This is a genomic window from Streptomyces sp. NPDC029122 (assembly GCF_055569445.1).
In genome coordinates this window covers 33,981-90,093 of the sequence record NZ_JBVHWK010000008.1, presented here as the reverse complement: position 1 = coordinate 90,093, position 56,113 = coordinate 33,981, and the positions used below count along the sequence as shown (strand labels likewise).

Below are 56,113 nucleotides of genomic sequence, written 5' to 3'. Positions count from 1 at the left end.
GGCCTTCCTCGCCGCGTGGGCGGCCGGCGACGACGGGACGGCCGCCGAGCTCACCACCGACGCGCAGGCCGCACGGGCCGCGGTGGCCGACTACAGGGCCAAGGCGATGGTGACCAAGGCCGCCATCACCCCCGGCACCCCGGACGGCACCACCGTGCCGTTCAGGGTCGAGGCCGAGATCGGCTACGGGGGCGCGACCAAGCCCCTCGCGTACGACTCGCGGCTGACGGTCGTACGCGGCGTCAGCGGCGGCAAGCCGCTCGTCGACTGGCAGCCCTCCGTGATCCACCCGCAGCTCCAGAAGGACGAGAAGCTGCGCGCCGGCACCCCGGCCAGCCCGCCGGTCAAGGCGGTCGACCGCAACGGCAAGGAGCTGACGGCCGAGCAGTACCCGTCGCTGCGGCCGGTGCTGGACGCGCTGCGCAAGACGTACGGGGAGAAGACCGGCGGCACGCCCGGCGTCGAGCTGTGGATCGAGCCCGCCGCCCAGGACGCGCCCCGGCGGAGCCTGCTGACGCTGGTGGAGGGCCGGCCCGGGGAGATCCGGACCGTACTGGACGCCGATGTGCAGGCGGCGGCCGAGAAGGCCGTGGCCCAGCACGCGGAGGCCTCGGTCGTCGCCGTCCAGCCGAGCACCGGAGACATCCTGGCGGTGGCCAACCACCGCAGGGACGGCTTCAACGCGGCGATGCAGGGCCGGCGGGCACCCGGCTCGACGATGAAGATCGTGACGGCGGCGATGCTGCTGGAGAAGGGCCTGGTGGCGGCGGACCGCCCGGCGGACTGCGCGCCGAGCGTGTCGTGGGACGGCAAGCCCTTCCGGAACCTGGGCGGCTTCTCGCTGAAGGGGCAGCCGTTCTCGACCAGTTTCGCCAAGTCCTGCAACACCGCCTTCATCGGCCTGATCGACGAGGTGGGCGACAACGGCGCGCTGCCGAGGGTGGCCAAGGAGGCCTTCGGCATCGGACTGGACTGGAAGACCGGCATCCCGTCCCAGGACGGCAGCGTGCCGGTGACCTCCGGGGCGGCGGCGGCCGCCGAGTACATCGGCCAGGGGCCCGTCCTGATGAACCCCCTGAACATCGCCTCGATCACGGCGACCGCCCGGACCGGGGTGTTCCGCCAGCCGGTGCTGGTCAAGGCCTCGCTGGACGGCCGCACCCTGGCCTCCGCCCCGCGCTCGCTGGCGCCCGGGGTGTCGGCGCAGCTGGTGCGGATGATGAAGCAGGCGGCCGCCCCCGGCGGCACCGCGGCGGGCGCCATGTCCGCGGTCGGCGGCTCCGACAAGGGTGCGAAGACCGGCTCGGCGGAGGTCGACGGCGCGGCGGCTCCGGACAGCTGGTTCACGGGCTTCCGGGGTGACGTGGCGGCGGCCGCGATGGTCGAGGGCGGCGGCCACGGCGGCGACAGCGCGGGTCCCGTCGTCGCGAGCGTGCTGAACGCCTCCTGACGGGGGCGGAGGCGCGGCGGGCGCGGGGCGGGGGCGGTCCGGGGCGGTCCGGGGCGGTCCGGAGGGTGCGGAGCCCGCGCGGGCCGGGCTGGGCCAGAGGCTGCGCGCTCCGGCGCGGGCCCGGGCGATCCGGAGGCTGCGGGAGCCCGCGCGAGCCGGGGCGGTCCGGGTCAGGGCGAGCGGCGTGCGTGCCGCCGGCGTCCCGCGCGGGACGGGCGCCGGCGCGCCCCCCGGGAGGGTGGGGCGGCCGGAGTAAGCCGGGCGGTCCGGAGGCTGCGGGCTCCGGCGCGGGCCGGGCGCGGGCCGGCCAGGCCCACGCGGCCGGCGTGCCGCGCGGGCCAAAACGCCTCGCCCGCGACCCCCGCGCGGCGATAGCGTCCCGGCATGACGACCACCACCGCGCACCCCCTGTTCGCCCGGGCCCTCACCGAGCTGGGCCTCGACCTCGACGTCCGCTCCTTCCCCGAAGGGACCCGTACGGCCGCCGACGCCGCCGCCGCGATCGGCTGCGAGCTCAGCCAGATCGTGAAGTCGCTGGTCTTCGCGGCGGACGGCGTCCCGGTGCTGGTCCTCATGGACGGTGCTTCCCGGGTCGACGTCGAGGCCGTACGGCGTCAACTCGGCGCCGCGAAAGTCACCCGCGCCGACGCCGCGCTGGTCCGCGAGACCACCGGCTACGCCATCGGCGGCGTCCCGCCCTTCGGCCACCGCACCCGCACCCGGGTGCTGGCCGACCGGTCGCTGCTGGAACACGGCGTGGTCTGGGCGGCGGCCGGCACCCCGCACACCGTGTTCCCCATGGCCCCGCAGGAGCTCATCGGGCACGCCGCGGCCGCGCTGGCCGACGTACGCGAGACCGCCTGACCGGCACCGCGCCGGCCGACGTACACCACTCGGTCTGACCGCCGCCGCGCCGGCCGACGGCGTCAGAGGCAGGACCGCAGCGCCCGCACCAGCGCCTGCGCGCGCGGGTCGGCGGTGACCGACTTGGCGTGCGCGTTGGTGACGTAGCCGAAGCCGATGCCCGCCTCCGGGTCCGCGAAGGCCAGGGATCCGCCGCGCCCCGGATGGCCGAAGGAGGCCGGCGACAGCAGCGGCGACGCCGGGCCATGCAGCATGTAGCCCGGGCCGAAGCGGGTGTTCACGACCAGCACCCGGTCGGGGCCGGACGCGAACTCCGTGCCGGCCAGCGCGGTGGTGGCCGGGGTGAAGATCCGCGCCCCGTCCTCCACCACGCCGATGGTCGCCGCGTAGAAGCGGGCCAGGGCGCGCGCCGTGCCGATGCCGGCGGAACCGGGCAGCTCGGCCGCCTGGTAGACGGGGTCGTTCTCGTCCGGCAGGGGGTCGATGGCGGCGAAGGCGCGCCGCGTGAGGGAGTCAGGGTCGGCGTACGCCTCGGAAACGTTTCTCCTCGGCCGGGTCTTGAGCAGACCCGCGCCCGGCGGCGGCTCGACCGGTGCCACCCGGCCCACCCGCGCCGCCTCGCCCTCCGGCAGGCCTATCCAGAAGTCCAGCCCCAGCGGCTCGGCGATCTCCTCGGCGAGGATCCCGCCGACGGTACGGCCCGTCGCCCGCAGCACCAGCTCGGACACCAGCCAGCTGAAGGTCTGCGCGTGGTAGCCGTGCTCGCTGCCGGGCTCCCAGAAGGCCTGCTGCGCGGCGACCGCGCGCGCCCCGCTCACCCCGTCGACGGCCTGCGCCGTGGTCAGGCCCCGCTCCAGCGCGGGGACACCGGCCTGGTGGGCCAGCAGGTGGCGGACCAGCGCCTTGCCCTTGCCGCCCGCCTCGAACTCGGGCCAGTACGAGCCCACCGGCGCGTCCAGGTCCAGCAGTCCGCGCTGGTGCAGCAGCAGCGGGACGGCGGCGGCGACGCCCTTGGTGGCGGAGCGCACGATCGTCGCGGTGTCCTCGGTCCAGGGTCCGGCGGCACCGCCGTCCGCGTCCTTCGTGCCGCCCCACAGGTCGACGACCTTGCGGCCGTCCCGGTACACGGACACGGCCGCGCCCCGGTCCCCGAGGACCTCGAAATTGCGCGCGAAGGCGTCTCTGACGGGCTCGAAGCCCCCGGTCACCACACCCTGGATGTTCACGAGCAGACCAACAACCGCCGTCCCCCTCTTATGCCACGTGCGGACCAGCGGCCTCCGCTTACCCGGCGGCGACCGACCTCGGGTCGAAGCCGAACGGCAGCTCGAGGCGGTGCTGCCGCATCAGCGCGTCGTCGCACAGCAGGTCCCTCGTACGCCCGTCGGCGGCGATGACCCCCTCGCTGAGGATCACCGAGCGGGGGCAGAGCTCCAGCGCGTACGGGAGGTCGTGGGTCACCATCAGCACGGTGACGTCCAGCGAGCGCAGGATGTCGGCGAGCTCGCGCCGCGAGGCCGGGTCCAGGTTGGAGGAGGGCTCGTCCAGTACGAGGATCTCCGGCCGCATCGCCAGTACGGTCGCCACCGCCACCCGGCGCCGCTGGCCGAAGGACAGGTGGTGCGGGGGCCGGTCGGCGAAGGCCGCCATGCCGACCAGGTCGAGTGCCTCGCGGACCCGCTCCTCCAGTTCCGCGCCCCGCAGCCCGGCCGCGGCCGGGCCGAAGGCCACGTCCTCGCGCACGGTCGGCATGAACAGCTGGTCGTCGGGGTCCTGGAAGACGATGCCGACCCGGCGCCGGATCTCGGCGAGGTTCCGCTTCTCCACCGGCAGCCCGGCCACGGTCACCGAACCGAGCCCGCCGCCCAGGATGCCGTTGAGGTGCAGCACGAGGGTGGTCTTGCCCGCCCCGTTGGGGCCGAGCAGCGCCACCCGCTCCCCGCGGCCGACGGTGAGGTCGACCCCGAAGAGGGCCTGGTGCCCGTCCGGGTAGGCGTAGGCGACCCCGGACACCTCCAGGGACGGCGCGCTGGAACCGGTGGGAGGACCGGAAGAAGCGGAGGGAGCGGAAGGAGACGTCACAGCGTCCATCCCATCAGACAGACGGCGAGCGCCGTCACCGGGAGCACGGCCGCGTACGCCCACTGGGCGCGCGTGGCCGTGACGTCGTCGATCACCGGCATGGAGCCGGCGTAGCCGCGGCTGACCATCGCGAGGTAGACCCGCTCGCCGCGTTCGTAGGAGCGGATGAAGAGGGCGCCGGCCGTCTTGGCGAGCACCCCCCAGTGCCGGACACCGCGCGCCTCGAACCCGCGCGAGCGCCGGGCGATCGACATGCGGCGCAGCTCGTCGGTGATGACGTCGCCGTAACGGATCATGAAGGAGGCGATCTGCACCAGCAGCGGCGGCAGCTTCAGCCGCTGGAGCCCCAGCAGCAGCGCGCGCAGTTCGGTGGTGGAGGCGAGCAGCACGGAGGCGGCCACGCCGAGGGTGCCCTTGGCCAGGACGTTCCAGGCACCCCAGAGGCCGGAGACGCTCAGGGACATCCCCAGCGCCTCCACCCGCTCGCCCTGTGACACGAAGGGCATGAGCACCGCGAAGAGGACGAACGGCACCTCGATCAGCATCCGCCGCAGCAGGAAGCCCGCGGGGATCCGGGCCGCCGCCGCGACGCCGGCGACGAGGGCCGCGTACCCGGCGAAGGCCCACATGGCCTCGCGCGGGGTGGACACGACGACCACGACGAACGCGAACGTCGCGGCGATCTTGCAGTGCGGCGGCAGCCCGTGCACGGGTGAGTGCCCGTGCCGGTAGAGCTTGTGCGCGTGCCCGGCACCCATGTCAGGGGGCCGAGGGGGCGGCCGTGGAGGTCGCGGTCAGGTCCTGCGCGCGGCGCCGGCGCACGGCCCAGAAGACACCGGTGCCGACGGCGACGGTCGCGCCGACGCCGATGACGCCCGCCAGGCCGCCGGAGAGCCGCGCGTCGGAGACGTCCTTGACGCTGTAGTCGGCGAGCGGGGAGCCGGCGGCGGCGTGCTCCTCGACCTTGCTGTCGATGCCCTGGTCGGCGGCGACCTTCTCCAGGCCGTCGGGGCTGGCGGATGCGTAGAAGGAGACGAAGCCGGCCAGGACGAGGGCGGCGGCCAGGCCGGTCAGCCACAGCTTGCGGGTGGAGCGGGGGGCGTCACCGGCGGGTGCGGGGGCGGCGGCGGGCGCGGGGGCGTCGACCAGCTCACCGCCGACGCGCAGCTTCAGCGGCGTGGTCAGCCGGCGCGCGCCGTGCACCAGGTCGGGGCGTACGGCGATCACGGCGCCGACGGTCGCGGCGGTGATGGCGGCCTCACCGATGCCGATGAGGACGTGGACGCCGACCATGGCGGTGACGACCTTGCCGATCGGGACGTCGGTGGTGCCGCCCAGCGCGTAGAGGGCGGTGAAGGCGGCGGCCGCGGCGGGGACCGAGAGCAGGGCGCCGGCGAACGCGGCGACGGTCACCGAGCGGCGGCCGGCGGGCAGCAGCTTCAGGAGCCCGCGGAAGACGGCGTACGCGACGACGACGGTGACCACGGACATGGTGAGGACGTTGACGCCGAGCGCGGTCAGGCCGCCGTCGGCGAAGAGGATGCCCTGCATCAGCAGGACGACGGACACGCACAGCACACCCGTGTACGGGCCGACGAGTATGGCGGCGAGGGCGCCTCCGAGGAGGTGTCCGCTGGTGCCGGCGGCGACCGGGAAGTTGAGCATCTGCACGGCGAAGATGAAGGCGGCGACGAGCCCGGCCAGCGGGGCGGTGCGTTCGTCGAGCTCGCGGCGGGCGCCGCGCAGGCTGACGGCGACGGCCGCGGCTGCCGCTACTCCTGCGGCAACCGAGACGGGTGTGTTGATGAATCCGTCGGGCACATGCATGGAGAAGCTCCGCTTCCTCTTTCTCGCACAAGTCTTTAACCGTTCAAGAGTAGTGCCCAGTTGCAAACGGTTGGCAAGAGCAGCCGGGTCACAAATAGATCCGTGCGCTTTCGTGGGAATGTGCGAGGCTGGACGGACAAACGGACGCAAATGTTCCGATAGAGGAGTCTTGTCGATGTCAGCCACCGCCGAGAATCCACCAGCGCCCTCCGGCTCGACCGCGGGCACCGGCTCCACCACGACCGCGACCGTGACCGCCACGGCGACGGCGACGTCCACCGCGACCGCGGCCGGCACCGCCGTCGAGGAGCGGGTGCGGGCCCGCGTGATCACCGACGACCCCCTCTACCGGGCCATTCCGGTGGCCCTGCGCTTCACCGCCGCGGAGCCGCTGGCCGTGCGCGTGGTCTTCCCGGCCGAGCTGTCCCCCGAGGACACCGACAACGAGTGGGTCTTCCCCCTCGCCCTCCTGGAGGCCGGCCTGCTCGCCCCGTCCGGGACCGGGGACGTACGCGTCTGGCCGTGCGGGCGCGTACAGGTGGTGGTCGAGTTCCATTCGCCGGAAGGGGTCGCCGTCCTCCAGTTCGACAGCGCCGCACTGCGCCGCTTCCTGCGCCGCACGTACGCCACCACCCGGACGGCGTAGCCGAACGCCACCGGCCCCGCACCTGGGGTTCCAGGTGCGGGGCCGGTGTTCTGCGGGTGTGGGTTTCCGGGCCCGAAGTTGACCCGGCCGGTTGACCCGGCCGGGCGACGCGGCCCGCGTGGCGCGGCCGGGTGACCCCTACGTTCGGCCCGGGCCCCGGCTCAGCCGCCGGCCCGGGCTTCCGCTCAGGCGTCGACGAGCTCGCGCCGCTTGTCGGGGTCGCCCGGCGAGCCGGCCCCCGACTCGCCGAGGTGCTTGCGCAGGCTCTCGCCCTCCACGTCCACGTCGGGCAGGATCCGGTCGAGCCACTTCGGCAGCCACCAGGCCCTGTGGCCCAGCAGCGCCAGCACCGCCGGAACGATGGCCATGCGGACCACGAAGGCGTCGAAGAGGACGGCCACGGCCAGGCCGAAGCCGATCATCTTCACCATCGAGTCGTTGGCGCCGAGGAAGCCGGAGAAGACGGCGATCATGATGACGGCGGCGGCCACCACCACCCGGGCGCTGTACTGGAAGCCCGTCACCACGGCCTGGCCCGGCCGCTCGCCGTGGACGTACGCCTCACGCATGCGGGTGACCAGGAAGACCTCGTAGTCCATGGCCAGACCGAAGACCACGCCCACCATGAAGATCGGCATCATCGACATGATCGGACCGGTCTGCTCCACGCCGAAGAGCGAGCCCAGCCAGCCCCACTGGAAGACCGCGACGACCGCGCCGAGGGCGGCGACGACCGACAGCAGGAAGCCGAGGGCCGCCTTGAGCGGCACCAGGATCGAGCGGAAGACCACCATCAGCAGCAGGAAGGCGAGGCCGACGACGAGTGCCAGGTAGGGCAGCAGCGCGTCGTTCATCTTCTGCGAGAAGTCGATGTTCATCGCGGTCTGACCGCTGACGAGCACGTCCTTGCCGTTGCCCTCGCGGATCGAGTGGACCAGGTCCTCGGTCTCGGTGGAGGAGGGCCGGTCCTTCGGGACCACGCTGACGATCGCGGCGTCCTTGGCCTCGTTCTGGAGCGGGGGCATCACGGCCGCCACTCCGTCGAGGCCCTTGATCCGTTCGGCGGTGCGGTCGGCCAGCGCCTTGTCGCCGTCGACGACCACCATCAGCGGGCCGTTGAAACCGGGGCCGAAGCCCTCGGACAGCATGTCGTACGCCTTGCGCTGGCTGGTGGAGACCGGCTTGGAGCCGTCGTCCGGCAGGCCCATCTCCAGCTTGCTCGCCGGGATCGCGATGACGCCGAGGCCAATCACACCGGCCAGCAGCACCACGACCGGGCGGCGCAGCACGAAGCGGGCCCAGCGGGTGCCGCCGTTGGCCTTGGGCTCGGCGCCGGCCGGACGGCCCTTGCCGAACAGCTTGCTCTTCTGGCCGGCCGGGAGCACCTTCCGGCCCGCGAAGCCCAGGATCGCCGGGACCAGCGTCAGGGCGACGAGCACCGCGATGACCACCGTGCCGGCGGCGGCGACACCCATCTTCGTCAGCATCGGGATGTTGACGACGGCCAGGCCCACCAGGGCGATGACCACGGTCAGACCGGCGAACACCACGGCGGAGCCGGCGGTTCCGGCGGCGCGGCCGGCTGCCTCGTCCCGCTCACGGCCCTCGGCGAGCTCCACGCGGTAGCGGGAGACGATGAAGAGCGCGTAGTCGATGCCGACCGCGAGGCCGATCATCATCGCCAGGGTGGAGGTGGTGGAGCCGAGGTCGAGGACGCTGGCGAGCGCGGTGATCGAGGAGACGCCGATGCCGACGCCGATCAGCGCCGTCAGCAGCGGCAGGCCGGCCGCGATCAGCGAGCCGAAGGTGATGACGAGGACGATCCCGGCGACCATGATGCCGATGGCCTCGCCGGAGCCCGTTTCGGGGGCCTCCATCAGCGCGTCGCCACCGATCTCCACCTGGAGGCCGGCCTTCTGGGCGGCGTGACCCGAGTCCTTCAGGGCCTCGCGGGTGTCGTCCTTCAGCTCCATGCCGCTGACCTTGTACTTCACGCTGACGTAGGTGGTCGAGCCGTCCTGGCTCACCGCCTTCGCCTGGTACGGGTCGTCGACGGTGGCGATCTGGGCGGCGCCGGCACCGCTCTTGAGGCCGGAGATCAGCTTCTCGACCTCGGCCTTGGGAGCCGGGTCGGTGACCTTGGCGCCCGCCGGGGCCTTGACGACGATGCGGGCGGTCGCGCCGTCGGCGGACATGCCCGGGAACTTCTCGTCCAGCAGGTCGAAGGCCTTCTGGGCCTCCGTGCCGGGTATGGAGAACGAGCCGGAGGTGGGCGCGGGGGCCGTCGCGGCGCCGAAGCCCGCGGCGAAGAGCAGCGCCACCCATACGAGGGCGACCAGGCCGCGGCGCCTGAAGGCACCGCGCCCGAGCCGGTAGAGGAAGGTTGCCACGTCGTGGTTCTCCCGATTCAGGTCGTGGGATGGATCCGGGACGGATCTGGGCGTGGAAAGCCGGCCCGACGACGAGAGCGGCGTGTCAGGAGCAGCAGGAAGGACGTTCTGTACTTCTGTGGAGCTGTACTTCAGGGAGCCGTGGGGCCGGGGAGCCGACCCCGGGCGAAGTACCCGGGCGGGACGTCAGACGCCGAGGGCGGGGAAGACCACGGCGTCGATGAACTGGCCGAGGAAGGCCCGGTCGACGGACCGGTCCTCGATCAGCGGGAGCGCGATGAACGCCCCGATGAGCATGTGCGGTACGAAGTCCAGCGCCGGACAGTCCGGCCGGATCTCGCCCCGCTCCACGGCGCGCTGGAGCATCACCTGGAGACCGTTGATCTCCGGGTCGACCAGCAGGTCGCGCAGTGCCCGGTGCAGCTCCGGACTCTCGTGGACGGCATGGGCCAGGCCCCGCATCAGCGCGGTGTCCTTGGCCATCTGCGCGTCGTCGGAGCACTCGACCATCTGCGCGAAGTCCCCGCGCAGGCTGCCCGTGTCGATCTCCCGGAGGGAGACCGGCTGGGTGCACCGCAGGGCCTTCGCGACCAGCTCCGGCTTGCTCCCCCACTGGCGGTAGAGGGTGGCCTTGCTGGACTTCGTACGGGCGGCGACCGCGTCCATGGTCAGCGCCTCGTAGCCGACCTCGCGCAGGAGGTCGAGGACCGCCCCGTGGAGTTCGGCTTCCCGTTCGGGGGTGATCCGGCTACGCCGGGCCGACATCACGTCGCCCACCCGGCAGCTTGCCTTCATCGCGTCCACCTCCGAACGAAACGGTTCCGTACTCCTCAGAGACTACCTCTCCGAGCTAACGAAACGAAACCGTTCCGTTTCGCTGACGACGTGGCGTGGGTCACGCCGGTCGCCACCCGCACGGGTGGCGACCGCGTCACCTGTACGAGTTGCCGGGCCCCCCTGGCGCGGAAAGCATTGTGGGGTGAGTCACGACGTCGCGTACCTCCGCTTCCCGCACCTCCACGACGACCTGCTGTGTTTCGCCACCGAAGACGATCTCTGGGTCGCTCCGCTGGTCCCCGACGGCCAGACCCCCGGCCGGGCCTGGCGCCTCACCGTGGACCGCACCCGTGTCGGGCACCCGCGCTTCTCCCCGGACGGGCGGCACATCGCCTTCACCACCTGGCGCAGCCTCGACCCCGAGATCCACCTCGCCCCCGTCGACGGCGGCCCGGCCCGCCGGCTCACCCACTGGGGCTCCACCGACACCCGGGTCTGCGGCTGGGACCCGGACGGCAACGTCCTGGCCGTCTCCTCGCACGGGCAGCCCTTCTCCTACTACTCCTGGGCCTACAAGCTGCCCACCGACGGCAGCCCGGGCGGCCGTCTCCCCTGGGGCCCGGTCTCCGACATCCAGGTGCTCGACGTCGACGGCGAGCACCGCAGCCTGCTGCTGACCGGCAAGCCCCCGCACGAACCCGCCGCCTGGAAGCGCTACCGGGGCGGCGCCACCGGCCGGCTGTGGCTGCACGGGCAGCGGCTCCTGGAGGACATCGAGGGCCACCTCGAAGCACCGATGTTCGTGGACGGCAGGATCGCCTTCCTCTCCGACCACGAGGGCATCGGCAACCTCTACTCCTGCCTGCCCGACGGCACCGGCCTGCGCCGCCACACCGACCACGACGAGTTCTACGCCCGGCACGCCTCCAGCGACGGCTCCCGCGTGGTCTACCAGTGCGCGGGCGACATCTGGCTCGTCGACTCCCTCGCCGAGGGGGCCTTCCCGCGCAAGCTGCCCGTCCGGCTCGGCGGCCCGCGCGCGGGGCGGCGTACGTACCAGGTGCCGGCCGCCAGCAACGTCGACTCGCTGTCCGTGGACACCACCGGGCGCGCCAGCGCCGTCGTCGTACGCGGCAGCCTCTACTGGCTCACCCACCGCGACGGGCCGGCCCGCACCATCGCCGACACCCCGGGCGTACGGGTGCGGCTGCCCGAGATGCTCGGCAGCAGCGGGCAGGTCGCGTACGTCACCGACGCCGAGGGCGAGGACGCGATCGAGATCGCCTACCTCCCGCGCGCCTCCGGCGACCGCGAGCCGCGCCGGCTTGCCTCGGGCGAGCTGGGCCGCGTCACGGAGCTGGTCTCCGATCCCGACGGGGAGCGGCTCGCCATCGCCTCCCACGACGGGCGGCTGCTGCTGCTCGACGCCACGGAGGAGTCCAACGGGGAGGTCACCGAACTCATCCGGTCCATCAACGGCCCCGTCACCGACCTCGCCTTCTCCCCCGACGGCTGCTGGCTCACCTGGTCGCACCCGGGCATCGGACGCTCCCTGCGGCAGATCAAGATGGCGAAGATCTCCGGCCCCGGCGCGCGCGTGGTCGTCGACGTCACCAACGGCCGTTTCGAGGACGAGAACCCGGTCTTCACGCGGGACGGCCGTTACCTCGCCTTCCTGTCCTGGCGCGGCTTCGACCCGGTGTACGACGTGCACACCGGCGACCTGTCCTTCCCGCTGGGCTGCCGCCCCTACCTGGTGCCGCTCTCCTCCGCCACCCCTTCCCCCTTCGCCTTCTCCCCCGACGGGCGGCCCGCGGCCGGCGGGCTCGATCCGGTCGAGGGCGAGTCCGGCGAGGGCGACGGCACGGTCACGGTGGAGGTCGAGGGCCTCGAGAACCGGGTCACGCCCTTCCCCGTCTCCGCGTCGAAGTACTCGGCCCTCCACCCGGTGCACGGCGGCGGACTGGTCTGGCTGCGCTGGCCCATCTCGGGCGCGCTCGGCGAGACCTTCGCCAACCCGGCCGACACCAGCGGCAAGCCCACGCTGGAGCACTTCGACATGACCAAGGCCCGCAAGAGCGAACTGGCGTCCGGCCTCGACTGGTTCGCGGCCAGCGGCGACGGCACCCGTCTGGTCGTCAACGACGACGGCGACCTGCGCGCCGTCCCGGCGACCGAGTCGGGCGACGGCGACTCCACCGTCTACCTCGACCTGCGGCGCATCCTGCACGAGGTCGACCCGGCGGCCGAATGGCGCCAGGCCTTCGAGGAGGCCGGCCGCATCATCCGGGCCTACTTCTGGGAACCGAAGATGTGCGGAATCGACTGGGACGGCGTACTGCGCCAGTACCGCCCCCTCGTCGAACGGGTGGCCTCCCCCGACGAGTTCGCCGACCTGTTGCGCGAGGTGCTCGGCGAACTCGGCACCTCGCACGCGTACGTCTCCCCCGCCCGCCGCAACGAGGGGCCGCCCCACTACCAGCGGGCCATCGGGCTGCTCGGCGCCAACTTCGTGCACCGGCAGGAGGGCTGGGTGGTCAAACGGATCCTGCCCGGCGAGTCCTCCGACTCCAAGGCCCGCTCCCCGCTCGCGGGCACCGGCATCCGCGAGGGCGCGGTCCTCACCCACGTCGACGGCCGCCCCGTGGACCCGGTCGCCGGCCCCTATCCGCTGCTGTCGGCGGCCGGCGGCACCACCGTCGAGCTCACCTTCCAGCCGGCCGAGGGCGAGGGCCGGGCCCGGCGGGTCGCGGTCGTGCCGCTCATCGACGAACGGCCGCTGCGCTACCAGGACTGGGTGTCCAAGCGCCGCGCGGTGGTCCGCGAGCTCAGCGGCGGGCGCTGCGGCTACCTGCACATCCCCGACATGGGCGGCTCGGGCTGGGCGCAGTTCAACCGCGACCTGCGCATGGAGATGTCCCGGCCCGCCCTGATCGTGGACGTACGCGGCAACGCGGGCGGGCACATCAGCGAACTGGTGGTGGAGAAGCTCACCCGTTCGATCCTCGGCTGGGACCTGACGCGCAACGCCCAGCCCGTCTCGTACGCGTCCAACGCGCCCCGCGGGCCGATCGTGGCCCTGGCCGACGAGGCGACCTCCTCCGACGGGGACATGATCACCGCCGCGTTCAAACTGCTGGGCCTGGGCCCGGTGGTGGGCCAGCGCACCTGGGGCGGGGTGGTCGGGATGACCGGCCGGCACGCCCTGGGCGACGGGACGGTGATCACGGTCCCGATGAACGCCGCCTGGTTCCCGGAGTACGGCTGGTCGGTGGAGAACCACGGCGTGGAGCCCGACCTGGCGATCCTGCGCACTCCGCTCGACTGGGCGGAGGGGCGGCACGCGCAGCTGGACGACGCCGTGCACCTGGCGCTGGAGCTGCTGGAGCAGGACCCGGCCGCCGTGCCGCCCGGCTACACCGACGTACCGGACCGCCGGCGTCCGAAGCTGCCGCCGCGGGAGTAGGCGCGGGCGGCGGCGCGCGACACGCGGAAGGGGCGTGATCCGGAGTCCGGATCACGCCCCTCGGCGACGTGCGGGGTGTTTCAGCGGTTCAGTGGTTCAGTGGTTCAGTTCCGGCGGTTCAGGTCCGGTCGTCGAGCTCGTCCTTGATGTCGTCGTGCGACTGCGACGGCGACTGCGGCTTCGACCTCGAGCTCGCGCCCATGTCCTTCTTCTGCTTCGCCTTGGCGGTGCGCTCGGCCATCTCGTCCTTCACGCCCTGCCCGGCCTTCTCTGCCCGGTCCCTGATCTCGTTCGCCTTGTCCTGGAACTGGTCCTTGATACCCATGCTTTTTCACTCCGTACGGGGTGTCGGTGGTTGGGCCTCGACCAGACTGACACGAGGTGACAAAGCACGCATTTCGATCAGCGGTGCCGGGAGCGCTCCTGTTCGTCGGCCGCCCCGCCCGCTCCGACGAGCCCCGTGGCGACCTCGCCGAGCCTCGGTTCGACACGCTTCATCTCCCGCGTGCCGGCCGCCGCGATGACCGCCGGCAGGTAGCCGCGGACGCCCTGCATCCCGCGCAGCCACCACTGCGCGTACACGTGTGCCGAGCGGCGTTCGATGCCGGCCACGATCCGGTCGACCGCCGGGCCCAGCGGATAGGTACGGTTCGAGGGCCACGGCAGCCGCCGCCGCAGCTCGCGCATGACCTCGTCCTGGTCGGCGCCGCGCACCATGTCGGTGTCGGTCCAGGAGAGGTAGCCGACGCCCACCTTGACGCCCTTGTAGCCGACTTCGGCGCGCAGGCTGTGCGCGAAGGCCTCGACGCCGGATTTGGAGGCGCAGTACGCCGTCATCATCGGCGCCGGGGTGATCGCGGCCAGCGAGGCGATCTGGAGGAAGTAGCCGCGGCTCTCCATGAGTACGGGCAGGAAGGCGCGGGCGGTGACGGCACCGCCGATCAGGTTGACCTCGATGACGCGGCGCCAGGCCACGGGGTCGGAGTCCCCGAACGGCCCACCGGCGGCGACGCCGGCGTTGGCGACGACGATGTCGACTTTTCCGAAGCGCTCCTTGACCTCCCGCGCGACCCGGGCCATGGCCTCGTGGTCGGTGACGTCGGCGTGCCAGTGGTCGCTGTCGGTGTGCAGCCGTTCGGAGACCTGCTTGAGCGCCTCCGGCTCCAGCCCCACCAGGGCGACCTTGGCGCCGCGCGCGGACAGCTTGCGGGCGAGCAGCTCGCCGACCCCGCGGGCGGCGCCCGTGACGACGGCGACCTGGCCTTCCAGACTCCTGCGCGTGCTCACGCGGTCTTCTCCTTCTCTGCGTCGGATGCGGCGAACGGACCGGGGGCCGCGCCGAGGTGTTCGGGGGCCGTGGCGAGGTGACGGGGAGCGGCCGTGCCGAGGTAGCGGTCCGTCAGCTCCCGCAGGGCGCCGGTGACGGCCTCGGGTGCCTCGACGGGGGTCATGTGCCCCGTGCCGGTGAGTTCGGTGAGGCCCACGCAGTGCGGCAGCGCCGCCGCGAGCCGCCGGGCATGCGCCACCGGGGTGAGCCGGTCGTCCCTGCCCCCGATGACGGCGGTCGGTACGGTGAGCAGGGCCAGTCCGGCGTCCAGGTCCAGCCCCGCCAGCACTTCGGACCAGGCGTGGCGCACCCCGGCCGGGCAGGCGTGCACGATGCGGGCGCAGGCCTCCACCCGGTCGGGCGCGGACCCGGCGCCCATGGTCGCGTACTTGAGCACGGCGCGGGCGACCGGCGTGACGGGCCCGAGCGGGGCGCGCGAGGCGAGCACCGCGCGGGTCGCGCGGGTCCTCGCGCGCCCGGCGCGCAGCGGCAGCACGGTCGCCTCCGCGACCAGCCGCGAGCTGCCGGTGCTGCACAGCAGGGCGGCCGCGGCGTGCTCGGTGAACTCGGGGCGGGCGGCGGCGGCCATGACGGTCATGCCGCCCATGGAGTGCCCGGCGACCACGGCCCGTTCCCCGGGGGCGAGGGCGGCCTTCAGCACGGCGGCCAGGTCGTCGGCGAGGGCGGTGGTGCTGTAGTCGGCGGCCGCCGGGCTGCGGCCGTGACCGCGCTGGTCGTAGGCGATGACCCGGTGATCGCGGGACAGGTCGCGGATCTGCGCCGCCCAGAAGGCGGTGGAGCAGGTCCAGCCGTGGGAGAGCACGACCGCCGGGGCCCCTTCCTCCCCGTGCACCTCCACGTGCAGCCGTGCCCCGTCGGCGGATACGGCGACCAGTTCGCTGGCGGCGGCCGGGGGCGCGTACCGGCCGGTGGTGACGTGCCCGGGCCGGCTCACGCGGCTCCCTCCGCGGCGGGGGCGGCCGCCGGAGAGGCGGGGGCGGCCGCCGGAGAGGCGGGGGCCTGCGAGGCGGGGGCCGCGGAGGCCGTGGCGCGGCCGCGCTCGCGCACGCGTACGACCTCGTACTCGGACAGGTCGACCGTGCGCGTCTCGCGCCGGAACTCCCCCGTCGTCCCCGGCCAGACCGTGGTGTTGCGGCCCTGCGAGTCCAGGTACCAGCTGGTGCAGCCGCCGGTGTTCCACACCGTCCGCTCCATCCGCGCCTGGACGCGCCGGTTCCACTGGTTGACGGCGGACGGGCGGGCCGCGAGGGCGGTGCGCCCGCCCGGGCCGCTCCCGTCGAGGAGGGAGAGCTGGCGCAGGTAGTCCGCCATGTAGTTCAGCTGGGACTCGATCATCAGGATCATCGAGCTGTTGCCGAGGCCGGTGTTCGGTCCGATGATCGTCATCCAGTTCGGGAAGCCGGCCGCGGTCGCCCCGCGCAGCGCCTGCATCCCGTCCTTCCAGGAGTCCGCGAGGGTCTGCCCGTCGGCCCCCACCACCCGGTCGGCGATCGGCATGTCCGTGACGTGGAAGCCGGTGCCGAAGATGATCGCGTCCGCCTCGGTCTCGGTCCCGTCGGCGGCGACGAGCACCGAGCCCCTGATCTCCTTGAGCCCGGAGGCGACCACGTCCACGTCGGGCCGCGCCAGTGCCGGGTAGTACTCGCTGGAGAGCAGGATCCGCTTGCACCCGATCCGGTAGGAGGGCGTGAGCCTGGCCCGCAGCGCCGGGTCCTTGATGGAGCGCGCCATGTTGGCCTTGGCGAGGGATTCGATCAGCCCGAGCTGGTTCGGCCGCTTCGTGAAGGCGCTGACCTGGATCTCGCGGATGCCCCACAGCAGCCCGCGGCGGGCCGCCTGGGTGAAGGGCAGCTGCCGGTGCAGCCAGCGTTCGGCGGTGCTGATGGCGCGGTCGGTGCGCGGCAGCACCCACGGCGGGGTGCGCTGGAAGAGCGTCAGGCGGGCCGTCCGGGGGGCGATGGCCGGCACGATCTGGATCGCGGAGGCGCCCGTACCGATCATCGCGACGCGCTTGCCGCTCAGGTCGTAGCCGTGGTCCCAGCGCGCGGAGTGGAAGACCTTGCCGGGGAATTCGGCGAGCCCGGGGACCTCGGGCGTCTTCGGGTCGGACAGCGGTCCGGTCGCCGACACCACGACGTCGGCGGTCAGCCCGCCCGCGGAGGTCTCGATCTCCCAGCGCAGCTCCTGCGCGTCCCAGCGCATCATCAGGACCTCGTGGCCGAGCCGGATGTGCCGGCGCAGCCCGAACGTGTCGGCGACGTGCTCCAGGTAGGCGCGGATGGCGGGCTGCCCGGAGAAGGTCCGCGGCCAGTCGGGGTTGGGCGCGAAGGAGAAGGAGTACAGGTGCGAGGGCACGTCACAGGCGCACCCGGGGTAGCTGTTGTCGCGCCAGGTGCCGCCGACGGAGTCGGCCCGTTCCAGTACGACGAAGTCGGTGATCCCCTCGCGCCGCAGCCGCACGGCCGCGCCGAGCCCGCCGAAACCGGACCCGATCACCGCCACGCGTACGTGCTCGCGCCCGCTCCCGCCGGCCGTCCTGCCCTTGCCGCCCATGCCCGCCGCCTTCCGCACCGCAATCCGAACCGCAACGTTGCCAGCAATCACTGGCACAATCGGGAGAGTAGAGCAGCCCCGTACCCATGGGTAGGGGTCGCGCCCGGAAAGTTACCGCGAGTACGGCGCGGCGGCGCCCCACGGACCGGACGCGGCACGACCCGCGGGACCGATCCGCGGGACAACCCCTAGGCTGCGCGTGTGGAGAGACCGGCGACGAGAGAGGCGGAGCCCGCCGTGGAGCGCGAGTACCGGACGGAGGAACTGGCCGAGGCGGCCGGCATCCCGGTGCGCACCCTGCGCTTCTACCGCGAGCGCAAGCTGCTCCCGCCGCCGCGCCGCGAGGGCCGCATCGCCTGGTACGACGACCAGCACCTGGCCCGGCTGCGCACCATCGCCGCCCTGCTCGAACGCGGCCACACCCTCGGCGGCATCGCCGAACTGACCGCCGCCTTCGAGAAGGGCCGCGACGTCGGCCAGCTCGGCGAGCTGCTCGGCATCGGCTGGTCGGAGGAGACCCCGGTCAGGCTCTCGCCCGAGGCCCTCGCCGACTACTTCGAGGGCGAGGTCACCCCGGAGAACCTGGCGGCCTCCCTCGACCTCGGGTACCTCGCCACCGACGGTGAGGAGATCGTGCACGTCAGCCGGCGCCTGCTGGACGTCTCCTCGGCCCTGGTCCGCGAGGGCGTACCGCTGGCGGCGGTGCTGGAGACGGGCCGCCGGGTCCGCGAGCACGCCGACGCGCTGGCGGAGCTGTTCACCGAGCTGATCTCCGCCCACATCGGGCGGGACGCCGTCGCGCGGCTGCGCCCGCTGGCGAAGAGCGTGGTCGAGGCGGAGCTGACGATGGCGATGGACCGCCTGCACCAGCAGCACCCTCCGGCGCCCGGGACTCCTCAGACGCCGAGCTCGTAGACCACCGTCACCGGCGCGTGGTCCGACCAGCGCTCAGGGTGCGTCTCGGCACGCTCGACGAAGGCCTTCACGGCCTTCGCGGCCAGGCCCGGGCTCGCGACCTGGAGGTCGATGCGCCAGCCGGCGTCGTTGTCGAAGGCCCGGCCCCGGTAGGACCACCACGAGTACGGCCCCTCCGTCTCCGGGTGCAGCTCGCGCACGACGTCGACGTACCCGGCCTCCGCGTACACCTCGCCCAGCCACTCCCGCTCCTCGGGCAGGAAGCCCGCGTTCTTGCGGTTGGTCTTCCAGTTCTTGAGGTCGGCCTCGCGGTGGCAGATGTTCCAGTCCCCGCACACCACGACCTCCCGCCCGTCGGCGGCGGCCCGCGCCCTCAGCGCCCGGAGGTAGCCGGCGAACTCCTCCATGAACCGGTACTTCTCGTCCTGCTTCGCGGTGCCGGCCTCCCCGGAGGGCAGGTACAGGCTGGCGACGGTCACGCCGGGCAGGTCGACCTCCACGTAACGCCCGCTCGCGTCGAACTCGTCGCTCCCGAAGCCCACCCGCACCCGTTCGGGCGCCCGCCGCGTGTAGAGGGCGACGCCGGCCCGCCCCTTGGCGGCGGCCGGCGCGAACACGGTGTGCCAGCCCTCGGGCTCCCTGGCCTCCGCGGGAATCTGCGCCTCCTCGGCCCGCACCTCCTGCAGGCACACGACGTCGGCGTCGGATCCGGCGAGCCACTCCACGAAGCCCTTCTTGGCGGCGGCGCGGATCCCATTCACATTCACGGTGGTCACGGTGAGCATCCCTGCACCCTAGCGGGAGGGATCCGTACGATATTCGAATGTCTCACGGTATAAACATCCGCGCCGTGCCGTACGACCACCCGGACGCGGCGGAGCTCGACGCGCAGGTCCAGGTGGAGTACCGGCAGCGCTACGACGGCGAGGGCGACGCCACCTTCCTCGACCCGGCGATGTTCGTCCCGCCCAACGGCCTCTACCTGATCGCCTACGACGCCTCCGGCGCCCCGGTGGCCAGCGGCGCCTGGCGCAGCCAGGACAAGAACGAAGAGGGGTACTCGGACGGCGACGCCGAGGTCAAGCGCATGTACGTGGTCCCGCGGGCCCGCGGCCTGGGACTGGCCCGCCGCATCCTGGCGGAGCTGGAGGCCGACGCCCTGGCGGCGGGCCGCAGCCGCATGGTCCTGGAGACCGGCAACCAGCAGCCGGAGGCCATCGCCCTCTACCTCTCGTCGGGCTACGGCATGTCCGAGAAGTTCGGGTACTACCGCTTCTACGAGTCCAGCCGCTGCATGACGAAGCCGCTGCCGGCCGCCGGCTCCTGAACCGCCCCCGCGGGGCCGTGCCGGCGGGTCAGCGGCGGAGCCAGGCGGCTTCGTCCGCACCCCACCGGGACGGCCCCCGCCGCCAGTCCCCGAACGGGCTCGCCACGTACCGCAGCCTCCCGTACCCGGAATCCGCCTCGCGCAGCCACGGCTCCGCCGAGTAGCCCGGCGCCCCCGCCGCCGCGGCGGGAACCTCCCGCACCAGCCACGACGCCGTTCCCGCCAGGGAGAACCGCAGCGCGCGGCCGCCGCCCTCCGCCAGCGCCCGCAGCACACCCGCGGCCACCAGGTACCCGGTGCCGTGGTCCAGCGCCTGCGCCGGCAGCACCCCGGGGGCACCGTCCTCCCCCGCGCACCGCGCGGCGATCCCGTACCCCGCCTGCACCAGCGAGTCGAAGCCGCGCCGGCCCGCCCACGGCCCGTGCCACCCCCACGCGCACAGCTCGGCCACCACCAGCCCCGGCCGGCGCTCCAGCAGCTCGCGCGCTCCCAGCCCGAACCGCTCCAGCGCCCCCGGCCGGTACCCCGTCACCACCACGTCGGCCGTGTCGAGGAGGCTCTCCAGCACGGCCCGGTCCGCCGCGTCGGCGAAGTCCAGCAGCGCGGAACGCTTCCCGAAGCCGGTGTCCGCGTACGCGTCGTCCGCCTCGGGCAGCCCCGGGGAGTCGATCCGCAGCACGTCGGCGCCCAGCAGCCCCAGCGTCCGCGTCGCGACGGGCCCCGCGATGACCCGGGTCAGGTCCAGCACCCGCACCCCGGACGCGGGCGGCCCGGCCGGCGCCGGCACCCGGCCGCGCCCGGGCCCCCGTACCCACTCGACCAGCGGCTGCGGCTCCCCGTACTCCCGCGCGACCGCGACGGCGAGCCCGCCCTGGGCGTAGACCGCTTCCTGCGCCTCCACCGCGCCCCGCCCCGCGAGCGCCTCCCGCACCGCCTCCGGGGTCCCGGGCACGCCGAGCGCCCGCACCAGGGCCGCCTCGTGGTGCGGGTAGTTGGCGTGGGTCCGCACCCACCCGTCGGCCGCCCGCCAGAACCCCGACAGCGGCGCGAAGCTCACCGGCGCCCTGCCCTCCACCCGCAGGTGCCGCTCGCTCACGAACGCCGTGGCCACGGCCCCCTCGTCCACCACGACCGGAGCCGCGTCGAGCGCCGTGCCCCCGGCCCGTACGGCGGCCAGCTCGGCCGCCGCCAGCCCGCACACCCCCACGCAGGCCCGCGCCAACTCCCGCACCGGCAGCGGCCCCTCCAGCCCGCCCGCCCCCCGAAAACTGACCCGCCCGGCCAACTCCCCGTCCCCGCCCAACGCTTCCCACGCCTGCGCGACGGCCCCATCCGCATCCACCATGCGCCCATTGTCCCGACGCCCCCCACCCCTCGGCCGCCCGCTCTCCCGCAGGGGCCCTCCGAAGACGGGCGGAGGCCGCTTTCCGAACCGGCGTAGATCGCTTCCCGCGTGATCTCTCACTTCGTCTACGTCAACGCCGTCGGCACGTTCTTCCGGGCGCCGGGACGGGGAATCGGACACCGTCGCGAACACACCCGGAAACGCCGAGATCCCGCCCCGCCTTTCGGCGGAACGGGATCTCGAGACGATTCCTGAGAGCTACTCAAGAACTGTCGTTTGTGGACCTGTGGGGATTTGAACCCCAGACCCCCTCGATGCGAACGAGGTGCGCTACCAGACTGCGCCACAGGCCCTTGCGACGTGTGAAACATTAGCATCCCCGCGCGGGTGCTCCAAAACGCGTTGTCCGGAGGGTCCGCGCAGGTCACCCGTCACTCGTTGGCGGCGCGGGGGCGGTCGTCGCTCTCGTACTGGTCGAAGAGCGGAGTACGGCCGAGGTCGCGGCCGCGCGGGCGGGGCGGGGCGGGCTGCGGGGCCGGGTCCGGCTTCGGGGCGGACGGCTGGGCGCGCAGGCGGGGGTCGGTCGGCTCGGCGGTGCTGGAGCGGGCCGCGCTCCAGCCGTCCGGGTTCACCGGGCCGGTGGCGCGGGGGGCGACCGGGGCCGTCACGTACGTCGGCAGCGGGACCGGGACCGGCTCCCAGCTGTCGCCGCGCGCCGGGCCGCGCTCACGCTCGCGCTGCTGGTCCACCCACTCGGCGTGGTCGGTCTGCTCGACGAGCGCCCGGCGCCCGGCCTCCTGCGGGGAGACCGGCGGCGCGGGGTCCGGTTCGGCGCCGACGGAGGGTTCCGGCTGCTCGCGGTGGCGCTGGGTGCGGTTCTCGCGCAGGCTGCGGGCGGCCGCCTCGGCTCGGCGGCGGTCCATCGTGAACTCGTAGCGCCGCCGCTCCTGGACCCGCAGGTGCACGATGTAGGCGCTCAGCAGCAGGGCCGGCACGGCCGGGGCCCACAGGTAGCGGATCCCGCCGACGGCGGCGACGACCGCGCCGCCGCTGAAGGCGAGGAAGAGGAGCGCGGTGGTGCGCCTGCGGCGTGCGAGTACCTGGAGGCGCTGCTGGCGGCGGGCCCGCTCGGCCTCGGCCGATCTCAGTTCCACCCTGGTCGGGGGTACGCCGATGGCCCGGGCGTCGGCGTCCACGGAGTTCACCGTTTCCGTCGCCGCTTCCGGGTCGGCGTGGGGCTGGGCCTCAGCCTGATCCTCACCGCGCTCACGCAGCCCCTTGGCGTAACGGCGCTCCATTCCCGCCCGGCCGGAAAGCAGCCGGATGGCGGTGGAGAAGCGTTCCGTCGGACGCGCTTCGTTCAGCTCGTCCTGCCTCCGGAGCCACATGGGCACCAAGTAGGCGGCCCAGGCCCCGACGATGACTGCGTAGATGAGGCCGCTGCTGCTCACACCTCACACCGTAGAGGGGCGCGGCCGAGGGGATCAGCCAATTGGGCCGGTGTGTCGCACGATCCGGCTGATATCACCGACTTTTTTTGTGATTCTTCGGATCAGGTTATGGGCGAGCCGGGCATAAATTCGAACGCTTTTGCGATTACCTGCTTTTACGCGGGCGTCGACGGCGGGCTTTCCCGCTTGCGCCTCCGGTGCCAGCGGCGCAGCAGCCCCTGCGGAACCTCCTCCGCCGTCAGCGCGAAGACCAGGTGGTCGCGCCACGCCCCGTCGATATGCAGATAACGCGGCCGCAGCCCCTCCTCACGGAACCCGAGCTTCTCCACGACCCGGCGGCTGGGTCCGTTCTCGGGGCGGATGCACACCTCGATCCGGTGCAGCCCGACCTTCTGGAAGCAGTGGTCCACCGCGAGCGCGACCGCCGTCGGCATCACCCCCCGGCCGGCCACGTCCCGGTCCACCCAGTAGCCCACATGGGCGGCGCACATCGAGCCCCAGGTGATCCCGGCGACCGTCAGCTGGCCGACCAGGCGCCCCCGGTACTCGATGACGAAGGGCAGCATCCGCCCCGCGTGCGCCTCCGCCCGCAGGTGGCGGACCATCTGCCGGTACGTCGGCCGGTGGATCACCGGCCCCCACGGCGTGGGCGGCGGGATCGTCGCCTCCCACGGCCGCAGCCAGTCCCGGTTGCGCTGGTTGACCTCGCGCCAGGCGCGCTGGTCCCGCAGCTTTATCGGCCGGAGCGTGACATCGCCGTCCGTCAGCACCACCGGCCAGGAGGGGCCGTTCAGCTCGGGCTCCCGGCCGCCGCGTCAGGTCTGGGATGGTCTCCGCCCCGGATCTGGTCGACGGCGTGCGGCAGGATCCGCGACAGCACCGCGAGGCCGTCCTTCACACCGCCCGTGGAACCGGGCAGGTTCACGATGAGGGTGCGCCCTGCCACACCCGCCAGCCCCCGCGACAGGGCGGCGGTGGGCACCTTGGCCAGGCCCTCCGCGCGGATGGCCTGCGGAATGCCCGGGATCTCGTAGTCCAGCACCCGGCCGGTGGCGTCCGGGGTGCGGTCGGTCGGCGAGATGCCGGTGCCGCCGGTGGTCAGGATGACGTCGTAGCCGGCGGCCACGCCCTCGCGCAGCGCCCGCTCGACGGGGTCGCCGTCCGGGACCACGCGCGGACCGTCCACCGTGAAGCCGAGCTTCTCCAGCCCGCCGGCCAGCAGCGGGCCGCCCTTGTCGGCGTACACGCCCTGGGAGGCGCGGTTGGAGGCGGTGACGACCAGAGCCCGCCCCACGGGCGCCTCGGGGGCGGGCCGCCCCGCCGCCGGGGCCCCGCCGGTCTCCGGCGGCACGTGGCTGTGCACCTCGCCACCGCGCGGGGGCGTCACGCGCGGCTCCAGTCGCCGGACTTGCCGCCGGTCTTCTCCTCCACCCGGACGTCGGTGATGACCGCGCCCTTGTCGACGGCCTTCACCATGTCGATCACGGTCAGGCCGGCGACGGCGACCGCCGTCAGCGCCTCCATCTCGACGCCCGTACGGTCGGTGGTCCTGACGGTGGCGAGGATCTCGACGGCGTCGTCGGCGACCTTCAGGTCCACCTTCACCCCGGACACCGCGAGCGGGTGGCAGAGCGGGATCAGATCGGGGGTCTTCTTGGCCCCCATGATCCCGGCGATGCGGGCCGTGGCGAGGGCGTCGCCCTTCGGCACGCCCTCGCCGCGCAGCAGCTCGATCACCCGCGGCGAGACCAGGACGCGTCCGCTGGCGCGCGCCGTCCTGGTGGTGACGTCCTTCTCGGAGACGTCGACCATCCGGGCCGCGCCGGCCTCGTCGATGTGCGTCAGCCTGCTCTGCGTACTCATATCTGCGTGCCGCTCCCGCTCCGGGCCCCCTGGAGCCTGGGGCCTGTGTGATGCAACACGCTACCCGCACCGGGCCCTGATCAGCCGAGCAGGATCACTTCCAGCTCGGCCCCGGGTTCCACCGAGGTGACGTCCTCCGGTACGACCATCAGCGAGTCGGCGTGCGCCAGCGCGGCGATCAGGTGCGAGCCGGATCCGCCGACCGGGGCGACCGTCCCGGCCGCGGCGTCGTACTTGCCGCGCAGGAACTGACGGCGGGCCGCCGGGGAGCCGAGCGGCTTGTCGGCCTTCAGCACGGCGCGCACGCTGCGCCGGGAGACCTCGGACTTCGGCAGGCCCATGAGCGCCCGGATCGCGGGGCGCACGAACAGCTCGAAGGAGACGTACGAGGACACCGGGTTGCCGGGCAGGGCCAGCAGCGGGGTGTGGTCGGGGCCGACGGTGCCGAAGCCCTGCGGCTTGCCGGGCTGCATGGCGAGCTTGCGGAAGTCGACGCCGCCGCCCGAGGGCCCGCCGTCGGCGCCGGTCCCGGTGGCGGCCAGGGCCTCCTTCACCACGTCGTACGCGCCGACGCTGACCCCGCCCGTGGTGACGATCAGGTCGGCCCGGATCAGCTGGTCCTCGATGGTGGAGCGCAGGGTGTCGGCGTCGTCGGCGACCGCGCCGACGCGGTAGGCGATGGCGCCGGCGTCGCGGGCGGCGGCGGCCAGCGCGAAGCTGTTGGAGTCGTAGATCGTCCCGGGGGCCAGCGCCTCACCCGGCTGGACCAGCTCACTGCCGGTGGACAGGACGACCACGCGCGGGCGCGGCCGGACCCGTACGGTGCCGCGGCCGATCGCCGCCAGCAGTGCGATCTGCGGCGGGCCGAGGACGGTGCCGGCGGCCAGCGCCAGGTCGCCGGCCTGTACGTCGCTTCCGCGCGGGCGCACGTGCGCCCGCGCCTCGGCCGCGCGGTGGACGCGCACCTCGCCCTCCGCGCCCTCGGGCGCGGCACTGGCCGGGGTCATTCCGGAGGCGGCGCCGCCGCCCGTGCCGCCGTCGGTCCACTCGACCGGTACGACGGCTTCCGCGCCGGGCGGCAGCGGGGCACCGGTCATGATGCGGGCGGCCTGGCCGGGGCCGACGGTGGGCAGCTCGCCGCTGCCCGCCGCCACGTCGCCGATGACGGCGAGCACCGCGGGGAACTCCTCGCTCGCACCCTGGACGTCGGCCGTGCGGACGGCGTACCCGTCCATGGAGCTGTTGTCGAAGGGCGGCAGGGCGACGGGCACGGTGACGTCCTCGACCAGGACACAGCCCTGGGCGTCCAGCAGCTGGAGCTCGATGGGCTCCAGCGGCCGGACGGCGGTGAGGACGTCCGCGAGGTGCTCGTCCACCGACCACAGACGGTGCCGGCCGGCGTCCTGCGGTGCGGAACTGCTCAAGGTGCTACATCTCCTCCGTGACGTAACGGTGAAGCCAGGTGCGGAACTCCGGGCCAAGGTCCTCACGTTCGCACGCGAGTCGGACGATGGCCCGCAGGTAGTCACCCCGGTCCCCGGTGTCGTAGCGGCGGCCTCGGAAGACCACGCCGTGCACCGGGCCGCCCACGCTGTCGTCGGCGGCCAGCTTCTGCAGGGCGTCGGTGAGCTGGATCTCCCCACCGCGGCCCGGCTCGGTCTCCCGCAGTATGCCGAAGATCGCGGGGTTGAGGACATAGCGTCCGATGACCGCGTAGTTGCTGGGCGCCTCGGCCGGCTCCGGCTTCTCGACGAGTCCGGTGACCCGGACGACGCCGTCCTCGCCGGTCGGCTCGACGGCGGCGCAGCCGTAGAGGTGCACGTTGGAGGGGTCGACCTCCATCAGCGCGATGACGGTGCCGCCGGTGGCGGCGTGGACGTCGACCATCTGGCGCAGGAGCGGGTCGCGCGGGTCGATCAGGTCGTCGCCGAGGAGGACGGCGAAGGGCTCGTTGCCGACGTGCGGCTCGGCGCACAGGACGGCGTGGCCCAGACCGCGCGGGTCGCCCTGGCGGACGTAGTGCATGGTGGCCAGGTCGCTGGACTCCTGCACCTTCTTCAGCCGGTCGTCGTCACCCTTGGCGATCAGAGCCGACTCGAGCTCGTAGTTCCGGTCGAAGTGGTCCTCGAGGGGCCGCTTGTTACGGCCTGTGATCATGAGTACGTCGTCCAGGCCGGCCGATACGGCCTCCTCGACGACGTACTGGATCGCCGGCTTGTCCACGACCGGGAGCATTTCCTTCGGGGTCGCCTTGGTCGCCGGAAGGAACCGAGTGCCGAGCCCCGCGGCCGGGATAACGGCCTTCTTGATCACTGGGTGCGACTGAATCATGGGCAGAACGATAGTGGGTCACGCTGCGCGCTCAGCGCGGTTCTGGTGAATATGTCCGACTTGATCCATATGTGAAAGGAATTGTGACGAGACCGTGGTACAGAACTCGCCCGGGAACCACCCGTTCGTACCCGAAAAGGCATCCCTGCGCCGGGAACTCCTTTCCGCCCGCCGCGCCCTGTCCCCCGGGGCCCGCGACGCGGCGGCCCGCGCGCTCTCCCGGTCCGCGCTCACCCTGCCGGAGCTGGCCGGCGCGCGCACGGTCGCGGCGTACGTCTCCGTCGGCGCGGAACCGGGCACCCGCGAGCTGCTCGACGCGCTGCGGGCGGCCGGCAAGCGGGTGCTGCTGCCCCTGCTGCTGCCCGACAACGACCTGGACTGGGCCGCGTACGAGGGCCCGGACAGCCTCGCCGAAGCCGCGCACCCGGGCAAGATGCGGCTGCTGGAGCCCTCCGGCGCCCCGCTCGGCCCGGACGCCGTGACCGGCGCCGACGCCGTGCTGCTGCCCGGGCTCGCGGTGGACGGGCGCGGGATGCGGCTGGGCCGCGGCGGGGGCTCGTACGACCGGGTGCTCGCGCGCCTGGAGCGCGCCGGCGCGCATCCCGCGCTGGTGGTGCTCCTGTACGACGAAGAGGTGGTCGCGCGGGTCCCGGAGGAACCGCACGACCACCCCGTGCAGGCGGTGGCCACCCCGTCGGGTGTGGTGCGCTTCACCGCGTGATCGGCCCACGAGCCGATCGCGCTATGAGCCGATCAGCCCATCGGCCGATCGGCGGATGAGCCGATCAGCCGACGCCGCCGTGGTCCCGTGATCACGGCTTGAGCGTCAGGGTGTCCACTGTCGACTTGTCGACGGCGTCCTTCCCGAAGGACCACTCCAGCAGTTCGCCCTTGGCCCACAACGCCGTCTGGTCCGTGTACGTGCCGTTGTACGCGTGACCCGAGGCACCGGTCAGGTTGATCCACCGGGACTTGTCCAGGTCGCCGAGGTTCACGATCATCCGCATCGACGGCACCCAGGTGACCTCGTAGCCACTGGAGGCGTTCCAGCCGGTCGCGTTGACGGTGGCCTCGCCGCCGCCCAGGTTCCAGGGGCCTCGGTTGAGGACCCACTGCATGAAGCCCGGGCCCTCCTTGCCGATCGTCTGGTTCTTCAGCGTCAGCTGGTGCAGCCGGCCCCAGCTCCAGGTCGACTGGTCCTTGCCGAGCTTGGCCGTCAGCTCCCAGCGGGCGTCTTCCATGGCCCGCGCGAAGAGCTCGTCACGGGTCTTGATCGGCTTGTCGTGGACGGTCTTCGGGGTGGCCTGCCACCACGGCGACTTCTCGTCCTTGACCAGCCGGCGGACCACCTCGAACCAGCGGTCGCCGCCGTCCGGCTGCGCCGAGTCGGGGCCGCGCGTACCGCACTCGCGGACCGTCTTGGTGAGGTCGTCGTTCGGGCCGGTGCTCTCCTCGCTGACGTTCATGCAGCTGCCCTCGACCCGCAGCTCCTTCGGCATCTTGTCGCCGAAGGCCAGCTTGAGGATGTTGCGCCAGACCGCGTTGAAGTACGCGGCCGCCGCGGAGTCGGGCTCCTGCGTGTAGTTCCAGCCCTCGAGCAGCTTCTGCGCCGAACGCACGTCCGGGTCCGAGACCGGGATCTTGGCCAGCATCGGGGTCAGCAGCGCGGCGATCTCGCTGCTGTTGTCCATCTGCATGGTCCGCATGTCGTCGGTGGAGATCTTGCCGTTGTCCTTGGTCTTCGCCTCGATGAGGTCGTTGATCCGCTGGCTCCGGGCGCCGTAGCCCCAGTCCGTGGTCAGCACGTACGGGTACTTGCCGGCGCCGGTGCCGGACTCGGTGACGGCCTGGTTGGCGGTGACGATGTAGCCGCGCGCCGGGTTGAGCTCCCAGGGCATCTCGTTCTGCGGGATGTAGCCGGCGTTGCCGTCCCGGCCGCCCTTCCAGGCGTACTTGGGGTCCCAGCCGGGCGCCGGCAGGCGGCCGTCGCCCTGGTTGCGGATCGGGATGCGGCCCGGGGCCTGGTAGCCGATGTTGCCGTTCGCGCCCTTGTTGTCGGCGTAGATCAGGTTCTGCGAGGGGACCTCGAAGTCGGCCGCCGCGGCGCGGAAGCTGTTGAAGTCCTTGGCCCGGTCGAGCTTGAACACCGCGTCCATCGACTTGCCCGGGTCCAGGGCGGTCCAGCGCAGGGCGACGGCGTAGCCGTTGCCGCGGTCCGGGGCCGAGCTGGGGACGGGGGCGCGGGCGCCGACGGTCTCGAGTTCGTCGCTGCGGTCGGAGATCAGCGGTCCGTTGTTGGTGGTGCGGACGGTGATCTTCTTGCTCTTGCCGCCCGCGACCTTGATCTCCTCTTCACGGGTGGTGAAGGGGACGATCTTGTTGTCGTAGACGTAGCCCTCGGGACGGACCTGCTCCAGGTAGAGGTCGGTCACGTCGGCGCCGAGGTTGGTCATGCCCCAGGCGATGTCGGCGTTGTGGCCGATGACCACGCCGGGCATGCCCGAGAAGGTGTAGCCGGCCACGTCGTACTGGCACTGCGGCGAGACGGCGCGGCAGTGCAGGCCCATCTGGTACCAGACCGAGGGCAGCTGCGGGGACAGGTGCGGGTCGTTCGCGAGGAGCGGCTTGCCGGTGGTCGTGTGCTGGCCCGAGATGACCCAGGAGTTCGATCCGATGCCGCTGCCGTTGGGGCCGAGGATGGCCGGGATCTCGTCCAGGGTCTTGGCGAGGGCGCCGAGCTGCGTGCGCAGGCCGACGGTCGCGCCCTGGGCGGTGGCGTTGCCGGCGAGGCCGGTGGCGGTGCCACCGTTGGGGGTGGTCTGCGAGCCGGTGCCGGAAGCCGAGCCGGTGCCGGTGCCCGGCGTGGTTCCCGTGCCCGTTCCGGTACCGGTGCCGGTGCCCCTGCCGGTGCCGGACGAGCCGGCGCCGGGGGTGCCCTGGGGCGCGTACTTGCCGCCCGCGACGGTGCCGCCCTCGACGACCGGCTTGTTCCGGTCGAAGGGGTACGGCGGGTAGAGCTCGTCGATCTGCGCCTGCGAGAGCTTGTTCGTCATCAGCGAGCGGTCGATCTCGTCCTGCATGTTGCCGCGCAGGTCCCAGGCCATCGCCTTGAGCCAGGCCACCGAGTCCACCGGCGTCCACTGCGCCGGCTTGTAGCCGTCGGTCAGCTTGAGGGCGGCGTGCTCGACGGAGAGGTCCTTGCCGGACTTCCCCTTCAGGTACGCGTTGACCCCGTCGGCGTAGGCCTGGAGGTACTTCTTCGTCTCCGGCGAGAGCTTCTTGTCGTACTCCTCCTGCGCGACGTGGCGCCAGCCGAGGGTGCGCAGGAAGGCGTCGGTCTCGACCTGGCCGGAGCCGAACATCTCCGACAGCCGGCCGGAGGTCATGTGACGGCGCACGTCCATCTCCCAGAACCGGTCCTGCGCGTGCACGAAGCCCTGCGCGCGGAAGAGGTCCTCGTCGTGGTCGGCGTAGAGCTGCGGAATGCCGTGCTCGTCGCGCTTCACTTCGACGGTCCCGGTCAGGCCTGGGACCTTGAGGGAGCCGGTCGTCTGCGGGAAGGAGGCGCGCACGGTGTCCACGCTCCAGTACGCGCCGTAGCCGAGGCCCGCCAAGAGCGCCAGGACCATGACGAGCACGAGCATGCGTGCGCGTCGTCCCTTCTTCTTGACGGAAGGTCCGGATTCATTGGCGGGCATCGCTGTCCTTAGAGGGGCAGGGTGGTCCTGGGATTGCTGGGAGCAACCATAGGCGCAGGACCGCCTTCGTTGATCCGCCAGGGGTCGAGGTCCGTAGGACAGGCGGCATCAGGCGTTTCACAATGTGGGTATCGCGTAAAGAGCGCGTCAAAGATTAGGTAAGGTAACGAAGTACTTGCCGAATGCGCCGCCGGAGGAAAGATCCACCAGGCACGCTCTGAGGAAAGGGCCGCCCGCTGACTGTCCACACGCTCAATGAGCTCCTGCTGGTCTGTTCGCTCGTGCTGCTCGTCGCCGTCGCGGCGGTGCGCATCTCCTCACGCAGCGGCCTCCCCAGCCTGCTCATCTACCTCGGCATAGGCGTCGCGATAGGCCAGGACGGCATCGGCAACGTCGTATTCGACAACGCCGAGCTGACGCAGGTCATCGGTTATGCGGCGCTCGTCGTCATCCTCGCCGAGGGTGGTCTGGGCACCAAGTGGAAAGAGATCAGACCCGCGTTGCCGGCGGCGGTGGTCCTGTCGCTGCTCGGTGTCGCGGTCAGCGTGGGGGTCACGGCGGCGGGCGCGCACTACCTGGTCGGACTGGAATGGCGTCAGGCGCTGCTGATCGGCGCGGTCGTCTCCTCGACCGACGCGGCGGCCGTCTTCTCCGTCCTGCGCAAGGTTCCGCTGCCGTCGCGGGTGACGGGTGTACTGGAGGCCGAGTCAGGCTTCAACGACGCTCCGGTCGTCATCCTGGTGGTGTCCCTGGCGGCGGTCGGGCCGGTGGACGAGTGGTACGTACTGCTCGGCAAGATCGCGCTGGAGCTGGCGATCGGCGCCGCGATCGGCCTGACGGTGGGCTTCCTGGGGGCGTACGGCCTGCGGCACGTGGCACTGCCCGCCTCGGGCCTCTACCCGATCGCGGTGATGGCGATAGCCGTGACCGCGTACGCGGCCGGCGCGATGGCGCACGGCTCCGGGTTCCTCGCGGTGTACCTGGCGGCGATGGTGCTGGGGAACGCGAAGCTGCCGCACTGGCCGGCCACGCGCGGGTTCGCGGACGGGCTCGGCTGGATCGCGCAGATCGGCATGTTCGTGCTGCTGGGGCTGCTGGTGACCCCGCACGAGCTGGTGAACGACTTCTGGCCCGCGGTGATCATCGGACTGGTGCTGACGATGGTGGCGCGGCCGCTGGAGGTCTTCCTCAGCCTGCTGCCCTTCCGGATCCCCTGGCAGGAGCAGGCCCTGATGTCGTGGGCCGGTCTGCGCGGCGCCGTACCCATCATCCTGGCGACGATTCCGCTGGTGACGGGGATCGAGGGCAGCGACCGGGTCTTCAACATCGTGTTCGTGCTCGTGGTCGTCTACACGCTGGTGCAGGGGCCGACCCTGCCGTGGCTGGCGCGCAAGCTGAACCTGGGCGACACCGACGAGGGAGCCTCGGACCTCGGGATCGAGTCGGCGCCGCTGGAGAAGCTGCGCGGGCACCTGCTGTCCTTCGCCATTCCGGCCGCCTCCCGGATGCACGGCGTGGAGGTCGGCGAGCTGCGACTGCCGGCGGGGGCGTCGGTGACGCTGGTGGTCCGGGACGCGAAGAGCTTCGTCCCGTCTCCGACGACCGTGCTGCGGCGCGGGGACGAGCTGCTGGTGGTGGCCACGGATCCGGTGCGGGACGCGGCGGAGGCGCGGCTGCGGGCGGTCGCGCGCGGAGGCAAGCTGGCGGGGTGGCTGGGAACCGGTGGCGGAACGTCACTGTGAGTAGCGAATGAGGGTCGGAGCGCCGCTCAAGTGATCATTTTTCGTTAGAGCGGCGTTCTAATTCGGCCATTTTCACTGCCCTACGGCTGGACTTGCACCCATTTCATCGGGCACGGAATGCAAAGTTCCAGTTAATCGCAGGTGAAGACATACCTTGTCGCCGTAATCACAGGGCGTGGTAGTGGGTTTCCCTGTACGATGAAGGCACACCACATCGAACCAACTCTGCCTGACGCAGAGCTGGCGCGACCGCAAAGCGGCCGTGGCACCCTCCCGCAGTGGGCGCCCAGGTATCACTCGGTTCTGCGCAAGAGGACAGCTCTCGGGGCTCCCACATGTACGGGTGCGGTCGCTCACAAGGCGGCCCGCCGTCCGCAGACGGGGACGCTCTACCAGGCAGCGGAAAGGCCAGGCCGTGACATCCGCGGTCACGACCGACACGTCCGCCCGACCCGGCTACGGACAGCTGCTGCGCACACCCGGCGCCCTCTCCTTCGTCCTCCCCGGCTTCGCCGCCCGCCTGCCGTTCGGCATGCTGACCATCAGCATCCTGCTGCTCGTCCAGCACTCCACCGGCTCCTACGGTGACGCGGGAATCGTCGCCGCAGTCACCGGCGTCTCCATGGCCCTGTTCGCGCCGGTCATGGGCAAGTTCACCGACCGCCGCGGCCAGAGCGCCGTCCTGCTGCCGGTCGTCCTCGCCCACGCCACCGCGGTCTCCGCGCTGACCGCGCTGGCGCTCCTCGGTGCCCCGCTGTGGGCGCTCGCGCTGGCCGCCGTCCCGGCAGGCGCCTCCGTCCCGCAGGTCGGCCCCATGGTCCGGTCCCGCTGGGCCGCCAAGCTCGAGGGCTCCCCGCTGCTGCCGACGGCCGCCGCGTTCGAGTCCGTCACCGACGAGTTCACCTTCGTCGTCGGCCCGGTGCTCGCCACCGCCCTGTGCACCGGCGTCCACCCGGCCGCCGGTCTCGCGACCGAGGCGGCCCTGACCCTGCTCGGCGGCCTGTTCTTCGCCGCGCAGCGCGCCACCGAGCCGAAGGTCGCCCCGCAGTCGGAGACCGGCGGCAAGCACCAGTCCGCGCTGTCCTTCCCCGGCCTGCGCGTCCTGATCGTCGCCTTCATCGGCATCGGCGCCGTCTTCGGCGGCATGCAGGTCTCGCTCGCCGCCTTCTCCAACGAGATCGGCAACCCGGGCGCCAACGGCCTGCTGTACGGCATCTTCGCGGCCGGCAACATGATCGCCGGCATCACGATGGGCGCCGTCGCCTGGAAGATCGGCCCGCGCCGCCGCCTGATCCTGGGCTACATCGGCCTGACCGCCGCCGCCTCCCTGCTGTGGGCCGTGCACTCCATGGTCCTGCTGGGCGCGCTCGGCCTGGTCGTCGGCCTGTGCATCGCCCCCGCGCTGATCACCGGCTACACCATGATCGAGCAGCTGATCCCGGCCGCGTCGCGGACCGAGGCCTTCACCTGGCTGACCGGAGCGGTCGCCTTCGGGCAGGCCGCCGCCGTGACCCTGGCCGGCCGCCTGACGGACGCGCACGGGTCCTCGTACGGCTTCCTGGTGCCGCTGGTCGCCACGGCCCTCGCCCTCGTCACTCTGGTGGCGCTGCGCGCGAAGCTGGCTCCGAAGGCTCCGAGTCGGATCGTGAACTCGTCCGCGCCGGCCGCCCGCGGCACGGCGAACGAGCGTGGGATCGGTCACCGCACGCCCGTGACGGTGGACTGATCCGCCGGAATACGTCACCATGGAGCGTCGTTAGCACTCATTGAGTGAGAGTGCCAGGAGGAAATTCGTGCCGACCTACCAGTACCAGTGCACCGAGTGCGGTGAGGGCCTCGAGGCCGTGCAGAAGTTCACGGACGAGGCACTGACCGTGTGCCCGAGCTGCGACGGACGCCTCAAGAAGGTGTTCTCCGCGGTCGGCATCGTCTTCAAGGGTTCCGGTTTCTACCGGAACGACAGCCGTGGCGCCTCGTCGAGCAGCACCCCTGCCTCGAAGCCGTCCTCGTCGTCCACGGCGACGTCGACCGCCGCCGCCCCGGCCGCTTCGACCTCCTCGGCGACCTCGAGCACGGGCAGCAGCTCCACTTCTGCCGCCTGATCCCGTACGTCTTCCGCTTTCGCCGCAAGGCCCCGCTCGCCCTCTTGGGCGGCGGGGCCTTGTGCGTCCCCCGTTAGGGTGAGGCCATGGTGAACGCAGAGATCGGTGTAATCGGCGGGTCGGGCTTCTACTCCTTCCTGGAGGACGTCTCCGAGATCCAGGTGGAAACGCCGTACGGGCCCCCGAGCGACTCCCTGTACGTGGGCGAGCTGGCCGGACGGCAGGTCGCGTTCCTGCCGCGGCACGGGCGCAGCCACACCGTGCCGCCACACAAGATCAACTACCGGGCCAACCTGTGGGCCCTGCGTGCGGTCGGCGTCCGCCAGGTGCTGGGCCCCTGCGCGGTCGGCGGTCTGCGGGCGGAGTACGGGCCGGGCACGCTGCTGGTGCCGGACCAGCTGGTCGACCGTACGAAGTCCCGGGTGCAGACCTTCTTCGACGGCGAGCCGCTGCCCGACGGCACCGTCCCGAACGTCGTGCACACCACCTTCGCCGATCCGTACTGCCCGGCGGGCCGGTCGGTGGCGCTCGCGGCGGCGCGGGGGCGGGAGTGGGAGCCGGTGGACGGCGGCACCATGGTGGTCGTGGAGGGGCCGAGGTTCTCGACGCGGGCGGAGTCGCGGTGGCACGCGGCCGCCGGCTGGTCGGTGGTCGGCATGACCGGGCACCCCGAGGCGGTGCTCGCGCGCGAGCTGGGGCTCTGCTACACGTCCATGGCGCTGGTCACGGACCTGGACGCGGGCGCCGAGACGGGTGAGGGCGTGTCCCACACGGAGGTCCTCAAGGTGTTCGGCGAGAACGTCGGCCGGCTGCGGGAGGTCCTCTTCGACGCGGTGGCGGCGCTGCCGGCGACCGAAGCGCGAGACTGCCTGTGCACGCACGCCCACGACGGCTGGGACCTGGGCATCGAACTGCCGTAGCACTGGCTGAGGAGCGCTTGAGCCCTGTCGGGCCCGCTCGGGGCTCATGTCCCGTCCTTGAGGCGGGGCCGGCGGGGGCTTCAGGCGTGCCGGTGGGGTGGCCCCGGAGGCTTTCCGGGCGCTCCCCCGGCACCCCGGGCACCCGGCCCCGCGCACAGCCCGGCGGAAGAACCTCCGGGGCGGTGTCACATTCCGCCGGGCTGTCCTGTCTCCATGGCGAAGGGGTCACCGGGACCCCCCGCGCCGGAAGAGGCCCGTCATGCCGCGCATCTCGCTCACCCCGCCCCGCACCCTGCTCATGCGCCTCGGCGCCTGGTACTCGCGCCGCACGTACGGCAAGGTGCTCGACCCGGGTCAGGCGTACGGCCACAACTCGCGCGTGCTGTTCTCGTACGTCCGCCTGGAGCAGCAGGCCGCGAAGTGGAACAAGCTCGACGCCGGCCTCAAGCACCTGGCGGTGATGGCTTCGGCCGCGCGCATCAACTGCTCGTGGTGCATGGACTTCGGCTACTGGGAGGGCCACGAGAAGGGGTTCTCGCCGGAGAAGATCGAGCGGGTGCCGCGGTGGCGGGAGTCGCGCGAGGTGTTCACCGAGCTGGAGCTGCTGGTCATGGAGTACGCCGAGGCGATGACCGAGACCGAGCCGGCGGTCACGGACGAGCTGGCCGCCGATTTGATCTCCCGGCTCGGCGAGGCCGCGTTCGTCGAGCTCACGGCCGTGGTCGCGCTGGAGAACTGGCGCTCGCGGGTCAACAGCGCTTTCGGTCTGACCAGCCAGGGTTTCTCGGATGCCTGCCAGGTCCCGACGGGGCGCTGACCCCTGGGGGTGACGGCGTTGTCCACAGCCTGGGGATTGTCCACAGGTCGGAGCGGGGCCTGGCGGGGAGGCGGATCGTGAGGGAGTCCGGGCAGTGGGCCCGGACGCCGGACCACGACCAGCTTGGCGGTGTTCATCATGTCCAGGACCTCTCCCTCGTCCCCGGTTTCCCCGTCCCCGGTTTCCGTGTCCCCCGCTTCCGCCCCCGGGGGTTCGCGTCCCGTCTGCTCTTCCACGTGTCCCCCCGGACGTCCCGTGCCTCCCTTTCCCCCGCTCCGTGTGGGCCGGGCCGGAGGCCGGCTGCGGCGCGCGGTGCGCCGTCGGCGGCGGGTCGCCTCGGCCGGGCTGGCCGTGGTGGCTGCTGCCCTGGCCGTGGGCGGAACGGACGCGCGGGCGTCCCGGGGGGCGCCCGCGGCCGCGCCCGCGGTGAAACCGGCGCCCGCGGCGGTACGGATGGTGTCGGCGCCCGTGCGCATCGCGGACGCCGGGACGGTGCGGCTGCTGCGTGCCGGGGACCGGGTCGACGTGGTCGCGGCGGAGCGCGGCGGGCCGCCCAGGGTGGTGGCGACGGGTGCCCGGGTCGCCGAGGTGCCCGCCGCCGAGGCGGGCGTCGGGGACGGTGGCGCGCTGGTGGTGCTGTCCGTGCCCCGGGAGACGGCGCGCGCCCTCATGGGGGCGGGAGCTGTGGCGCGGCTGGCGGTGGCGCTGTGCTGATTCGCACTGAGGAGCAGTCAAGTCGCCCTGGAGAGGGCGCTGATTGGACACGCCGTGCGGTGACTGCCGTAGCTTTCGGAACCGTTAGCTCCGTCTATAGCAGGCACAAGGAAAGGCTCAGTGGTGAGCGAGAAGAAGAGGGAGAGCGTACTGGCGGGCTTCAAGGCCTTCCTGATGCGCGGGAACGTGGTCGACCTGGCGGTGGCCGTGGTCATCGGCGCGGCGTTCACGAACATCGTGAACTCGATCGTCAAGGGGATCATCAGCCCGCTCGTGGGCGCCATCGGCACCAAGAACCTGGATGTCTACACCTCGTGTCTGAAGGCACCTTGTGGGGTCGACGCGAAGGGCGAGCCGACCGGCGTCAACATCATGTGGGGCTCGGTGCTCAACGCGGCGCTCAGCTTCCTGATCACCGCGGCGGTCGTGTACTTCCTGATGGTCCTGCCCATGGCGAAGTACCTCGCCAGGGTGGAAGCGCGCCGCAAGGCCAAGGAGGGCGTGCAGGAAAGCATGGAGATCACCGAGCTGGAGGTGCTCAAGGACATCCGCGACGTCCTGGTCTCGCAGCGGAGCGGGAACGGCGAGCGCATGCCGGCGTCGGGGAGCACTCAGGGAGCGCGCGACGCCTTCTGACCGCCGGGGAAGGTCAGATGTGGTGCGGGGGCTTCTCGTCGAGGAAGCGGGCCAAGTCGCCCGTACTCCCTCCGGCGGGCGGCCGCTCGCCCCAGCCCCGGTCGGTGTCGTCGGACGACTGCTGGTCCAGCGGGTCGTCGAAGACCAGCTTCGGCCTGGGCTTCGGCTTCGTCTCGGGCTTCGCCCCGGCTTCGGGCTTCGGGGACTGCGGGTCGGAGGCTGGGGCGGTGCTCATGCCTCAAGGGTACGGCCGTCCGCGCCCCCGGCCCGGGTCCTTGTCGTCGCTCCGGTCAGCCGGTGAACAGCCACGGGGCGCGGGTGACCGCCACGACGGCGAACATCGCGGGAACGAAGAAGCCGTAGGCGGCGATGGCGGAGGAGAAGCCGGTGACGGCACACGCCTCCCTCTCCGACTGCTTCAGAGCGGCCGCCTGCGCCTGGGGGCCCTGGTCCTCCGCCTGGCGCACGTGCTGCTCGCGGAAGATCACCGGGATCTGCCGGAAGGTCGAGCCGTTGCCCGGTCCGGAGAAGGCGGAGGCCGCCAGGAAGCCGGTGAAGAACGCCCGGAAGCTTCCCTGGTCGCCGCCGGACGGCAGCGCGAAGATCACGACGACCAGGGCCGCGGCCGTGCCGACGAAGGACAGCATGGTCACTCTCGCGCCGCCGGTCCTGCCGGAGAGCCGGCCGCCGGCCCGGCGCATGAGCGCGCCGAGGAACGGTCCGGTCCAGGCGTAGGTGGTGGCGTGGTCGCCCTGCGTCTCGAAATTGTTCTTGATCAGCGCGTGCAGACCGGCGACCGGTCGTCGGCGGGCCGGGACGGGCCCGCCCGGGGTACCCGGGGGCCGTCGGCCGCGCGCCTCGCCGGTCGTGGTGGCGGGCCCTGGTGTGCTGGGCGGTATGACGTACGTACCGATGACCGCCCGCAGCCGCGACGAGGGGCACCGGACGGCGACCTCGCTGGAGCTGTTCTTCGACCTCTGCTTCGTCGTCGCGATCGCCCAGGCGGGGGCGCGGCTGGTGCACGCGCTGGCGGAGGGCCACCCGGGGACGGGGGTGATCGGGTACGCCTTCGTCTTCTTCGGGGTGTGGTGGGCGTGGATGAACTTCACGTGGTTCGCCTCCGCCTACGACTGCGACGACGTGCCGTACCGGATCGCGACGCTGGTGCAGATCGCCGGTGTGCTCGTCTACGCGGCGGGGGTGAGCCGGGCCTTCGACGAAAACGACTGGACGGTGGCCGTCATCGGCTACCTGATCATGCGGGTGGCGCTCACCGCGCAGTGGCTGCGCGCGGCGGCCGGGGAGAGCGGTGAGGCGCGTTCGGCGGCGCTGAAGTACGCGGTGGGGCTGGTCGTGTGTCAGGCGGGCTGGGTGGGGCTTCTGTTCGCCCCGGAGGCCGCGAAGCGCTGGCTGTTCGTGGTGATGGTGGTGGCCGAGCTGATGGTGCCGCTGCTGGCGGAGCGCGGGCATCAGACGCCTTGGCACGCCCACCACATCGTGGAGCGGTACGGCCTTTTCACCATCATCGTGCTGGGCGAGACCATCGCGGCGAGCACGGTGGCGGTGAAGTCGGCGCTCGACGAGCACGAGGCGCTGGGTGAGCTTCTGCCCATCGCCGCGGGCGGGCTGCTGATCGTCTTCGCGGCGTGGTGGATCTACTTCGCGGCGCCGATGCACGAGCGGCTGACCTCCAACCGGGAGGCGATCCCGTGGGGCTACGGCCACCTGTTGATCTTCGCCTCGGGTGCGGCGATCGGCGCGGGCATCGAGGTCGCGGTGGAGCACGCGGTCGGCAAGGCGCACGTCTCGCAGCTCGCCGCGAACGCCGCGGTGACCGTCCCGTCGGCGCTGTTCCTGCTGATGGTGTGGCTGCTGCACTCACGCCACTTCAAGCGCGGCCCGGCCCAGCAGATGGTGCTGCCGGTGTCGGCCCTCGCGCTGCTGGCCTGCACCTGGGCCGGTTCGTACGCGGTCCTCTACGCGGGGCTGGTGGCGACGGCCACGGTGGTGGTCGGCATGGCCCTGACCGTGCGCGGCGGGCAGCCCGCCCGTGCCGGGGCCGAAGTCTGAGCCCGGCCGTCACCCCCGCGCCCCCGGACCCGTTCAGCAGCTCAGCAGAACGGCGACAGGAAGAGACAGCCCCCATGACACTCCCTCCTCAACGGCACGGCTCCGGTACCGACCCCGGAGGGGAGCTGGCCGAGCCGGGTTTCTGGCAGCGGCCCCCCGCCCACCGCCTCGCGGCCTTCGCCCGGCTGCGCGCGCTGGACTCCCCGGCGTTCGTCCCCGAGGGGGGCGGCGGCCACTGGGCACTCGTGCGCCACGCGGACGTGCAGGAGGCGAGCCGGCTGCCGAAGGTGTTCGCCAGCGCCCCCGGGGTCACGACGCCGGAGCCGGCCCGGTGGGTGCGGGCCCTGTTCGGGGACTCCATGGTCAACCTGGACGGCCCGGACCACGCGCAGCTGCGGAAGATCGTGCAGCGGGCGTTCACGCCGCGGCTGCTGGCTGCGGCCGAGGCGGACATCCACGCGGTCGCGGCGCGGATCGTGGACGACGTCCTGGCCGAGCGTCCCGACGAGTTCGTCTCGGCGGTGTCCTCCCGGCTGCCCCTGGAGGTCATCTGCAACATGATGGGCATCCCGGAGCGCTACCGCGCCGAGATCGCCGCCCGGGTCGACCACGCCTCCGAGAACATCGGCGTGGAGCGCGGCCTGGCCGCCCGGCTGCGGATGCCCGGCCGCGGGCTGCGGGCCCTGGCCCGGATGCAGCGGATGGTCGCGGGCATCGGGCGGGAGCGGCGCAAGAACCCGACCGACGACCTGATCTCGGCCCTGGTCCGCGCGAACGTGGACGGTCAGGCGCTCGGCGCCCGCCAGCTGGGTGCCTTCTTCAGCCTGCTGATGGTGGCGGGGGTGGAGACCACCCGTAACGCCATCAGCCACGGGCTGACCCTGCTGACCGACTTCCCCGACCAACGGGAACTGCTGCTCTCGGACTTCGAGAAGTACGCGGACGGTGCGGTGGACGAGATGATCCGGCACTCGACGCCGATCATCCAGTTCCGCCGGACGGTGACCGCCGAACACACGCTGGGCGGGCACCTGTTCCGGCCCGGGGACAAGGTGGTGCTGTACTACGCGTCCGCCAACCGCGACGAGGCGGTCTTCCCCGACCCGGACGCCTTCGACATCACCCGCTCCCCCAACCCGCACCTGGGCTTCGGCGGCGGCGGACCGCACTTCTGCCTGGGCGCCCATCTGGCCCGGGTGGAGATGAAGGCGCTGTTCCGGGAGCTGCTCACCAGGCCGGTGGGGCTGCGCGCGGTGGGCCTGCCCGATCTGGCGGGGTCGAACTTCGACAACCGTGTCCGCTCGCTGCGGTTCGCCTTCGAACGCCCCTGACACAGGAGCGGACCGGCCACGGCTGCCCGGCGTCACGTGTCCGTGGGGGGCGGCCGCCGGGCAGGCTGGGAGCCCGGCGGCCGCGGACACGGCGGCCGCCGCAGGCGCGGCGGCGGCTGCCGCGGACAGGGGCCGGCGCGAGACGCGGCCGGCGCGGAGGGGACCCCACCGGGGACGGGGCCGGTGGACGGGCGGCGCCGACCCGGCGACCGCTGCCACGGGCGCCATCGTGTTACCGGTGCCACCTCTGCGACCGGTGCCCCCGTGCAACCGCCGCTATCGCCGCTGCCGCCTACCGCCTACCGCCTACCGCCTACCGCTGCAGGCTCTGCACCGTGACCACGCAGTGGGCGCTGCTGGTCAGCACCTCCTCGTCGCCGGCGAAGGCCTGGAGGACCTCCGCGCTCACCGGCTTGCCGGGGACGGCCTCGGGCCAGGCGCGCGTCGCGAACAGGAAGTACGCCTGGCCGCTCTCCTTCGCGGCCGCGACCCACTCGTCCGGAGCGGTGCAGGTGGCGTTCAGCCCGGGCATGGTCAGCGCGATCTGGTTGTCCGCGAGGAGGACCTTCACGTCGAACTTCTGCGGGTTCGCGGTGCCGTCCATGACCACGTCGCCGATGGGCAGCCCCATCTCCTCCAGCAGCCCGCGGGCGGCCGCCTCGCCCGCCTCCCGGCCCCCCGGCCCGTCGCCGAGCGTGTAGGCGAGCAGGTACGGGATGTCGTGGCCCTCGGCGGGGTCGCCGATCCAGGCGAGCACGGAAAGGGTGCCGAGCCGGGTACGGTCGATTTCGGCTTGCGTAGAAGTCATGCGCGCACCCTAATGCTCCGGCGCCCGGCTCCTTCACGGCCTTTCACCCGGGCGGGCTAGACCGACCAGAAACCCCCTCCGGAATTCGCCTGCATGTTCGCGTCCCGATACTGGAGCCGCACGATCTTCTGGTTTTCAGGAATTTCGAACACGATCCACCCTTCGGCCCGCTCACCGACCGCGAGGGAATCGAAGACGAGCGGTTTGCCGGTCGTCAGTTCACCGGTGCGCACCACCGGGTGGCGCTTGCCCGCGCCGTCGTACGCCCACATGCGTCCGAGGGCCCCGTACGAGGCCCCGCCGACGTTGACGAACGACATCGAGGCGGCGACCCAGCGCTTCCCCGCCGGCGGCTGGTAGTTCGGCTCGACGCTGACCGCCGGGTCCACGAACGCGGCCAGCACCACCTGGAGGTGGCGGCCCACCTCATGGCCCTGCACCCGTACGGAGTCACCCACATGGGCGTCCTTCGCGGCGTCGGGCAACGTCCCCGCCCGGTCCTGCTCGGAGGGGTCCTCGTCGGCGCCGGGCACCCCGTCGTCGACGGGGACGGCGGGTGCCGCGGCCGGGGCCGGCGCGGCCCCCTCGGGGGCGCTCTGGCAGGCGGTGGCGGTGAACAGCAGGAGGGGCAGCAGGGTGGCGGCGGCGAGGACGGAGACGGGCTGACGCATACGGGAACCCCTTCGGGGATCTTCGGGGCGGGGAATACTCCCGGCCAGTCTCACGCGCCCGAGCGGGGAATTGCACACACCGACACGAGCCCGCGGAGCGAGTCGCCCGCCCATTGCCAGCACAATGCCTTCCGGTGGAATCCCGCCAACCGCACTCACCTGGAGGAAAAATGCGTACCCCTGCCCGCCGAATGTCCCTCGGGGTCTTCTCCGCTCTGGCCGCGACGGCCCTGTTCACGACCGCCGCCCACGCCACCGTTTTCCATCAGGAGATTTCCGTGCGGCCGGAAGCCCATATCGCCGGGGACGGTTCCGTCACCCTTTCCGGGACCTACCGCTGCGAGGTCGCGTCACCCTCGGGGGCGATGCAGATCAAGGCGACCGTCATCCAGGACGGATCCCGCCTGAGCATCGGTGCGGGCGAGGTCGTCTGCGACGGTGCCGAGCACGCATGGGTGGCCGGCAGCCCGCTGACGGGCGGCATCCACCCGGGCCGCGCCACGGCCGTCGCGGAGCTCCAGGAGATCCACTTCTCGGGCCTGATGCCGAGCGCCGTCGACACGGTCGCGCAGGACAGCAAGGACATCGAGGTCATCGGAGACCGGTAGGGAGCAGGGCCGGCGCCGCAGGTCCGGTAGCCGCCGCTACCGGCACTCGGGCACGACGCCCGTCATCGACATGAACGCGACCGTCCTGCATTCGGGGTCCGTATGCGCCCGCGCGGCCGCCCAGTCGACGACCGTCCGGCCCCCGGCCGCCAGCAGCAGGGCCGCCAGCGCCGCCGCGGCGCCGGTGGCCGCGGCCCTGGTCAGGCGGCGCACCGTACTCCCTCAGGCGGGAGGGCGCCCCGGAAAACCGGTACGTCCCGAAGAACCAGCATCCGTTCCATGGCCGCATCATCACCCCGCCCCCGGCACCCCGCAACCCGGTGCGACCGCACGGTCACCCGGTGCCGCGCGGGGTGCTTCCGGCGTCGAACTCGCACCAGACGGCCTTCCCGTCGCCCCGGGACTCCACCCCCCAGTGCGTGGCCAGCGCGTCCACCAGCAGCAGCCCGCGCCCGGTGGTGGCCGCCTCGCCGGGGGTGCGCCTGCGCGGCCACACGCTGGAGCGGTCCTTGACCCACAGGCGGATCCGCCGCACGGGCTCGGGCAGCACCTCCATGGTCAGCACCGCCCCGCCGTCGGTGTGCAGGAGTGCGTTGACCAGCAGCTCCCCCGCCGCCAGCTCGACGTCGTCGGCGAGTTCGGGCATCCCCCAGTCGCGCAGGGCCTGCCGCAGGGCGTAGCGGGCCTCCGACAGCCCTTCGGGGTCGGCCTGGTGGACGTACTGGTGGATGCGCGGCGCCCGGTGGGTGCCGGGGTCCGGGGCGCGGCGCAGGACCAGCAGGGCCACGTCGTCCCCGGAGCCCCAGCGTTCCCAGAGCCGGTCGGAGAGGTGGTCGGCGAGGGCTCCGGCGCCCTGGGGGCCAGAGCGGACGGCGTGGGCGAGGGCGTCCATGCCGGCGGTGATGGTGGTGCCCGGTTCTTCCACGAGGCCGTCGGTGCACAGCACGAGCGTCTCGCCGGGCACCAGGTCGAGGCGGGTTTCGGGGAAGTCCTCGTGCTCGAAGACGGAGGCCAGTCCGAGCGGCAGTCCGCCCCGTACGTTGGGCCAGCCGGTACGCCCGTCCGTGTGCCGGATCAGTGGGCCGATGTGGCCCGCGCGGACGGCCCGTACGCCTCCGGTCTCCAGGTCGACCTGGGCGTACATGCAGGTGGCGAAGCGTTCGGTGTCCAGTTCGGCGAGGAAGCGGGAGGCCCGCACCAGCACGGTGGACGGGGGGTGGCCCTCGCCCGCGTAGGCGCGGAGCGCGATGCGCAGCTGGCCCATGATGGCGGCGGCGTGGGTGTCGTGGCCCTGTACGTCGCCCACGACGATGCCGACGCGGTCGCGGGGCAGGGCGATCACGTCGTACCAGTCGCCGCCGACCTCCCGTCCGCTCCACGCGGAGTGGTAGCGGACGGCGATCTCGCCGCCGGTGATCTCGGGGATGCGGCGGGGCAGCATGGCGGCCTGGAGGCCGGTGGCGAACTCGCGTTCCTGGTCGAAGAGGAGCGCCCGCTGGAGGGACTGGGCGACGATGCCGGCCAGTCCCAGGCACAGGTTGCGTTCCTCCGGGCTGAACTCGGTGCGCCGGCGGTAGAAGAGCACGAGTCCGCCGATGGCCTTGGCCTGGGCGATCAGGGGCAGGTAGGCGGCCGCGTCGTAGCGGATGCGGTTCAGGTAGTCGGCGAGCAGCGGGAACTCGCCGGCGAGTTCGGTCAGCGAGGTGACGAAACGTGCCTGCCTGCTGAGGACGGCCTGCGAGAGCGGCAGCGATCCGTCCAGCCGGGTGAATTTGCGCTCGCTGAGGATCTCCAGGGTTTCCCCGCTCAGCGCGATGATCTTGATGGCGCCGTTCTCGACGAGGCCCAGGGCCAGTCCGTCCGCCCCGAGCCGCTCGAGCGCGCCCGCGCCGGTCAGGGCGGCCGTCACGTCGTCGACGGTCACCGCCCGCGACAGGGCCTCCGTGGTGCGCTGCACGATGGCGGCCTGCTGGGTGCGGGCGTTCTCCAGCTTCCGCAGCACCGTCGCGTGCGCGAGCTCGGCCGTGGTGTCCCGGACGATGCCCGCGATCCGCTCGGGCCGGCCGTTCGCGTCGCGCAGCACCCGGCCCGTGGTGTGGGTCCACTGGTCACGGCCGTCGCGCCGGCGCACCGTGAAGTACGAGCCGTACGTGGACCCGCCGGACTCCAGCACGCCCGTCACGGTCTCCGAGAGCCGGGCCGCGTCGTCGGACGGGATCCGCGCGCCGAGGCCCCCGGGGGTGTGGTCGAACTCCGCCGCCTCCAGGTCGAAGACGGCCAGGCCTGCCTCGTCCAGGGTGAGGGTGCCCGCGTCCAGGTCCCACTCGAAGCTGCCCATGCCGTTGAGCGCGAGCCGCTCCCCCGGCCCGGTCACCGGGCTTGGAGCACTCCGCTCCGGTTCGTCGCGCTCCGCCGCTGCCACGAGAGACACACCACCTAACGGCCTGGCCAGCACGGCTGGGAGATGAGCCGCTCCCACTCCTCGTCAGGATGCCCCGGAAGGGTCCGTCCGGCCTCCCGCCAGCGCTTGACGAGGGAGAGGTAGATGGAGGGCTGGTCGCCGGCCCCGGAGGGTCCGGGGGACCGCCATCCGTACGGTGTGCCGGCGGCCGTCCGGGGCGGTGTGCCCGCGGTCGCCCGGGCCGACGGCTGCTCCCCGCGGCTGGCCGGGATGCGCACCCAGCCACGGCCTCCCTGTGCTCGCTCCGCGCTCATCGCGGACCCCTCTCAGGTGGATCTCAGCGTAGATACGTCTCCGGTCCCCCGGCGGCGGCCCGGACCGGCCGGGCTCCGCCGGACGCGCCCGGCAGCGGACCCCGCGCGCCGAGGCGCTTGCGGACTCCCTTCACCAGTCTCCCCGCCGTGAACCCCGCACCGTGCACGAATCGCATGGAAGGTCCGAATGAGGGAGCCGTCAGCAGCCCCGCGAAGAACAGCCCGGGCCAGGAGGACTCGAAGCCCGCGCTCACCTCCGGGGTGCCGCTGTCGCCCACGGTGGCCAGCGCGGCCCGCAGGCGCGCGTCGAGCAGCTCCAGCCGGTCCAGCCGCGGGGTGAACCCGGTCGCCGCGATGACGTGCGAGGTGTCCAGTACGACGGACTCCCCGGCCGGCGTGGTCAGCCCGAGCCGGGTACGGCCGCCCACCGCGACGGCCCGGCTCAGCCGGTGTCCCATCAGCGCGGGCACCCGCCGCTCGAAGCGGTCCCGCAGCCACCAGGCTCCGGCGGGCCCCAGCGCCGTGGCGGCGATCCGCGCGCGCGTCGGCGCGGGCAGCCGCCGCACCGCCCAGGGCAGCTCCGACCACACCCAGCTGTGCCATCCGGTGCCGAGGCCGCTGTGCGGGGCGCGCAGGGCCCGCAGCGGGGGCCGCTCCAGCGGTTGCGGGACGGTGTTCCAGTTCAGCTGGGACCTCCGGGCCACCACGCACGGCCGGGCCCCCGCCTCGGCGAGCAGCGCGGCCGTCTCCAGCGCGGCCTGCCCGGCCCCCAGGACGGCCACCTCGCGCCCGGCGAAGCGGGACAGGTCGCGGTGGTCGCTGCTGTGCGAGCAGTGGCCCGGGGGCAGCCCGGCCAGAGCCGCGGGGTAGCGCGTGAAGGGCATCACCCCGACGGCCAGGGCCACCGTACGGGCGAGCAGCGGCGGCCCGTCGGCGGTGCGGACGAGGAAGCCGTCGCCCTGCGGGGTGACCTCGGTGACGGTGGCCTCCTCCACCTCCGGCAGGCCCGCGTGCCGGGCGAACCAGAGCCCGTACGCGGTGAAGGTGCCGATCGGCAAAGGGCTGCCGTGCTCGGCGGTCAGGCCACGTGTGGCGCAGTACTCGGCCAGGGTGTAGCGGCCGCCGGGCGCGGAGAGGTTGGAGGACCAGGGCTCCGATTTCAGGTACATGCCCTCGGGCATGTGGTCCCGCCAGGACGCCATGGGCCGGCCCAGCACCCGTACCCCGAGCCCGGCCGCCGCCGCGTGCGCGGCGATCGACAGCCCGTACGGGCCCGCGCCGACCACCACGAGATCGTCCGTCCGCCTCACGGCCACTCCTCCCACCAGATCGTCAACGAGTCACCCAAAAACTCACCCGGCTGCGGCCACGACACCGCCGGATCACCGCATCACCTGACAACCAGACCATCGGACCATCGGACCATCAGATCGCCGGATCACCACACCGCGTCACATGTCACTGCGTCACCGACCCCTCGCCCCACCGGCTCACGATCCACAGGGCTGCCGGCCCCGGCAGACGCTCGGGCGCGCCGGGTCACCCGTACCGCGCCCGCGGCGCCCGCGTCACCGCGCCCGCGCCGCCCGGCTCACCGCGTCACCAGCTCGTCCGGCTCCGCCGAGGCGCCCGGCGGGGCCTGGCCCGCGGCCGGTTCAGGGGTCTGGGGCCGCAGCCACGTGCGTTCGCCGCCGCGCTGACGCGGCGTCCGCGCCGCGCGGACCGTACGCCGCCCCTGCGCGGGCACCCTGCGCAGGGCACCGGCCCCCTTGCCGAAGCCGCGTCCCAGGAAGGCGGCGAGCATCGCCAGGAACGGCCACGGGTCGTCGGTGGCGAACCAGGCCGCCTCCACCCGCCCCCGCTCCCCCCGCGGCAGCACCCGCACCGGGCCGGGCCGCGCCGCGGCCGCCCCCGCACCGGCCGCCCCCGGGGCGGGGGCGCGGCGGGGCAGCGAGCGGCCCCGTACGGCGGCCAGCAGGGCGTAGTTCTCCGCCACGAAGACCCGTCCGGGCCCGCCCGTCGCCGCCGGCACCCGCTGGCCCGTCAGGTCGAGGTACATGGCCTGGACCACGTCCAGGCCCGAGTCGTCGGCGAACAGTCTGAACTGCGCGCCCGGGCGCGGGTTGAAGTCCACCAGCCGGAAGGTGCCGCACTCGTCGCGGCGGAAGTCGAGGTCCAGGATCCCGTGGTAGCCCAGCCGTTCGGCGAGCCGCAGCGCGGACTCCTCCACCGCCGGGTCCGGCAGCCATCGCCCCACCGCCGTCAGCCCGGTCCGCACCGGCCAGGACAGCTCCTTGCGGCCCGACCCGGTGAGCAGCGGCCGCCCGCCCCGGGCGAAGGCGCCGTGGAAGAACCAGTCGGTGTCCGGTCCCGCGGGCAGGAACCGCTGGAGCAGCAGCCGGCTCCCGGCCTCGGCGGAGCGCTCGAACAACCGGTGCGCGTCGGCGGCGGTGTTGAGGAGCGTGGTGCTCCGCAGCCCGGCGCCGGCGGGCAGCAGCCACGGCCGGCTCCACTTCGCCACCACCGGCAGCCCGAGCCGCCAGGCGGCCCGCGCCGCCTCGCCGCCGCTCGCCGGGATCACGGTCTCCGGGTGGGGGACGCCCCAGCGGGCGCACAGCCGCGACAGCTCCGCCTTGTCCGCCACCCGGGCGGGGAGACCGTCCGGCTGATGGGGGGTCCGGAAACGGTCCGTCAGCATCGGGGCGATCCGGGACACGGTGATCGCGCTGATGTCGTCCATGGCCACGAGCACCGCCGGCCGCCCGATCCGCTCCGACACTCCGACCAGGCACTCCAGCAGCGCCTCGGGCGCCTCCGGTTCCGATCCGCCGGCAGGACCGGCGTGCACGGCGCGCAGATAGCGCGAACGCCCCACGGGACCTCCCCCTTCCTCGACGACGGCATGGACCTCCACGCCCTTGCGTCCGAGGGATCTGACGGCGCCGAGGGTTCCGTGGTGGAACGGATTCCGATCGAGTCTGAGCAGAACAGCGGGCACATGACCGTCGAACGCGTACATGGGAACGGTGTCTTTCACCTAGTCGGACCAAGCGGAGTGGATGCGCAGCTGCGAATGGCCTACCCGGTGGCCACCGGACAGGGCATTCGTCAGATGTGATGCCTAACGTCTTTTACAAGCACACCGGTTCGCGAAAGCTCGGGAGACGCCATGCCCAGACCACCCCACCGCCTGGTGAGCACCTGCGTCGGTACGGTCACGGCCGGGCTGCTCGCCACCGGCGCCGCCCTCGCGGCCCCCGACGACGACCCGCCCAGGGGATCCGGCTCCGCCATGGGCGCCTACCTCGGCTACGGGTCGCCCGGGGTCGCCCGGATCCCCTACCTGTCGCACTGGCTGGGCGGCAGGGAGATCCGGGTCGGGCACACCTACCTCCCCGGCGACCAGTGGTCCGGCATCGAGGGCGATGTGGACTTCCTCGAGGACTGGGCCGAGTGGCGCCGGGGCGACGACGACCGGATGTTCGTCCTCAACGTGCCCATGCAGGCCCGCAACGAGGACCGGGTGCCCGACTGGCAGGTGGCCCAGCTGATCCGGGCCGGCGCGGAGGGCCAGTACGACCGGCACTTCCGCAAGCTCGCCGAACGGCTGGTGGCCCTGGGCGCGCAGGACACGGTGATCGTGCTCGGCTGGGAGATGAACGGCACCACGTACACCCACCGCTGCGCGCCGGACCCGGAGAACTGGAAGGCGTACTGGAGGCGCGTCGTCAACGCGATGCGCGCCGTCCCCGGACAGGAGTTCACGTTCGACTTCGCCCCCAACCGGGGAACGGACGCGATCGGCTGGACCAAGTGCTACCCGGGCGACGACGTGGTGGACGTCATCGGCATGGATTCGTACGACCAGGGTCCGGGACGGACCTTCGAGGAGCACGTCCGCCAGCCGTACGGGCTCCAGCAGCACGTCGACTTCGCGAAAGCACACGGGAAGCAGATCTCGTACCCGGAGTGGGGGCTGTTCCGCAACGGTGACAACGCGGAGTACATCGGTCAGATGCTGAAGTGGATCGAGCAGCACAAACCGCTCTACCACACCATCACCGACTACTGTCCGCACGGCGTCTGGCGGTGCAAGGACAACCCGCGGTCGGCGAAGGTCTTCCGTGAGGCGATGGGCGAGCACAAGCCGGCCGAGCCGACGCCCGCGGTCCCCACCCCTGTGGTCCCGACGCCGGTCGTCCCCACTCCTGTGGTCCCCACGCCGGTCGTGCCGACGCCGCAGGTCCCGACCCCGCAGTTCCCCACGCCGGACGTCCCCAAGCCGCCCGCGTCGCCCAAGCCCGACGTGCCCACGCCCGACGTCCCCAAGCCCGACGTCCCCAAGCCCGACGTCACGGTCCCGCCGCCCGACCCGGAGCCGTCCCCGGGGGCCTCGGTGCCCGTGCCGCCGGTCCTCACGCCGAGCCCCCAGCCGCCCAGCCCCCAGCCCACCCGGCCGCCCGCGTCGCCCAAGCCGGACGTCCCCAAGCCCGACGTCCCCAAGCCCGACATCCCCAAGCCCGAGCCGAAGCCCGAGCCGAAGCCCCAGCCCAACGACAGCAGGGAGTGGTGCCTTCCGCTCACCTTCGGCGACTGGCTGAACTCCCTCATCGGCAACCAGTCGTTCTGCTTCCGCTTCGACTGGGGCGAGGACTTCGGCTTCTGGCCCTTCTAGACGGGTCATCGCACCCGCAGTTCGTTCAGCCGCGCCCGCCAGTCCCGGGCGGCCGGCAGCGCCTCGCGCAGCGCGTCCACCGCCCGCTCGCGCCCCGTGATCTGCGACTCGTGCAGCCGCAGCAGGGGCGCGAGCGCGTGCGTGGCCAGCAGCAGGCGCTGGTTGACCACCGCCTCGGGCCGCCAGTGGTTCTTGTACGGCTCGTTGCCGCGCAGGAAACTCACCACCGGCCGGCCCTCCGCCACGGCCCGGCCCGTCTCGTAGCGCAGCAGCAGCGTCGCGACGTCCACCTTGCGTTCGCGCAGGTCCGGATCGGCGCCGTACAGGTAGCCGCCGCTCAGCGCGGCCGACAGCAGCGTGACGTTGGCCGCCACCACCTTGCCGTCCAGCCGGAACTCGGTGAGCCTGCCCTCCCCCGTCCGCACCATCCGCCGGGTGGCCCGGGTCAGGTGTTCGGCGAAACGGGACCGCAGGTGCTCGGGGGTCACCCCGCGGCCCCGCCACTGCTTCTCGTGGAGCCGCAGCAGGGTGCGTACGGCCTGCGGCACCTCCTCCTCGCTGACCTCGTGCTCCTCGATCCCGGCGGCGTCGGTCTTGCGCAGCTTGGCCCGCACCCGCTGCGCCCCGGAGGCCGGCATCCGCTTGACGAGCTGGTCGAAGGGCAGCGCGGGCAGCTCCATGCAGGTGGAGTCGGGGACCTTGCCGCTCACCCCGGGCCACGCCGCGTACACCGCCTCGGCGGCCGCCCCGGGGCGTACCTCGCGCAGGTCGACGACGGCCCCGCGGGCGGCCCGGTGCAGCCCGTTGGCCAGGGCGGGCACGACCTGGTCGGCGTACTCGGCGGAGACGAGCACGTCGAAGTAGTCGGTGATCGCGCCGCCGAGCGGGACCAGCCGCGGCAGCGGCCGGTGTACGAGCATCAGCGCGGCCGCGCCGACCAGTTCCTCGCCGCGCCGGACGAGCAGGAGCCGGAGCCGGCCGTCCTTCCCGTACGACAGCCACCAGGAGTGCAGCCAGGCATGACTCTGGAAGGGGGTGGCGGTGGGGCAGTTCCGGACGAGTCGGTTCCAGGACTCCTCCAGCGCGGCGAACTGCCGGGAGTCCCGGCACAGCGTCACCGTCAGGGCCCCGGCGGAGCCCGGCGTCATCGCACGGGCTCCTTCTCCTTGGCCTCGGAGTGCTCGCCCTGGGCGGGCAGCGAGGGGTACTCCTCCACCACCGGGCTCCCCTCGCGCTCCGTGCGGCGGGCCGGACGCGCCAGCAGCCACAGCCCGCCGAGGAGACCGCCCGCGCACAGTCCGACGGCGCCGCTGACGGGGGCGGACGGGGAGGCGGGATCGCTGGGCGCGACGGCCTGGTTGAACAGCAGCAGCTGCACCCCGGTGTTCTTGGCGGCCTGGTTGCTGCTCAGCGAGAGGGCGTCGGCGACGGCGTTGGCGATGTCGGCGGCCTCGGAGGGGCTTGGGGAGGTGCCGGTGATGGCGATCATCGGCGAGTCGGGGGAGGTCTCGGCGCGGACCTGGGTGCGCAGCTGCCGGGCGGCGATGCCGGCGCGGGGCTGGGCGTAGGCGAGGGTGGAGCTGCTGGTCGCGATCCGGCCGTAGGCCTGGGCGAAGCCGAGGGCGGTGGCGGGCTCGGTGGTCTCGTTCGGGACGGCCACGACGTAGCTGGTGGCGGCGTACTCGGGGGCCTTGAGCACCCCGTACGCGCCGCCCGCGGCCAGACCGAGCAGGGCGCAGGCGGGCAGTGGCCACCAGGCGGGCGGCGGCAGCGGGAGCCGGTGCTTCTTCCCGGAGCGGTGGTCGGACTTCTTCTGGTCGGCGGTGTCGGCCATGTGCGGTGCCTTCCTGGGTGGAGGGGGTCGTTCGGTCCCGGCCGGTCCCCCCGGCCGGGTCTGTGGATCGGGGTCAGCCGTTGCCGTCCGGCGCGGCGGCGGCGGGCCCGCCAGGTGTCTGCGGCGTCGCGGGGCCGGGTACGGCCACGGCCGGACCCGCCGCCCGCCGGCCGTCATCGGCGTCCAGGACCGGCCCGCCGTCCGGCCCGGCGGCCGACGCGGGCCCGGCGCCCCGCCCCGGCGCGGCGTCCCGCCCCGGTGCGGCCAGCGCGAGGTCGTACACGTCCAGCAGCCGCCGTGCGGTGCGCGTGATGTCGTACCGGCGCACCACCGGGGGCGGCGGGAGCCGGCGCGCGCCCGCCTCCATGTGCCCGCGCAGGGCGGCTGCCAGTTCCTCCGTGCCGGTGCCGATCCGCCGGGCCCCCGGGGCCTGCGCGGCGGGGAGGTCGTCGATGGCGGGGCAGGTCACGTGCAGTACGGGCAGCCCGGCGGCCAGCGCCTCGACGACGGCGAGCCCGAACGCCTCCTCCCGGGACGGGGAGACGAAGACGTCCATGGCGGCCAGCAGGGCGGGGATCCCGGGGGTGCGCCCGTCGGGGCTGTCGCCCAGCGGGTCCCGCTCGCCGAGCAGGTGGATCCGGCTCTGGGCGCCCAGTTCGGCGGCGAGCAGCCGCAGCGCGGCCCGCTCGGGGCCGTCCCCGGCCAGCAGCAGGTGCGCGCCGGGAAGTGCCGCGACGGCCCTCACGAGTACGTCGAACCGCTTGCCCGGGACCAGCCGCCCCACCCCGCCCACCACGAAGGCGCGTTCCGGCAGCCCGGTCCGGGTCCGGGCGGCGCGGCGTACGCGCTCGTCGAAGCGGAAGCGGGCGGCCTCGATCCCGTTCGGGACCACGTGCACCCGGGCGGCGGGCACCCCCCACCCCTCCAGCCGGGCGGCGACGGTGTCGGACACGGCGACGGTGGCCGCGCCGAGCCGTTCGCTCGCCAGGTACAGGGCCCGCACCCCGCCGGTCAGCGGCCGGCCCTCGATCTCGCCCTCGCCGAGGGAGTGCTCGGTGGCCACCGTGGCGCGGACCCCGGCGAGCCGGGCAGCGAGGCGCCCGTACACGCAGGCCCGGTACAGGTGGGTGTGGACCAGGTCGTAGCGGCCGCTGCGGACGAACTTCACCATCCTGGGCAGTGCGCCCAGGTCGCGGTTGCCGCGCATGCCCAGGTGCACGACCCGGACGCCGTCGGCCCGCAGCCCCTCGGCGACGGGTCCGGGGTTGGTCAGCGTCAGGACGTCGCAGGGCATCGGCATGTGCCGCAGCAGCAGGCGCAGTTGCTGCTCGGCGCCGCCGACGCCGAGCCCGGTGATGATGTGCAGGGCCTTGACGTCCTTCACCGCAGCACCCTCCTGCGCAGCTCCCGCGCCTGGTGCCGCACCTGCTTGACGCGCAGCCGCGCGGGTCCGTCGGCCTGGCTGACGTGGGTGCGCGGCAGGGCGTGGCGGCCCTCGAGCCGGCCGGGGGAGATCGCGCAGGCGTAGTCGTAGCCGGCCGCGCGGGTGGCTTCGACGACCCGGGCGTCGAGGTGCCCGTACGGGTAGCAGAACCCCTCGGGCAGGGTGCCGGTGAGTTCGCGCAGCAGGTCGCGGCTGCCGCGGAGCTCCTGCTGGAGGACGTCGTCGGGGGCGGCGGTGAGGTCCTGGTGGAGCAGGCCGTGGGAGCCGATCTCCTGTCCCGCGGCGGCGGCTTCGCGGATCTGCTCGGCGGTGAGCAGCGGCTTGCGGGGGCCCAGCGGGTCCCACACGTTGTCGACGCCGAGCCGCCCCGGCAGCACGAACAGGGTGGCCGTGCAGTCGTAGCGGCGCAGCAGGGGCAGGGCGCGGGTCACGAAGTCGGTGTAGCCGTCGTCGAAGGTGAGCCCGACGAGCCCGCGGCCGCGCCCGGCGGCGCGGGCTCGCAGCAGCTCGCCGACACCGACGCCGCGCAGCTTCCGGGCGCGCAGCCACTGCAGCTGGGCCTCCAGGGCGGCCGGGGTGACGGTGATCCCGTACGGGTCCTCGGCGGGGTCGGTGAACTCGGCGACCGAGTGGTACATCAGGACCCACGGGGATGTGCCCCGGCGGGCGGGGCCCGTCACGGCGGCGGCCGTGTCGGTGTCAGCGGACATTGCGGAACCTCTGGGTGAGCCGGGTGATCCGGGCGGCGGTGTGGGAGCCGAGCTGGGCGAGCTGGCCGGGCAGGGCGGTGATCTCCAGCACCCGTATGGCCATTCCGGTGGCTCCGAACATGGCGGGGACGAGCAGGCAGCCGAGTGCGGCGCTGAGCAGCGGGTCGGCGATCATCGGGCCGGCGATCCAGCCGGTGCCGCAGGCGGCGGCGGCCGCGACGGTGAGGCGGCCGATGCTGACGGCGACCCGGCGGACCTGGATGGCGATGATGCGGGAGCCGAGGCCGGTGAGGAGCAGGGCGGCGGTGGTGGAGATGCCGGCGGCGTTGGCGGCGGCGATGCCGTAGGTGCCCCACCAGCGGACGGCGAGGGCTCCGGCGACGATGTTGACGAGGAGTCCGGCGCCCATCGCGAGCGCGGGGAACCAGATGGGCCGGGTGGTGGAGAAGAAGGGCCGGGACAGGGCGCCGACGAGGCAGTGGCCGAGCAGGCCGAGGCCGTAGACCCGCATCACGGAGGCGGTGGCGAGGGTGTCCTGGTGGGTGAAGGCCCCGCGTTCGAAGAGGACGTGGATGATCTGCGGGGCGTAGCCGATGACGAGGGCGGTGCCCATGAGGACGGCGAGGGAGGCCAGGGCGAGGTCCTGCTCGACCCTGCGGCGGGCCTTCTCGCGTTCCCCGCCGGCCATGGCCTGGGCGACCACGGGGAAGGTGACGGTGCAGATCATCAGGGACAGCACCATCGGCATCTGCGCGACCTTCTGCGCGTAGTTGAGGTGCGAGATGGCGCCGGGCGGCAGGGAGGCGGCGAGGAAGCGTTCGACGAGTACCTGGGACTGCCGGAACACCGCGAAGAAGATCACGGGGGCGATGACGCCGAAGGCGATGAGGGTGGGCCGGTCGCGGGCGCGCTGGCTGGGCGGGGCGCCCTTGGCGCGGCTGGGGGCGAAGCCCACGTTGCGGATGAAGGCGGGGAGCTGCACGAGGACCATCAGCGCTCCGCCGACGGCGACCCCGGCGGCGGCGGCCCGCACCCCCCACAGGGCGTGGAGGGCGATCATGGTGCCGATGATCCCGACGTTGTACGAGACGTAGATCGCGGCGGGCGGCAGGAACGAGCGGTGGGCGCGCAGGGCGGCGCTGAAGTACCCGGCGATGCCGAAGGTGACGACGGTGAGGGCGGTCATCCGGGTGCACTGGACGGCGAGTTCGGGGTCGGGCAGGCCGGGTGCGAGGACGGCGACGACGAGCGGCGCGGCCACGACGAGCACGGAGGCCACGGCGGCGAGGAACACGACGAGCCGGGGCAGGGTCGCCCCGACGAGGAGCCGTACGGGGTCGGCGGCGCGGGCCTCCATGCGGGTGAGCCCGGCCCGGCTGGCGGCCCGGCGGGCGAGGGCGTGGCTGAAGGCGGGCACCATCAGCAGGGCCATGGCGTCCTCGATGAGGAGGGTCGAGGCCATCTCGGGCACGGTCCAGGCGATCAGGAAGGCGTCGCTGTCGTGCCCGGCTCCGAAGAGGTGCGCGATGGTCTGGTCCCGTACGAGTCCGAACACGGCTCCGGCCGCGGTCAGTCCGGCGGTGACGGCGGCGGCCTTGGCGAGGAACCGTCCGAGGGGAGCGCCGTTCCCGGGTCCGGGTCCGTCCTGCCGCCGCCCCGGTGCCGCGCCCGGGCCGCCGGAGCCGTGCCGGCCGCCCGTCACCGCTCCGGCGGCCCGGCGCGGCCGCCCGGCCGCCGGGCCGCCCGCGCCGGCGCCCCCGGCGCCGGTGACCCCCGCGCCCGTGACCCCCGCGCCCGTGACCCCGGCGCCCGTGACCCCCGCGCCGCTCGTGCCCGGGCCGGGGGCCGGGTCCGGGTCGGGCCCGGTGCGGCCCCACCCGGCCGGTGGTCCGCCCGCGGCGGTGCCCGGGGCAGCCGTGGAGCCCGGGGGGGGGGGGGGGGGGGGGGGGGGGGGGGGGGGGGGGGGGGGGGGGGGGGGGGGGG

Annotated in this window: 50 protein-coding genes and 1 tRNA gene (1 of these 51 running past the window's edge); 18 read left to right on the top strand and 33 right to left on the bottom strand. The window is 73.2% G+C overall.

Annotated elements, in window-relative coordinates; translation table 11 throughout:
• Positions 1-1,450, top strand: partial view of a penicillin-binding transpeptidase domain-containing protein gene (locus ACZ4WZ_RS12530; protein ID WP_467888856.1) — the 3' portion only. The gene continues 188 nt to the left of window position 1, outside the view; the window shows 1,450 of its 1,638 coding nt (coding positions 189-1,638); the start codon falls outside the window, past its left edge; its stop codon occupies positions 1,448-1,450.
• A gap of 384 nt (positions 1,451-1,834) precedes the next feature.
• Entirely contained in the window at positions 1,835-2,314 is a 480-nt protein-coding gene (locus ACZ4WZ_RS12525; protein WP_467888853.1) for a YbaK/EbsC family protein, read from the top strand.
• A gap of 62 nt (positions 2,315-2,376) precedes the next feature.
• Here the strand turns inward: ACZ4WZ_RS12525 and ACZ4WZ_RS12520 are convergent, their stop codons facing one another.
• From ACZ4WZ_RS12520 to ACZ4WZ_RS12505, 4 genes are read right to left on the bottom strand one after another with little or no spacing between them, the layout of a single operon-like run.
• Positions 2,377-3,540 carry a serine hydrolase domain-containing protein gene (locus ACZ4WZ_RS12520; protein ID WP_467888851.1) on the bottom strand — a complete coding sequence of 388 codons (1,164 nt, stop codon included), beginning with the start codon at positions 3,538-3,540 and terminating at the stop codon, positions 2,377-2,379.
• Between the two features lie 58 nt (positions 3,541-3,598).
• Entirely contained in the window at positions 3,599-4,405 is an 807-nt protein-coding gene (locus ACZ4WZ_RS12515; RefSeq protein ID WP_467888848.1) for an energy-coupling factor ABC transporter ATP-binding protein, read from the bottom strand.
• Positions 4,393-5,154, bottom strand: a complete 762-nt coding sequence (gene cbiQ / locus ACZ4WZ_RS12510; protein ID WP_467888845.1) for a cobalt ECF transporter T component CbiQ — start codon at positions 5,152-5,154, stop codon at positions 4,393-4,395. Before cbiQ ends, ACZ4WZ_RS12515 begins: the two co-directional genes overlap by 13 nt.
• 1 nt (position 5,155) lies before the next feature.
• Positions 5,156-6,223, bottom strand: a complete 1,068-nt coding sequence (locus ACZ4WZ_RS12505; RefSeq protein WP_467888843.1) for an energy-coupling factor ABC transporter permease — start codon at positions 6,221-6,223, stop codon at positions 5,156-5,158.
• A 175-nt stretch (positions 6,224-6,398) separates the two neighbouring features.
• Here ACZ4WZ_RS12505 and ACZ4WZ_RS12500 point away from each other — a divergent pair, with 175 nt between their 5' ends.
• Entirely contained in the window at positions 6,399-6,869 is a 471-nt protein-coding gene (locus tag ACZ4WZ_RS12500) for an SsgA family sporulation/cell division regulator (RefSeq protein ID WP_467888840.1), read from the top strand.
• Between the two features lie 185 nt (positions 6,870-7,054).
• Here the strand turns inward: ACZ4WZ_RS12500 and ACZ4WZ_RS12495 are convergent, their stop codons facing one another.
• Both ACZ4WZ_RS12495 and ACZ4WZ_RS12490 read right to left on the bottom strand, forming a co-directional pair.
• Positions 7,055-9,259 (bottom strand): MMPL family transporter, encoded by a 2,205-nt coding sequence (locus tag ACZ4WZ_RS12495; RefSeq protein WP_467888837.1) that lies wholly within the window; start codon positions 9,257-9,259, stop codon positions 7,055-7,057.
• A 186-nt stretch (positions 9,260-9,445) separates the two neighbouring features.
• Positions 9,446-10,024: a TetR/AcrR family transcriptional regulator gene (locus ACZ4WZ_RS12490; protein WP_467889107.1), complete on the bottom strand. Its 579-nt coding sequence runs from the start codon at positions 10,022-10,024 to the stop codon at positions 9,446-9,448.
• Positions 10,025-10,238: 214 nt separating this feature from the next.
• Between ACZ4WZ_RS12490 and ACZ4WZ_RS12485 the strand changes: the two genes are divergently transcribed.
• Complete coding sequence (locus tag ACZ4WZ_RS12485; protein WP_467888834.1) at positions 10,239-13,502, top strand: S41 family peptidase; 3,264 nt, start codon at positions 10,239-10,241, stop codon at positions 13,500-13,502.
• A 118-nt stretch (positions 13,503-13,620) separates the two neighbouring features.
• Here ACZ4WZ_RS12485 and ACZ4WZ_RS12480 read toward each other — a convergent pair whose 3' ends face one another.
• The 4 genes from ACZ4WZ_RS12480 to ACZ4WZ_RS12465 all read right to left on the bottom strand — a co-directional run bounded on the left by ACZ4WZ_RS12480 (position 13,621) and on the right by ACZ4WZ_RS12465 (position 17,403).
• Positions 13,621-13,827: a hypothetical protein gene (locus ACZ4WZ_RS12480; RefSeq protein ID WP_467888831.1), complete on the bottom strand. Its 207-nt coding sequence runs from the start codon at positions 13,825-13,827 to the stop codon at positions 13,621-13,623.
• 77 nt (positions 13,828-13,904) lie between these two features.
• Entirely contained in the window at positions 13,905-14,789 is an 885-nt protein-coding gene (locus tag ACZ4WZ_RS12475; protein WP_467888828.1) for an SDR family oxidoreductase, read from the bottom strand.
• The gene (locus tag ACZ4WZ_RS12470) at positions 14,786-15,784 is read right to left on the bottom strand and encodes an alpha/beta fold hydrolase (protein ID WP_467888826.1); all 999 of its coding nucleotides are present in this window, start codon (positions 15,782-15,784) and stop codon (positions 14,786-14,788) included. The genes ACZ4WZ_RS12475 and ACZ4WZ_RS12470 overlap by 4 nt, the downstream gene beginning before the upstream one ends.
• Positions 15,781-17,403: a flavin-containing monooxygenase gene (locus ACZ4WZ_RS12465; RefSeq protein WP_467888823.1), complete on the bottom strand. Its 1,623-nt coding sequence runs from the start codon at positions 17,401-17,403 to the stop codon at positions 15,781-15,783. The genes ACZ4WZ_RS12470 and ACZ4WZ_RS12465 overlap by 4 nt, the downstream gene beginning before the upstream one ends.
• 201 nt (positions 17,404-17,604) lie before the next feature.
• Between ACZ4WZ_RS12465 and ACZ4WZ_RS12460 the strand changes: the two genes are divergently transcribed.
• Positions 17,605-18,318, top strand: coding sequence for a MerR family transcriptional regulator (locus ACZ4WZ_RS12460; RefSeq protein ID WP_467888821.1), 714 nt, complete (start codon positions 17,605-17,607; stop codon positions 18,316-18,318).
• On the opposite strand, the gene ACZ4WZ_RS12455 is transcribed toward ACZ4WZ_RS12460, so the two are convergent.
• Positions 18,300-19,103, bottom strand: a complete 804-nt coding sequence (locus tag ACZ4WZ_RS12455) for an exodeoxyribonuclease III (protein ID WP_467888818.1) — start codon at positions 19,101-19,103, stop codon at positions 18,300-18,302. The genes ACZ4WZ_RS12460 and ACZ4WZ_RS12455 overlap by 19 nt on opposite strands.
• Positions 19,104-19,141: 38 nt before the next feature.
• On the opposite strand from ACZ4WZ_RS12455, the gene ACZ4WZ_RS12450 reads away from it, so the two are divergent.
• Positions 19,142-19,645: a GNAT family N-acetyltransferase gene (locus ACZ4WZ_RS12450; RefSeq protein WP_467888815.1), complete on the top strand. Its 504-nt coding sequence runs from the start codon at positions 19,142-19,144 to the stop codon at positions 19,643-19,645.
• Between the two features lie 28 nt (positions 19,646-19,673).
• Here ACZ4WZ_RS12450 and ACZ4WZ_RS12445 read toward each other — a convergent pair whose 3' ends face one another.
• The 8 genes from ACZ4WZ_RS12445 to galU form a co-directional block, all read right to left on the bottom strand.
• The gene (locus ACZ4WZ_RS12445) at positions 19,674-20,990 is read right to left on the bottom strand and encodes a CoA transferase (protein ID WP_467888812.1); all 1,317 of its coding nucleotides are present in this window, start codon (positions 20,988-20,990) and stop codon (positions 19,674-19,676) included.
• 279 nt (positions 20,991-21,269) lie between these two features.
• Positions 21,270-21,343, bottom strand: a tRNA-Ala gene (locus ACZ4WZ_RS12440).
• A 78-nt stretch (positions 21,344-21,421) separates the two neighbouring features.
• Positions 21,422-22,441 (bottom strand): divisome protein SepX/GlpR, encoded by a 1,020-nt coding sequence (gene sepX, locus ACZ4WZ_RS12435; RefSeq protein ID WP_467888809.1) that lies wholly within the window; start codon positions 22,439-22,441, stop codon positions 21,422-21,424.
• Positions 22,442-22,596: 155 nt separating this feature from the next.
• Positions 22,597-23,214 carry a GNAT family N-acetyltransferase gene (locus tag ACZ4WZ_RS12430; RefSeq protein WP_467888805.1) on the bottom strand — a complete coding sequence of 206 codons (618 nt, stop codon included), beginning with the start codon at positions 23,212-23,214 and terminating at the stop codon, positions 22,597-22,599.
• A 17-nt stretch (positions 23,215-23,231) separates the two neighbouring features.
• The gene (locus ACZ4WZ_RS12425; protein WP_467888802.1) at positions 23,232-23,828 is read right to left on the bottom strand and encodes a MogA/MoaB family molybdenum cofactor biosynthesis protein; all 597 of its coding nucleotides are present in this window, start codon (positions 23,826-23,828) and stop codon (positions 23,232-23,234) included.
• Positions 23,825-24,304 (bottom strand): cyclic pyranopterin monophosphate synthase MoaC, encoded by a 480-nt coding sequence (moaC, locus tag ACZ4WZ_RS12420; protein ID WP_388939304.1) that lies wholly within the window; start codon positions 24,302-24,304, stop codon positions 23,825-23,827. Before moaC ends, ACZ4WZ_RS12425 begins: the two co-directional genes overlap by 4 nt.
• A gap of 80 nt (positions 24,305-24,384) precedes the next feature.
• A complete protein-coding gene (gene glp / locus ACZ4WZ_RS12415) occupies positions 24,385-25,728 on the bottom strand; it encodes a molybdotransferase-like divisome protein Glp (protein ID WP_467888798.1) in 1,344 nt (447 codons plus the stop codon).
• A 4-nt stretch (positions 25,729-25,732) separates the two neighbouring features.
• The gene (gene galU, locus ACZ4WZ_RS12410) at positions 25,733-26,635 is read right to left on the bottom strand and encodes a UTP--glucose-1-phosphate uridylyltransferase GalU (RefSeq protein WP_467888795.1); all 903 of its coding nucleotides are present in this window, start codon (positions 26,633-26,635) and stop codon (positions 25,733-25,735) included.
• 94 nt (positions 26,636-26,729) lie between these two features.
• Here galU and ACZ4WZ_RS12405 point away from each other — a divergent pair, with 94 nt between their 5' ends.
• A complete protein-coding gene (locus ACZ4WZ_RS12405; RefSeq protein ID WP_467888792.1) occupies positions 26,730-27,356 on the top strand; it encodes a 5-formyltetrahydrofolate cyclo-ligase in 627 nt (208 codons plus the stop codon).
• A gap of 91 nt (positions 27,357-27,447) precedes the next feature.
• Here the strand turns inward: ACZ4WZ_RS12405 and ACZ4WZ_RS12400 are convergent, their stop codons facing one another.
• Positions 27,448-30,333 (bottom strand): penicillin acylase family protein, encoded by a 2,886-nt coding sequence (locus tag ACZ4WZ_RS12400; protein ID WP_467888789.1) that lies wholly within the window; start codon positions 30,331-30,333, stop codon positions 27,448-27,450.
• 281 nt (positions 30,334-30,614) lie between these two features.
• Between ACZ4WZ_RS12400 and ACZ4WZ_RS12395 the strand changes: the two genes are divergently transcribed.
• The 7 genes from ACZ4WZ_RS12395 (at position 30,615) to mscL (ending at position 37,264) form a co-directional block, all read left to right on the top strand.
• The gene (locus tag ACZ4WZ_RS12395) at positions 30,615-32,075 is read left to right on the top strand and encodes a potassium/proton antiporter (RefSeq protein ID WP_467888786.1); all 1,461 of its coding nucleotides are present in this window, start codon (positions 30,615-30,617) and stop codon (positions 32,073-32,075) included.
• Positions 32,076-32,490: 415 nt separating this feature from the next.
• Positions 32,491-33,801 carry an MFS transporter gene (locus ACZ4WZ_RS12390; RefSeq protein ID WP_467888783.1) on the top strand — a complete coding sequence of 437 codons (1,311 nt, stop codon included), beginning with the start codon at positions 32,491-32,493 and terminating at the stop codon, positions 33,799-33,801.
• Positions 33,802-33,868: 67 nt separating this feature from the next.
• Positions 33,869-34,177, top strand: a complete 309-nt coding sequence (locus ACZ4WZ_RS12385; protein WP_467888780.1) for an FmdB family zinc ribbon protein — start codon at positions 33,869-33,871, stop codon at positions 34,175-34,177.
• A gap of 86 nt (positions 34,178-34,263) precedes the next feature.
• Positions 34,264-35,097, top strand: coding sequence for an S-methyl-5'-thioadenosine phosphorylase (locus tag ACZ4WZ_RS12380; RefSeq protein WP_467888777.1), 834 nt, complete (start codon positions 34,264-34,266; stop codon positions 35,095-35,097).
• Between the two features lie 259 nt (positions 35,098-35,356).
• Positions 35,357-35,914 (top strand): carboxymuconolactone decarboxylase family protein, encoded by a 558-nt coding sequence (locus tag ACZ4WZ_RS12375; RefSeq protein WP_467888774.1) that lies wholly within the window; start codon positions 35,357-35,359, stop codon positions 35,912-35,914.
• 138 nt (positions 35,915-36,052) lie between these two features.
• Positions 36,053-36,628: a hypothetical protein gene (locus tag ACZ4WZ_RS12370; RefSeq protein WP_467888771.1), complete on the top strand. Its 576-nt coding sequence runs from the start codon at positions 36,053-36,055 to the stop codon at positions 36,626-36,628.
• A gap of 123 nt (positions 36,629-36,751) precedes the next feature.
• Positions 36,752-37,264: a large conductance mechanosensitive channel protein MscL gene (gene mscL, locus ACZ4WZ_RS12365; protein ID WP_467888768.1), complete on the top strand. Its 513-nt coding sequence runs from the start codon at positions 36,752-36,754 to the stop codon at positions 37,262-37,264.
• A 13-nt stretch (positions 37,265-37,277) separates the two neighbouring features.
• Here mscL and ACZ4WZ_RS12360 read toward each other — a convergent pair whose 3' ends face one another.
• The gene (locus tag ACZ4WZ_RS12360) at positions 37,278-37,499 is read right to left on the bottom strand and encodes a hypothetical protein (RefSeq protein WP_388939324.1); all 222 of its coding nucleotides are present in this window, start codon (positions 37,497-37,499) and stop codon (positions 37,278-37,280) included.
• A gap of 55 nt (positions 37,500-37,554) precedes the next feature.
• Positions 37,555-37,917, bottom strand: coding sequence for a hypothetical protein (locus ACZ4WZ_RS12355; protein WP_467888765.1), 363 nt, complete (start codon positions 37,915-37,917; stop codon positions 37,555-37,557).
• A gap of 244 nt (positions 37,918-38,161) precedes the next feature.
• Here ACZ4WZ_RS12355 and ACZ4WZ_RS12350 point away from each other — a divergent pair, with 244 nt between their 5' ends.
• The gene (locus ACZ4WZ_RS12350) at positions 38,162-39,334 is read left to right on the top strand and encodes a low temperature requirement protein A (RefSeq protein WP_467888762.1); all 1,173 of its coding nucleotides are present in this window, start codon (positions 38,162-38,164) and stop codon (positions 39,332-39,334) included.
• Positions 39,335-39,408: 74 nt separating this feature from the next.
• Complete coding sequence (locus ACZ4WZ_RS12345) at positions 39,409-40,665, top strand: cytochrome P450 (protein ID WP_467888759.1); 1,257 nt, start codon at positions 39,409-39,411, stop codon at positions 40,663-40,665.
• 313 nt (positions 40,666-40,978) lie between these two features.
• Here the strand turns inward: ACZ4WZ_RS12345 and ACZ4WZ_RS12340 are convergent, their stop codons facing one another.
• On the bottom strand, positions 40,979-41,473 hold the full coding sequence (locus ACZ4WZ_RS12340) for a DUF5949 family protein (protein ID WP_467888756.1): 495 nt from the start codon (positions 41,471-41,473) through the stop codon (positions 40,979-40,981).
• Positions 41,474-41,529: 56 nt separating this feature from the next.
• On the bottom strand, positions 41,530-42,144 hold the full coding sequence (locus ACZ4WZ_RS12335; protein ID WP_467888753.1) for a DUF4352 domain-containing protein: 615 nt from the start codon (positions 42,142-42,144) through the stop codon (positions 41,530-41,532).
• A 170-nt stretch (positions 42,145-42,314) separates the two neighbouring features.
• Between ACZ4WZ_RS12335 and ACZ4WZ_RS12330 the strand changes: the two genes are divergently transcribed.
• Entirely contained in the window at positions 42,315-42,752 is a 438-nt protein-coding gene (locus ACZ4WZ_RS12330) for a DUF6299 family protein (protein WP_467888750.1), read from the top strand.
• A gap of 36 nt (positions 42,753-42,788) precedes the next feature.
• On the opposite strand, the gene ACZ4WZ_RS12325 is transcribed toward ACZ4WZ_RS12330, so the two are convergent.
• The 4 genes from ACZ4WZ_RS12325 to ACZ4WZ_RS12310 all read right to left on the bottom strand — a co-directional run bounded on the left by ACZ4WZ_RS12325 (position 42,789) and on the right by ACZ4WZ_RS12310 (position 48,342).
• Positions 42,789-42,965: a hypothetical protein gene (locus tag ACZ4WZ_RS12325; protein ID WP_467888747.1), complete on the bottom strand. Its 177-nt coding sequence runs from the start codon at positions 42,963-42,965 to the stop codon at positions 42,789-42,791.
• 121 nt (positions 42,966-43,086) lie between these two features.
• Positions 43,087-45,174, bottom strand: a complete 2,088-nt coding sequence (locus ACZ4WZ_RS12320) for a SpoIIE family protein phosphatase (protein WP_467888744.1) — start codon at positions 45,172-45,174, stop codon at positions 43,087-43,089.
• A 316-nt stretch (positions 45,175-45,490) separates the two neighbouring features.
• Positions 45,491-46,777 (bottom strand): NAD(P)-binding domain-containing protein, encoded by a 1,287-nt coding sequence (locus tag ACZ4WZ_RS12315; RefSeq protein WP_467888741.1) that lies wholly within the window; start codon positions 46,775-46,777, stop codon positions 45,491-45,493.
• 281 nt (positions 46,778-47,058) lie between these two features.
• Entirely contained in the window at positions 47,059-48,342 is a 1,284-nt protein-coding gene (locus ACZ4WZ_RS12310) for a carboxylate--amine ligase (protein ID WP_467888738.1), read from the bottom strand.
• Positions 48,343-48,636: 294 nt separating this feature from the next.
• Here ACZ4WZ_RS12310 and ACZ4WZ_RS12305 point away from each other — a divergent pair, with 294 nt between their 5' ends.
• Positions 48,637-50,142, top strand: coding sequence for a glycoside hydrolase family 26 protein (locus ACZ4WZ_RS12305; protein WP_467888735.1), 1,506 nt, complete (start codon positions 48,637-48,639; stop codon positions 50,140-50,142).
• Positions 50,143-50,147: 5 nt separating this feature from the next.
• On the opposite strand, the gene ACZ4WZ_RS12300 is transcribed toward ACZ4WZ_RS12305, so the two are convergent.
• The 5 genes from ACZ4WZ_RS12300 to murJ all read right to left on the bottom strand — a co-directional run bounded on the left by ACZ4WZ_RS12300 (position 50,148) and on the right by murJ (position 55,832).
• Positions 50,148-51,290: a GNAT family N-acetyltransferase gene (locus tag ACZ4WZ_RS12300; RefSeq protein WP_467888732.1), complete on the bottom strand. Its 1,143-nt coding sequence runs from the start codon at positions 51,288-51,290 to the stop codon at positions 50,148-50,150.
• Entirely contained in the window at positions 51,287-51,976 is a 690-nt protein-coding gene (locus ACZ4WZ_RS12295; RefSeq protein ID WP_467888729.1) for a YveK family protein, read from the bottom strand. The genes ACZ4WZ_RS12300 and ACZ4WZ_RS12295 overlap by 4 nt, the downstream gene beginning before the upstream one ends.
• A gap of 73 nt (positions 51,977-52,049) precedes the next feature.
• The gene (locus tag ACZ4WZ_RS12290; protein ID WP_467888727.1) at positions 52,050-53,360 is read right to left on the bottom strand and encodes a glycosyltransferase; all 1,311 of its coding nucleotides are present in this window, start codon (positions 53,358-53,360) and stop codon (positions 52,050-52,052) included.
• Complete coding sequence (locus ACZ4WZ_RS12285) at positions 53,357-54,130, bottom strand: polysaccharide deacetylase family protein (RefSeq protein ID WP_467888725.1); 774 nt, start codon at positions 54,128-54,130, stop codon at positions 53,357-53,359. The genes ACZ4WZ_RS12290 and ACZ4WZ_RS12285 overlap by 4 nt, the downstream gene beginning before the upstream one ends.
• On the bottom strand, positions 54,120-55,832 hold the full coding sequence (gene murJ, locus ACZ4WZ_RS12280; protein ID WP_467888722.1) for a murein biosynthesis integral membrane protein MurJ: 1,713 nt from the start codon (positions 55,830-55,832) through the stop codon (positions 54,120-54,122). The genes ACZ4WZ_RS12285 and murJ overlap by 11 nt, the downstream gene beginning before the upstream one ends.
• Positions 55,833-56,113 lie beyond the last annotated feature (281 nt).

Excerpts from the sequence above, each read along its gene's own strand:
- ACZ4WZ_RS12305 (WP_467888735.1), top strand. The coding sequence starts at position 48,637 with ATGCCCAGACCACCCCACCGCCTGGTGAGCACCTGCGTCGGTACGGTC.
- ACZ4WZ_RS12370 (WP_467888771.1), top strand. The coding sequence starts at position 36,053 with ATGTCCAGGACCTCTCCCTCGTCCCCGGTTTCCCCGTCCCCGGTTTCC.
- ACZ4WZ_RS12380 (WP_467888777.1), top strand. The coding sequence starts at position 34,264 with ATGGTGAACGCAGAGATCGGTGTAATCGGCGGGTCGGGCTTCTACTCC.
- ACZ4WZ_RS12335 (WP_467888753.1), bottom strand. The coding sequence starts at position 42,144 with ATGCGTCAGCCCGTCTCCGTCCTCGCCGCCGCCACCCTGCTGCCCCTC.
- ACZ4WZ_RS12375 (WP_467888774.1), top strand. The coding sequence starts at position 35,357 with ATGCCGCGCATCTCGCTCACCCCGCCCCGCACCCTGCTCATGCGCCTC.
- ACZ4WZ_RS12455 (WP_467888818.1), bottom strand. The coding sequence starts at position 19,103 with ATGCTCACCGTGACCACCGTGAATGTGAATGGGATCCGCGCCGCCGCC.
- ACZ4WZ_RS12525 (WP_467888853.1), top strand. The coding sequence starts at position 1,835 with ATGACGACCACCACCGCGCACCCCCTGTTCGCCCGGGCCCTCACCGAG.
- ACZ4WZ_RS12445 (WP_467888812.1), bottom strand. The coding sequence starts at position 20,990 with ATGGTGGATGCGGATGGGGCCGTCGCGCAGGCGTGGGAAGCGTTGGGC.
- ACZ4WZ_RS12345 (WP_467888759.1), top strand. The coding sequence starts at position 39,409 with ATGACACTCCCTCCTCAACGGCACGGCTCCGGTACCGACCCCGGAGGG.
- ACZ4WZ_RS12295 (WP_467888729.1), bottom strand. The coding sequence starts at position 51,976 with ATGGCCGACACCGCCGACCAGAAGAAGTCCGACCACCGCTCCGGGAAG.
- ACZ4WZ_RS12400 (WP_467888789.1), bottom strand. The coding sequence starts at position 30,333 with ATGCCCGCCAATGAATCCGGACCTTCCGTCAAGAAGAAGGGACGACGC.
- ACZ4WZ_RS12490 (WP_467889107.1), bottom strand. The coding sequence starts at position 10,024 with ATGTCGGCCCGGCGTAGCCGGATCACCCCCGAACGGGAAGCCGAACTC.
- galU (WP_467888795.1), bottom strand. The coding sequence starts at position 26,635 with ATGATTCAGTCGCACCCAGTGATCAAGAAGGCCGTTATCCCGGCCGCG.
- ACZ4WZ_RS12300 (WP_467888732.1), bottom strand. The coding sequence starts at position 51,290 with ATGACGCCGGGCTCCGCCGGGGCCCTGACGGTGACGCTGTGCCGGGAC.
- ACZ4WZ_RS12515 (WP_467888848.1), bottom strand. The coding sequence starts at position 4,405 with ATGGACGCTGTGACGTCTCCTTCCGCTCCCTCCGCTTCTTCCGGTCCT.
- ACZ4WZ_RS12505 (WP_467888843.1), bottom strand. The coding sequence starts at position 6,223 with ATGCATGTGCCCGACGGATTCATCAACACACCCGTCTCGGTTGCCGCA.
- ACZ4WZ_RS12360 (WP_388939324.1), bottom strand. The coding sequence starts at position 37,499 with ATGAGCACCGCCCCAGCCTCCGACCCGCAGTCCCCGAAGCCCGAAGCC.
- ACZ4WZ_RS12450 (WP_467888815.1), top strand. The coding sequence starts at position 19,142 with ATGTCTCACGGTATAAACATCCGCGCCGTGCCGTACGACCACCCGGAC.
- ACZ4WZ_RS12340 (WP_467888756.1), bottom strand. The coding sequence starts at position 41,473 with ATGACTTCTACGCAAGCCGAAATCGACCGTACCCGGCTCGGCACCCTT.
- ACZ4WZ_RS12285 (WP_467888725.1), bottom strand. The coding sequence starts at position 54,130 with ATGTCCGCTGACACCGACACGGCCGCCGCCGTGACGGGCCCCGCCCGC.
- ACZ4WZ_RS12330 (WP_467888750.1), top strand. The coding sequence starts at position 42,315 with ATGCGTACCCCTGCCCGCCGAATGTCCCTCGGGGTCTTCTCCGCTCTG.
- cbiQ (WP_467888845.1), bottom strand. The coding sequence starts at position 5,154 with ATGGGTGCCGGGCACGCGCACAAGCTCTACCGGCACGGGCACTCACCC.
- ACZ4WZ_RS12350 (WP_467888762.1), top strand. The coding sequence starts at position 38,162 with ATGACGTACGTACCGATGACCGCCCGCAGCCGCGACGAGGGGCACCGG.
- ACZ4WZ_RS12500 (WP_467888840.1), top strand. The coding sequence starts at position 6,399 with ATGTCAGCCACCGCCGAGAATCCACCAGCGCCCTCCGGCTCGACCGCG.
- moaC (WP_388939304.1), bottom strand. The coding sequence starts at position 24,304 with ATGAGTACGCAGAGCAGGCTGACGCACATCGACGAGGCCGGCGCGGCC.
- ACZ4WZ_RS12480 (WP_467888831.1), bottom strand. The coding sequence starts at position 13,827 with ATGGGTATCAAGGACCAGTTCCAGGACAAGGCGAACGAGATCAGGGAC.
- ACZ4WZ_RS12465 (WP_467888823.1), bottom strand. The coding sequence starts at position 17,403 with ATGGGCGGCAAGGGCAGGACGGCCGGCGGGAGCGGGCGCGAGCACGTA.